At 62.1% G+C, this 56,722-nt stretch carries 58 protein-coding genes, 4 tRNA genes and 1 riboswitch (2 of these 63 cut by a window edge); of the genes, 6 read left to right on the top strand and 56 right to left on the bottom strand.

What is annotated here, in order from left to right:
• A protein-coding gene (gene ilvD, locus H7A19_02845; GenBank protein ID MCP5473758.1) for a dihydroxy-acid dehydratase crosses the window boundary here: on the bottom strand, positions 1-1,570 show its 5' portion. 89 nt of this gene lie to the left of the window's left edge; the window shows 1,570 of its 1,659 coding nt (coding positions 1-1,570); its start codon is at positions 1,568-1,570; the stop codon falls past the left edge of the window.
• Positions 1,571-1,961: 391 nt separating this feature from the next.
• On the opposite strand from ilvD, the gene H7A19_02840 reads away from it, so the two are divergent.
• Positions 1,962-3,020 (top strand): restriction endonuclease, encoded by a 1,059-nt coding sequence (locus H7A19_02840; GenBank protein ID MCP5473757.1) that lies wholly within the window; start codon positions 1,962-1,964, stop codon positions 3,018-3,020.
• Between the two features lie 285 nt (positions 3,021-3,305).
• On the opposite strand, the gene hrpA is transcribed toward H7A19_02840, so the two are convergent.
• Together hrpA and H7A19_02830 are read right to left on the bottom strand one after the other, a co-directional pair.
• Complete coding sequence (gene hrpA / locus H7A19_02835) at positions 3,306-7,532, bottom strand: ATP-dependent RNA helicase HrpA (protein MCP5473756.1); 4,227 nt, start codon at positions 7,530-7,532, stop codon at positions 3,306-3,308.
• Between the two features lie 218 nt (positions 7,533-7,750).
• Positions 7,751-8,881 (bottom strand): hypothetical protein, encoded by a 1,131-nt coding sequence (locus H7A19_02830; GenBank protein MCP5473755.1) that lies wholly within the window; start codon positions 8,879-8,881, stop codon positions 7,751-7,753.
• Positions 8,882-9,399: 518 nt separating this feature from the next.
• On the opposite strand from H7A19_02830, the gene H7A19_02825 reads away from it, so the two are divergent.
• Entirely contained in the window at positions 9,400-10,683 is a 1,284-nt protein-coding gene (locus H7A19_02825) for an acetyl-CoA C-acetyltransferase (GenBank protein ID MCP5473754.1), read from the top strand.
• Between the two features lie 106 nt (positions 10,684-10,789).
• On the opposite strand, the gene H7A19_02820 is transcribed toward H7A19_02825, so the two are convergent.
• Complete coding sequence (locus H7A19_02820) at positions 10,790-11,098, bottom strand: hypothetical protein (protein MCP5473753.1); 309 nt, start codon at positions 11,096-11,098, stop codon at positions 10,790-10,792.
• A gap of 194 nt (positions 11,099-11,292) precedes the next feature.
• Here H7A19_02820 and H7A19_02815 point away from each other — a divergent pair, with 194 nt between their 5' ends.
• Positions 11,293-14,343: an Ig-like domain repeat protein gene (locus H7A19_02815; protein MCP5473752.1), complete on the top strand. Its 3,051-nt coding sequence runs from the start codon at positions 11,293-11,295 to the stop codon at positions 14,341-14,343.
• A gap of 269 nt (positions 14,344-14,612) precedes the next feature.
• On the opposite strand, the gene H7A19_02810 is transcribed toward H7A19_02815, so the two are convergent.
• The 4 genes from H7A19_02810 to H7A19_02795 form a co-directional block, all read right to left on the bottom strand.
• Positions 14,613-15,407, bottom strand: a complete 795-nt coding sequence (locus tag H7A19_02810) for a 3-hydroxybutyrate dehydrogenase (GenBank protein ID MCP5473751.1) — start codon at positions 15,405-15,407, stop codon at positions 14,613-14,615.
• Between the two features lie 71 nt (positions 15,408-15,478).
• The gene (locus H7A19_02805) at positions 15,479-15,874 is read right to left on the bottom strand and encodes a hypothetical protein (GenBank protein MCP5473750.1); all 396 of its coding nucleotides are present in this window, start codon (positions 15,872-15,874) and stop codon (positions 15,479-15,481) included.
• 172 nt (positions 15,875-16,046) lie between these two features.
• Positions 16,047-16,544: a DUF1579 family protein gene (locus H7A19_02800; protein ID MCP5473749.1), complete on the bottom strand. Its 498-nt coding sequence runs from the start codon at positions 16,542-16,544 to the stop codon at positions 16,047-16,049.
• Between the two features lie 162 nt (positions 16,545-16,706).
• The gene (locus tag H7A19_02795) at positions 16,707-17,372 is read right to left on the bottom strand and encodes an ankyrin repeat domain-containing protein (protein MCP5473748.1); all 666 of its coding nucleotides are present in this window, start codon (positions 17,370-17,372) and stop codon (positions 16,707-16,709) included.
• 112 nt (positions 17,373-17,484) lie between these two features.
• Between H7A19_02795 and H7A19_02790 the strand changes: the two genes are divergently transcribed.
• Positions 17,485-18,156 carry an energy transducer TonB gene (locus tag H7A19_02790; GenBank protein MCP5473747.1) on the top strand — a complete coding sequence of 224 codons (672 nt, stop codon included), beginning with the start codon at positions 17,485-17,487 and terminating at the stop codon, positions 18,154-18,156.
• Between the two features lie 120 nt (positions 18,157-18,276).
• Positions 18,277-18,358: riboswitch (S-adenosyl-L-homocysteine riboswitch) on the top strand.
• A gap of 19 nt (positions 18,359-18,377) precedes the next feature.
• Positions 18,378-19,808, top strand: coding sequence for an adenosylhomocysteinase (locus H7A19_02785; GenBank protein ID MCP5473746.1), 1,431 nt, complete (start codon positions 18,378-18,380; stop codon positions 19,806-19,808).
• A 304-nt stretch (positions 19,809-20,112) separates the two neighbouring features.
• Here H7A19_02785 and H7A19_02780 read toward each other — a convergent pair whose 3' ends face one another.
• Entirely contained in the window at positions 20,113-21,324 is a 1,212-nt protein-coding gene (locus H7A19_02780) for a methionine adenosyltransferase (protein MCP5473745.1), read from the bottom strand.
• A gap of 242 nt (positions 21,325-21,566) precedes the next feature.
• Here H7A19_02780 and phbB point away from each other — a divergent pair, with 242 nt between their 5' ends.
• On the top strand, positions 21,567-22,319 hold the full coding sequence (gene phbB, locus H7A19_02775) for an acetoacetyl-CoA reductase (protein ID MCP5473744.1): 753 nt from the start codon (positions 21,567-21,569) through the stop codon (positions 22,317-22,319).
• Positions 22,320-22,430: 111 nt separating this feature from the next.
• On the opposite strand, the gene H7A19_02770 is transcribed toward phbB, so the two are convergent.
• From H7A19_02770 to ispH, 47 genes are all read right to left on the bottom strand, one after another.
• Positions 22,431-23,852: a 3-deoxy-7-phosphoheptulonate synthase class II gene (locus H7A19_02770; protein MCP5473743.1), complete on the bottom strand. Its 1,422-nt coding sequence runs from the start codon at positions 23,850-23,852 to the stop codon at positions 22,431-22,433.
• Between the two features lie 23 nt (positions 23,853-23,875).
• Positions 23,876-24,382: a disulfide bond formation protein B gene (locus H7A19_02765; protein MCP5473742.1), complete on the bottom strand. Its 507-nt coding sequence runs from the start codon at positions 24,380-24,382 to the stop codon at positions 23,876-23,878.
• Between the two features lie 186 nt (positions 24,383-24,568).
• Positions 24,569-24,961, bottom strand: a complete 393-nt coding sequence (gene rplQ / locus H7A19_02760) for a 50S ribosomal protein L17 (protein ID MCP5473741.1) — start codon at positions 24,959-24,961, stop codon at positions 24,569-24,571.
• Between the two features lie 15 nt (positions 24,962-24,976).
• The gene (gene rpoA, locus H7A19_02755; GenBank protein MCP5473740.1) at positions 24,977-25,972 is read right to left on the bottom strand and encodes a DNA-directed RNA polymerase subunit alpha; all 996 of its coding nucleotides are present in this window, start codon (positions 25,970-25,972) and stop codon (positions 24,977-24,979) included.
• A gap of 17 nt (positions 25,973-25,989) precedes the next feature.
• Positions 25,990-26,616 carry a 30S ribosomal protein S4 gene (gene rpsD, locus H7A19_02750; protein ID MCP5473739.1) on the bottom strand — a complete coding sequence of 209 codons (627 nt, stop codon included), beginning with the start codon at positions 26,614-26,616 and terminating at the stop codon, positions 25,990-25,992.
• An 18-nt stretch (positions 26,617-26,634) separates the two neighbouring features.
• A complete protein-coding gene (rpsK, locus tag H7A19_02745; protein MCP5473738.1) occupies positions 26,635-27,033 on the bottom strand; it encodes a 30S ribosomal protein S11 in 399 nt (132 codons plus the stop codon).
• A 23-nt stretch (positions 27,034-27,056) separates the two neighbouring features.
• Complete coding sequence (rpsM, locus tag H7A19_02740; protein ID MCP5473737.1) at positions 27,057-27,413, bottom strand: 30S ribosomal protein S13; 357 nt, start codon at positions 27,411-27,413, stop codon at positions 27,057-27,059.
• A gap of 103 nt (positions 27,414-27,516) precedes the next feature.
• Complete coding sequence (secY, locus tag H7A19_02735; protein MCP5473736.1) at positions 27,517-28,830, bottom strand: preprotein translocase subunit SecY; 1,314 nt, start codon at positions 28,828-28,830, stop codon at positions 27,517-27,519.
• A 38-nt stretch (positions 28,831-28,868) separates the two neighbouring features.
• On the bottom strand, positions 28,869-29,303 hold the full coding sequence (gene rplO / locus H7A19_02730; protein MCP5473735.1) for a 50S ribosomal protein L15: 435 nt from the start codon (positions 29,301-29,303) through the stop codon (positions 28,869-28,871).
• Between the two features lie 27 nt (positions 29,304-29,330).
• Positions 29,331-29,522, bottom strand: a complete 192-nt coding sequence (rpmD, locus tag H7A19_02725; GenBank protein ID MCP5473734.1) for a 50S ribosomal protein L30 — start codon at positions 29,520-29,522, stop codon at positions 29,331-29,333.
• Positions 29,512-30,027 (bottom strand): 30S ribosomal protein S5, encoded by a 516-nt coding sequence (rpsE, locus tag H7A19_02720; protein ID MCP5473733.1) that lies wholly within the window; start codon positions 30,025-30,027, stop codon positions 29,512-29,514. Before rpsE ends, rpmD begins: the two co-directional genes overlap by 11 nt.
• Positions 30,028-30,068: 41 nt before the next feature.
• Complete coding sequence (gene rplR, locus H7A19_02715; protein ID MCP5473732.1) at positions 30,069-30,422, bottom strand: 50S ribosomal protein L18; 354 nt, start codon at positions 30,420-30,422, stop codon at positions 30,069-30,071.
• Between the two features lie 50 nt (positions 30,423-30,472).
• Entirely contained in the window at positions 30,473-31,000 is a 528-nt protein-coding gene (gene rplF / locus H7A19_02710) for a 50S ribosomal protein L6 (GenBank protein MCP5473731.1), read from the bottom strand.
• Positions 31,001-31,015: 15 nt separating this feature from the next.
• Complete coding sequence (gene rpsH, locus H7A19_02705; protein ID MCP5473730.1) at positions 31,016-31,414, bottom strand: 30S ribosomal protein S8; 399 nt, start codon at positions 31,412-31,414, stop codon at positions 31,016-31,018.
• Positions 31,415-31,438: 24 nt separating this feature from the next.
• On the bottom strand, positions 31,439-31,744 hold the full coding sequence (gene rpsN / locus H7A19_02700) for a 30S ribosomal protein S14 (GenBank protein MCP5473729.1): 306 nt from the start codon (positions 31,742-31,744) through the stop codon (positions 31,439-31,441).
• 23 nt (positions 31,745-31,767) lie between these two features.
• A complete protein-coding gene (gene rplE / locus H7A19_02695; protein ID MCP5473728.1) occupies positions 31,768-32,310 on the bottom strand; it encodes a 50S ribosomal protein L5 in 543 nt (180 codons plus the stop codon).
• A gap of 10 nt (positions 32,311-32,320) precedes the next feature.
• Complete coding sequence (rplX, locus tag H7A19_02690) at positions 32,321-32,653, bottom strand: 50S ribosomal protein L24 (GenBank protein ID MCP5473727.1); 333 nt, start codon at positions 32,651-32,653, stop codon at positions 32,321-32,323.
• A 10-nt stretch (positions 32,654-32,663) separates the two neighbouring features.
• Entirely contained in the window at positions 32,664-33,032 is a 369-nt protein-coding gene (gene rplN, locus H7A19_02685) for a 50S ribosomal protein L14 (GenBank protein MCP5473726.1), read from the bottom strand.
• A gap of 14 nt (positions 33,033-33,046) precedes the next feature.
• Positions 33,047-33,319 carry a 30S ribosomal protein S17 gene (gene rpsQ, locus H7A19_02680; protein MCP5473725.1) on the bottom strand — a complete coding sequence of 91 codons (273 nt, stop codon included), beginning with the start codon at positions 33,317-33,319 and terminating at the stop codon, positions 33,047-33,049.
• A gap of 3 nt (positions 33,320-33,322) precedes the next feature.
• A complete protein-coding gene (gene rpmC, locus H7A19_02675) occupies positions 33,323-33,517 on the bottom strand; it encodes a 50S ribosomal protein L29 (GenBank protein MCP5473724.1) in 195 nt (64 codons plus the stop codon).
• Positions 33,517-33,930, bottom strand: a complete 414-nt coding sequence (gene rplP, locus H7A19_02670; GenBank protein ID MCP5473723.1) for a 50S ribosomal protein L16 — start codon at positions 33,928-33,930, stop codon at positions 33,517-33,519. Before rplP ends, rpmC begins: the two co-directional genes overlap by 1 nt.
• Before the next feature lie 15 nt (positions 33,931-33,945).
• Positions 33,946-34,623: a 30S ribosomal protein S3 gene (gene rpsC, locus H7A19_02665; GenBank protein ID MCP5473722.1), complete on the bottom strand. Its 678-nt coding sequence runs from the start codon at positions 34,621-34,623 to the stop codon at positions 33,946-33,948.
• 10 nt (positions 34,624-34,633) lie between these two features.
• On the bottom strand, positions 34,634-34,975 hold the full coding sequence (gene rplV / locus H7A19_02660; GenBank protein ID MCP5473721.1) for a 50S ribosomal protein L22: 342 nt from the start codon (positions 34,973-34,975) through the stop codon (positions 34,634-34,636).
• Between the two features lie 2 nt (positions 34,976-34,977).
• Positions 34,978-35,253 (bottom strand): 30S ribosomal protein S19, encoded by a 276-nt coding sequence (gene rpsS, locus H7A19_02655; protein ID MCP5473720.1) that lies wholly within the window; start codon positions 35,251-35,253, stop codon positions 34,978-34,980.
• A 17-nt stretch (positions 35,254-35,270) separates the two neighbouring features.
• Positions 35,271-36,098 (bottom strand): 50S ribosomal protein L2, encoded by an 828-nt coding sequence (rplB, locus tag H7A19_02650; protein MCP5473719.1) that lies wholly within the window; start codon positions 36,096-36,098, stop codon positions 35,271-35,273.
• Between the two features lie 13 nt (positions 36,099-36,111).
• Positions 36,112-36,408: a 50S ribosomal protein L23 gene (gene rplW, locus H7A19_02645; GenBank protein ID MCP5473718.1), complete on the bottom strand. Its 297-nt coding sequence runs from the start codon at positions 36,406-36,408 to the stop codon at positions 36,112-36,114.
• Positions 36,405-37,004: a 50S ribosomal protein L4 gene (gene rplD / locus H7A19_02640; protein ID MCP5473717.1), complete on the bottom strand. Its 600-nt coding sequence runs from the start codon at positions 37,002-37,004 to the stop codon at positions 36,405-36,407. Before rplD ends, rplW begins: the two co-directional genes overlap by 4 nt.
• A gap of 9 nt (positions 37,005-37,013) precedes the next feature.
• Positions 37,014-37,655: a 50S ribosomal protein L3 gene (gene rplC, locus H7A19_02635; GenBank protein MCP5473716.1), complete on the bottom strand. Its 642-nt coding sequence runs from the start codon at positions 37,653-37,655 to the stop codon at positions 37,014-37,016.
• Between the two features lie 19 nt (positions 37,656-37,674).
• Positions 37,675-37,989, bottom strand: coding sequence for a 30S ribosomal protein S10 (gene rpsJ / locus H7A19_02630; protein MCP5473715.1), 315 nt, complete (start codon positions 37,987-37,989; stop codon positions 37,675-37,677).
• 224 nt (positions 37,990-38,213) lie between these two features.
• Complete coding sequence (gene tuf / locus H7A19_02625; protein ID MCP5473714.1) at positions 38,214-39,404, bottom strand: elongation factor Tu; 1,191 nt, start codon at positions 39,402-39,404, stop codon at positions 38,214-38,216.
• Between the two features lie 52 nt (positions 39,405-39,456).
• Positions 39,457-41,547 carry an elongation factor G gene (gene fusA, locus H7A19_02620; protein MCP5473713.1) on the bottom strand — a complete coding sequence of 697 codons (2,091 nt, stop codon included), beginning with the start codon at positions 41,545-41,547 and terminating at the stop codon, positions 39,457-39,459.
• Positions 41,548-41,574: 27 nt separating this feature from the next.
• Positions 41,575-42,042 carry a 30S ribosomal protein S7 gene (gene rpsG, locus H7A19_02615; protein MCP5473712.1) on the bottom strand — a complete coding sequence of 156 codons (468 nt, stop codon included), beginning with the start codon at positions 42,040-42,042 and terminating at the stop codon, positions 41,575-41,577.
• A gap of 18 nt (positions 42,043-42,060) precedes the next feature.
• Complete coding sequence (gene rpsL, locus H7A19_02610; GenBank protein ID MCP5473711.1) at positions 42,061-42,432, bottom strand: 30S ribosomal protein S12; 372 nt, start codon at positions 42,430-42,432, stop codon at positions 42,061-42,063.
• A 158-nt stretch (positions 42,433-42,590) separates the two neighbouring features.
• Positions 42,591-46,793 (bottom strand): DNA-directed RNA polymerase subunit beta', encoded by a 4,203-nt coding sequence (gene rpoC, locus H7A19_02605; GenBank protein MCP5473710.1) that lies wholly within the window; start codon positions 46,791-46,793, stop codon positions 42,591-42,593.
• A 27-nt stretch (positions 46,794-46,820) separates the two neighbouring features.
• Positions 46,821-50,903: a DNA-directed RNA polymerase subunit beta gene (rpoB, locus tag H7A19_02600; GenBank protein ID MCP5473709.1), complete on the bottom strand. Its 4,083-nt coding sequence runs from the start codon at positions 50,901-50,903 to the stop codon at positions 46,821-46,823.
• Positions 50,904-51,130: 227 nt separating this feature from the next.
• On the bottom strand, positions 51,131-51,505 hold the full coding sequence (gene rplL / locus H7A19_02595) for a 50S ribosomal protein L7/L12 (protein ID MCP5473708.1): 375 nt from the start codon (positions 51,503-51,505) through the stop codon (positions 51,131-51,133).
• A 49-nt stretch (positions 51,506-51,554) separates the two neighbouring features.
• Positions 51,555-52,082 carry a 50S ribosomal protein L10 gene (rplJ, locus tag H7A19_02590; GenBank protein MCP5473707.1) on the bottom strand — a complete coding sequence of 176 codons (528 nt, stop codon included), beginning with the start codon at positions 52,080-52,082 and terminating at the stop codon, positions 51,555-51,557.
• Positions 52,083-52,359: 277 nt separating this feature from the next.
• On the bottom strand, positions 52,360-53,061 hold the full coding sequence (gene rplA / locus H7A19_02585) for a 50S ribosomal protein L1 (GenBank protein ID MCP5473706.1): 702 nt from the start codon (positions 53,059-53,061) through the stop codon (positions 52,360-52,362).
• A 4-nt stretch (positions 53,062-53,065) separates the two neighbouring features.
• Complete coding sequence (gene rplK, locus H7A19_02580) at positions 53,066-53,494, bottom strand: 50S ribosomal protein L11 (protein MCP5473705.1); 429 nt, start codon at positions 53,492-53,494, stop codon at positions 53,066-53,068.
• 143 nt (positions 53,495-53,637) lie between these two features.
• Complete coding sequence (gene nusG, locus H7A19_02575) at positions 53,638-54,198, bottom strand: transcription termination/antitermination protein NusG (protein MCP5473704.1); 561 nt, start codon at positions 54,196-54,198, stop codon at positions 53,638-53,640.
• Positions 54,199-54,212: 14 nt separating this feature from the next.
• Positions 54,213-54,560 (bottom strand): preprotein translocase subunit SecE, encoded by a 348-nt coding sequence (gene secE / locus H7A19_02570; GenBank protein MCP5473703.1) that lies wholly within the window; start codon positions 54,558-54,560, stop codon positions 54,213-54,215.
• A gap of 80 nt (positions 54,561-54,640) precedes the next feature.
• Positions 54,641-54,716, bottom strand: a tRNA-Trp gene (locus H7A19_02565).
• A 33-nt stretch (positions 54,717-54,749) separates the two neighbouring features.
• Entirely contained in the window at positions 54,750-55,940 is a 1,191-nt protein-coding gene (gene tuf, locus H7A19_02560; protein MCP5473702.1) for an elongation factor Tu, read from the bottom strand.
• Positions 55,941-55,981: 41 nt separating this feature from the next.
• A tRNA-Thr gene (locus H7A19_02555) sits at positions 55,982-56,057 on the bottom strand.
• A gap of 40 nt (positions 56,058-56,097) precedes the next feature.
• Positions 56,098-56,171, bottom strand: a tRNA-Gly gene (locus H7A19_02550).
• A 25-nt stretch (positions 56,172-56,196) separates the two neighbouring features.
• Positions 56,197-56,281 (bottom strand) — tRNA-Tyr (locus H7A19_02545).
• A gap of 105 nt (positions 56,282-56,386) precedes the next feature.
• Positions 56,387-56,722 carry the end of a 4-hydroxy-3-methylbut-2-enyl diphosphate reductase gene (gene ispH, locus H7A19_02540; GenBank protein ID MCP5473701.1) on the bottom strand. 615 nt of this gene lie beyond the right edge of the window, so 336 of the gene's 951 nt are visible here — the last part of the coding sequence; its start codon lies beyond the right edge, outside the window; its stop codon occupies positions 56,387-56,389.

Here is a 56,722-nt window from a genome sequence, read left to right as displayed (position 1 = left end):
TCGGCGCCTTGGGCACGTAGCTGACGGCGCGATCGGCCAGCGGCGCGGCCACGTCGAGGATGCGCTGGTCCACATCCAGCGTGATCACATCGCCGTCTTCGATCAATGCAATAGGCCCGCCTCTGGCCGCTTCCGGCGCCACGTGACCCACCATGAAGCCGTGGGTGGCGCCGCTGAAGCGTCCATCGGTGACCAGTGCCACCGAATCGCCCAGACCGACGCCCATCAACGCGGCGGTGACGGCCAGCATTTCCGGCATGCCGGGGGCGCCGGCCGGGCCCACATGGCGGATGACGATGATGTCGCCGGCCTGGATGCAGCCCTCCTGCACGGCCGCAAAGGCATCAGGCTCATTGTCGAATACCCGCGCCGGACCGATGTGCTGGCGGCGATCGTGCCCGACCAGCTTGACCACGCAGCCCTCAGGCGCGAGCGTGCCGCGCAGAATGGCGATGCCACCCTCGGGCTTGATCGGCTGGCTCCACGGCCGCAGCACTTTCTGACCGTCACGTTCGACAGCCGCATCAGCTTCGGCGTGCATCTGCTGACCGCTGACGGTCAGGCCATTGTGCAATCGCCCCTGCTGCTTGAGGCGCTGCGCCACCAGGCGCAGCCCGCCGGCCAGGGTCATGTCCGGTGCAGCGTATTTGCCACCGGGCTTGAGATCGGCCAGTACCGGGGTACTGCGGCTGAGGCGATCGAAATCCTGCAGCGTCAGGGGCACGCCAACCTCGCGGGCAATGGCCAGCAGATGCAACACGGCATTGGTGGAACCGCCGGTGACCATCACCGCGGAAATGGCGTTCTCGAAGGCTTCTGCGGTCATGATCTGGCGCGGGGTCAACCCGGAGCGCACCATGTCCATGACCGCCCGACCGGCAGCCTGCGCAGCCGCGGGCTTGTCCGGATGCAGCGCCGGCAGATCGGTGCCATCCATGCTGGCTATACCCAGAAAGGCCAGCGCCGTGGCCATGGTGTTGGCCGTGAACTGGCCGCCACAGGCACCTGCACCCGGACAGGCCTTGCCCTCCAGATCACGTAGCTCCTCATGGCTCATCCTGCCGGCAGCGCAGGCACCGACCGCTTCGAACACATCCTGGATGGTGACATCGCGACCCTGGAAGCGGCCCGGCATGATCGAACCGCCATAGAGCGCCAGGCCGGGAATGTTGATACGTCCCAAGGCCATGGCGGCGGCCGGGATGGTCTTGTCGCAGCCGGTGAGCACCACGACGCCGTCGAAGGAATGGCCGCGCACGAACAATTCGATGGTATCCGCGATCCAGTCGCGCGATACCAGGCTGGCACGCATGCCTGATGTGCCCATGCTGATGCCGTCGGAGACGACGATGGTGTTGCCTTCGATCGGCGTACCGCCGGCCGCACGCACGCCGTCCTTGACCGCGGCCGCGAGTTCACGCAAATGCATATTGCACGGGGTGACATCGCTGAAGGTGCTGACCACCGCGATCAGAGGCTTTTCCAGATCGGCCGTACTCAGTCCCGTGGCGCGCAGCATGGCCCGGGCCGGGGCTCGATCGGGAAAAGCCTTGATGTTGTCGCTTTGCATGAAACCTCCGGTGTAGGAGGCTCTGCGTCGGTCCGGGGCGATTGCTCGTGGCCCCGGTTTCTCGTCCGAGTGCAGGGCCCTGGGTCTGTCCGTACGGCTAGGCGGCCTGCACTTGGCGCTCAGTAATGACGACTACTACAACTAGCGAGCCGACCGTGAGCAGGCCGGGGTTCAGCTGGGTCGAGGTGAAGTCGTTGTGCATGGCAGCAAAGGTACAGGTCGGGGTGTGGGGGTTGTCAAGCCTTTTAGTAGAGCAGACCAACCAAAGTTCGATGCGCTAGCGCATTAGGACAAAGGAACCGTTCTGCCGTTCAGCCCGGAGTTGCCAGCGATGGCGTAGACAAGTGTCGGTCTGGACACGGAAATCCGCCGTACAGGAGCAGCAAGCACAATGCTGGATCTACCCGCACTGCCAGCCTACCTTGCCCTGGTTTTGTCATCCTCGCTGGCGATCGGCGCGCTGATGCTGGCAGCACGACTGTGGGTGGAGAGGGATCTGCCCGAAGCGCGCGCCGGCCTGGGCGTGCTCGGACCGCTGGATACACAGGGCTTCACCGACCTGCTGGCCAGGGCCTGGACCCACAAGGGTCACCGGGTGCAGAACCGGGCAGACAGCGCCGATGGCCCGCGACTGCGGGTCCACAGCGAGGGTCTGGAGTGGCTGGTCGATTGCCGCCATCGCCGCGACGAGCAGATCGAGTCGGAACATGTCCGTTCGCTGATGCACGCGGTCGACAGCGCCGCCGTGGCCGGCGGCATCCTGGTCAGCGCTGGCTATTGCAGCGACAGTCTCAAGCGCTCGACCCGAGGCGAGCGCCTGCGCGTGGTCGATGGCGCCGGGCTCTGGGCCCTGGTGGAACCGGCGCTTGCTCCCGAACTGCGTCGGCGTGCCGGCATCCGTATCAGCCTGTTGCGCGTCCTCCGCATCGGCCTGCCGCTGCTGAGCGGACTGGCACTTGGCGTTCTCGCGCTGCTGTTGGCCTGGCAACTGTTGGCCGACTCTCCGCAGCCATGGGCACGAGCGCGCGCGGCGCCGGCCGCAAATGTGTCACCACCAACGCCCGAATCGGCACAGCCTCCCGAATTACTGGCGCCACCTTCGCCACCTGATGCCATCACCGCGGAGCGTGCCGCGCCTGCCAGCGCACACGGCGCATCCACCGAAAGCGACTCCGGCGCTGCCTATGGCCAAGGCGCCGACGGCGACCCGGCGCGCGATCAGTTGATCGCCGATCTGGAATCGCTGAGCGACGTGCGCGAGGCCTGGTGGAGCAGCGATGGCCAGGTGCAGATGTCGGTGCAATCGGCGATCGGGCCAGGATCGTCGTCGGGCGAACAGATCTGCAGCGCGCTCGAAGCTGCCGGCCTGGGCGCGGGCGTCGAAGTCCGCTATCAGGTGATCGGCAATCATGGCTTCGAGGCCAGCAAGGGGGTGGTTGGCTGCCGATAGGGCGAGGGAAACGGGGCACGGGGCACGGGGCACGGGGCACGGGGCACGGGGCACGGGGCACGGGGCACGGGGCACGGGGAAAGGCTACAAGGCTGGAGGCTCTTGATAGGTTCGGACTTGTCCGAACGCCTTCGCCCTGACGAGGCAGGACAAGCGTCCAGACGAGTCTGGACCTGCAAGATCCGGTGTCATTGCCAGCCTACAGGCGCCCCCTGTGGGAGCGGATTCATCCGCGAATGACACGCTGACAGTCGCGGATGAATCCGCTCCTACGGAAGCGCGCGCTCAGCCCCCGACCTGCTCCATCCGCTTGGCGATGCGCTTGGCCGACACCGGTTCGGCGGTTCCCAGTTCCTGGGCAAACAGCGACACCCGGAATTCCTCGATCAGCCAACGCAGCGCTTCGACCTCCGGATCGCCCGGTCTGGCCTGCATCAGACGTTGGCAGGTCCGCCAGAAGGGCTGCACTTCCAGCAGCCGCGCCTGATCCTTGCCGGGATCACGTTTCAGGCGTTCGACCCGCAGTCGCAGCGCTTCCAGATAACGCGGGTAGTGCTCAAGGCGCTCGAATCCGACCTCGGCAACGAAGCCCGGATGCACCAGCGCCTCCAGATGTTCACGGGCATCGGCGAGGTTGGCGGTGGCGAAGCCCATCAAGGGCGGCGTCAGCTCGGCGCGCAACTGCTTGATCGCCTTGAGCACGGCATCGACGCGCGTGCCGAGTTGCTGCACCTCGGGCCCGAGGTCGCGGCGCATCCGTGCCAGCAAGGCCTGGAATTCGGCCCGAGTGCGGATCCCGGGCTGCTCTCGTCGGAGCGACCTCGCGTCGCGACCGCTGTGCGCTGCGTCTCCCACCAGTTCAGCGTGCGCAGCTGCCGGTCGCGACACAAGGTCGCTCCTACCGGCAGCGGGGTTGTCGGCGGGTCTGCGAACGGCACTCGCCAGCGCCTTGAAGTCGCGCACGTCCTGCGCGCGTACCTTTGCAGCTTCCGGCTTCGGTTTTGGTTTCGGTTGTTGCGGGGAGTCTGCCAACACCCGATCTACCGCAGCCTCGATCACATCACGCCGCAGCCGCTCGATGCTGTCGACCACGCCATAGGCCATCTGCGCGTCGGCCGACAGTTTCAGGTGTCGCTGCCAGTAGCGCAGCTGGTCATCGATCTGGATCAGCACCAGCCGGCGCACACCGCGTGGATGGGCCGCCATGGCTTCGGCCACATCGGCATAGGCCCGCAGGCCGACCTGTTGACCGTCGTCATACAGGGCCGGAAAGGCGCGTGCGCCACCCTCGGCGCTGATTTCCAGCGGCAACTCGTCCAGTGGCCAATCGCTGAGGTGGTCACGCTGGAACTCGGCGTCGACACGCTCGGCAAAGGCGGCCCGTGCGGCCTCGGCAAAGCGCTCCTTCACAGCGGCGAGATCGCGCTCCTCGGTCAGCACCTTGCCGTGCTCGTCGACAATGCGCAGATTGAAACTCAGATAGGCCGGCAAGGTACTGATGTCGAAATCAGACTCGCGGATATCGATGCCTGCGACCTGGCTGAGGTAGGCCGCCAGCGCGACCGCAAAAGGCGCGCTCCGTGGCCTCACCGCTTCGAGGAAGGCGCGGGCGAAGTCCGGAGCCGGCACCACGTGCCGACGCAGGGCTTTCGGCAGGCTCTTGATCAGCGCCGCCGCCTTGTCCTCACGCAGCCCCGGCACCAACCAGTCGATCTCGGCCTCGCTCAATCCCAGCAGCACGGCCAGCCGCACGGTCGCGGTCACGCCATCGCGATCGCCATTGGGATCGAAGTGATACTCCAGCCGCAGCCGCGCGCCTTGCACCTCCAGCGCGTCGGGAAAATCGAAACCCTCATCACCCTGCGCGCTGGGAATGACCAGATCGTCCAGGCTCAGCTTCAGGGCGGCCTGCTCGGCCGGCGTTGCCTGCTTGAGCCAGCGCAGCAGGCCGTGGGAGTCGATGATCTCGGCCGGACAACGCGACTCGAACCACTCGGCCAGCTGTTCCTCGTCCTTCAGCAGCCCGCGTCGACGCAGCTTCTCTTCCTTGGCCCTGGCCTGCTCGCGCATGGCGGCGTTGTGCGCCAACACCGGATGCCGCGCCGGACCTTCGCCACGCACCAGCTGATGGCGCAGGAACAGCTGCCGCGCGGCCGCAGGATCGACCGGACCAAAGGCAATGCGTCGGCGCTGGATGATCGGCAGTCCATACAGGCTGATGTCCTCGAAACCGACCGCGCGCCCGCCCTTCTCATCCCAGCTGGGCTCGTAGCAATGACGCTTGCTCAGATGCGCGGCCGCCGCCTCGATCCAGCCAGCCTCGATACGGGCCACCATCAGCGCGTACAGCTTTTCAGTCTCCAGCAGCGTCGCCGACACAATCCAGTTCGGCCCCGACTTGGCCTGCCCGGAACCCGGAAAGATCTGCAGCGCCCGCCCCCGCGGCCCGCGATAGCGCACCTTGTCATCCTTGCGCGCCACCTGAGTCACGAACGCCGTCAACAGCGCCCGATGCAAGGCCTCATAGGCGCGGGGGTCGGTGAGGGCGGTCTCCGCAGGCGAGCCGCCGCCAAGAGTATTTTTGTCCGCAAAGGGCGCAAAGGGCGCAAAGGAAGAGCGTTTACCTGATGAATCTGCTCTTGCTCCCCTTTGCGTTTTTTGCGTCCTTTGCGGACCATGCTCTTTGGACAAAACATCCGCGGCAGAGCCCCACCCTCGCTCGCGCACGATCAACAGCAACTGCCGATGCAGCTCACGCCATTCGCGCATGCGCAAATAGGACAGGAAATGGCTCTTGCACCAGTCGCGCAGACGGCTCTGGGTGAGTTCCTCGTGTTCGTGGTTGTAGGCCTGCCACAGCTGCAGCAGGGTCAGAAAGTCGCTCTTGTCGTGGACGAAGGCCTGATGCGCGGCATCCGCCAGGCCGCGTACCTCGGCCGGGCGCTCGCGCGGGTCCTGGATCGACAGCCCGGCGGCGATCACCAGGGCCTCGTCGAGCACGCGGGCGTCACGGGCGGCGATCAGGAAGCGTGCCAGGCGCACATCGATGGGCAGCTTGGCCATGTCGTGGCCGATCGGCGTCAGTCGCTTGCGCTCGTCGATGGCTGCAATTTCCCGCAACAGCAGGAAGCCATCCTGCAGGGCGCGCTCACTCGGCGGGTCGAGAAAGGGAAAGTCGGCCGGGTCGCCGAGGTCCAGATCGAGCATGCGCAGGATCACGCCGGCCAGGGAGGAACGCAGCAGCTCGGGGTCGGTGTATTCCGGGCGTTTCTGGTAATCGGCTTCGTCGTAGAGGCGCACGGCAATGCCAGCAGAGAGACGTCCGCAGCGACCGGCACGCTGGTTGGCCGAGGCTTGCGAAATCGGCTCGATCTGCAGTCGCTGCACCTTGTTGCGCTGGCTGTAGCGGTTGACCCGGGCGATGCCGCTATCGATGACGAAGCGGATGCGCGGCACCGTGATCGAGGTCTCGGCCACATTGGTGGCGAGCACGATGCGCCGCTGCGGACCGGGTTGAAACACCCGATCCTGGGCCGCACCGGACAGTCGTGCGTACAGCGGCAATACCTCGGTGTGGGCGTAGCGACGGTTCTCCAGCGCCTTGTGGGCGTCGCGGATCTCGCGTTCGCCGGGCAGGAACACCAGGATGTCGCCGCGCGGATCGGTAGCCGCCAGCTCTTCGCTGGCACTGGCGATGGCCTGGTACAGGCCGGAGTCGCCGCGCTCTTCGCGATCCCCCTCGATCGGACGCCAGCGCACCTCGACCGGATAGCCGCGGCCCTCGACCGAAATCACTGGCGCATTGCCGAAGTGCTGCGAGAAGCGCTCGGTATCGATAGTCGCCGAGGTAATGATGACCTTCAGATCGGGGCGCCGGGGCAACAGGCGCTTGACGTAGCCCAGCAAGAAATCAATGTTGAGACTGCGCTCGTGCGCTTCGTCGATGATCAGCGTGTCATAGCGGCGCAGGAAGCGATCGGACTGGGTCTCCGCCAGCAGAATGCCGTCGGTCATGAACTTGATCAGGGTGTCCTCGTTGACCTGATCCTGAAAGCGCACGGCGAAGCCGACCAGCTGCCCTAGTGGCGACTTCAGCTCTTCCGCGACACGTCTGGAGATGCTCTTGGCGGCGATCCGCCGTGGCTGGGTGCAACCGATCAGCCCGGCCAGCCCGCGCCCGGCGGCCAGACACAGCTTGGGCAGCTGCGTGGTCTTGCCCGAGCCGGTCTCGCCCGCAACAACGACCACCTGATGGGCACGGATCGCTTCGACAATCTCGTCGGCCCGGGTGGCAATGGGCAGATCTTCAGGTACTGAAATCTCCGGCACTCGCGCGCGGCGCAACTCGCTGCGCAGCGCCGAGGCCTCGATCTGCTCGGCCAGCCGTGCCAGGCGTTGATCGGCGTCCGGCGCATCGGCCCGCCATCGATCCAGATCCCGGCGCAGGCGCGGGAAGTCCGCGGCCATGCCCTGGCTGAGTCTTTGGCGCAACTGGCGGATTTGCTGGGTCATCGGGCGTAGAGCATGGGTCCGCAAAGGACGCGAAGCAGAGCCTTGGAAAGTCGGGCTTCCGGGCACACCTTGCCTCCAGCGGACCTGCAGCCAGATTCACGGACTCCAACGTCGTGGTCAACGCACATTGGCCTTGTTCGCCCAAACTCAACCATGTCCAATCTCTTCCGCTTCCCTTCCGCTCTTCTTGGCGTCCTTGGCGGACAAGAGGGCTCTGGTTAGTGGCGAACACCCTCCGAGGGTGCAGCCAAATCCTCGCCGTCCGTGCTGAGGACGACGCGTCCCAGGCGCTCGATCGGCCATTGCTGCGCCCGGGCCTCGTCGCGAAAGCGCCCGATTGCCGCCGCCGATAGCGGATAGCGATGCTCGACCGCGGCACCGGCGGCATCGACCAGCGTCAGCGCGATCGCACCGAGTCCGGCAGCCTCGTGCAGGCAGGCGCGCACGGGCGCGTTGGCACTCAGACTCTCGATGACGAAATCATCGTTCTGGCGCGAGCAGGCATGCCCGGTGTCCGCCTGCGGCAGACGCACCCGTACAATCATGCCGTGCGCTGCCAGCAGCCCCTGCAGCTGACGAAACTCATGCAGCTGCGCCACATATTCGTTCAAGCGTTGATCACCGAGGCCGGCATTCTGCCGCGCATACAGCGAATACGGCAGAAAGGACAGCCAGACCGCGCCGTCATCCAGCTTCAGTGACTGCCCCAGCGCCGTGCTCACTTCCAGGCACTGCGACGGATTGCCATACAGCCGCTCCTCGATCAGTTGCCAGGCAAAACCGAACCCGATGTGTTCGAGTTGAGCCGCCATCATCGCCGAGAGGTCCAGCAAGGACATCAGTCGCACATGCTCGAAGGACAGTCCCAGATCGCGCGCCAGTTCGTACACGATCGCGGCATCGGCCAGGCCCTGCCCGTATAGATCGATTTCCAGTCGCTCGGTAGCCGCGGCAATGGCGTCATCGCTGCCGGTGATCGCCACCGGAATCGTGAACAGCGTGCCGCCGCCGATCGCCACGTCCGGCTCCAGCAGGGCCGTGGGCATTCGCCCGTCGCGCTCGCACAGCGTCAAACTGTGGCCCGCGGCCACGCCGGCACGCTGTCCGGCCAGAAACAGATTTCCCAGCTCCTGATGCACCGGAAACCCCGGGCGCAGCAGTTGCGCCGGGTCGTACAGGGCCGCCGACCAGACAAAGCCGTAGTCGTGTTCGGGTGGCAGGAAGCGCGCCAGTTGCGCGCCCATCGCCGCCATCAGCCCCTCGGCCGTCGCCCGCGTCAGCAGGTGCCGCTGCGGCAAGGCCCCCGCCACCGGCTCCAGCGCCAGCACCCCCATCCAGACCGTCGCCATCCCAGCTCCAACACCCACTTCAAGGGCGCGGACGATAGCGCAGGTGGCGCGAACAGGGTGTCGGTGGGTGGGGCGGTCGATTGTCGGTTGTCGGTTGTCGGTTGTCGGTTGGTGGTTGTCGGTTGGTGGTTGTCGGTTGTCGGTTGTCGGTTGGTGGTTGGGGCACGGGGCACGGGGCACGGGGCACGGGGCACGGGGCACGGGGAAAGGCTACGGGCTTCGGCGCTATTGTGGGTCCACACAGACAAGTCGGGACCCACAAGCAGACAAGTCTGGACCCACAAGCGCTGACCTCATTGTTTCGCTGCGCGCAATGACGCCGGCAGGGCAGCGCAGTCGCCGCTGAGCAGGGGCTCACCGACTGTCCACTGAACCAGCCCCATTGCAGTTTCTCCCCGCGGCCTCCGCGCCTCCGCGTGATCCAGCTCCAACCGACAACCGACAACCAACAACCCGCGCTGCGCGCGCAAGCCGGCACTGGTCTACACTGGTACTCTTGACCGCAGGGAGTGTCTGCCATGTCCGAGCGCCGTCCTCTGGCCGCCATTCTCGGTGGCTTGCGCATCCCCTTCTGCCGTCAGAACACCGCCTATGTCGACCTCTGCAACCTGGCGCTGGGCACGGAAGTGGTCAATCGCATGGTTGATCGTTTCGACCTCAAGGGCCTGGAACTGGGCGAACTCGCCTTCGGCGCAGTCCTGAAGCACTCGCGGGACTGGAATCTGGCCCGAGAGATCGCGCTCGGCTCCGGACTGGCGCACACCACCCCTGGCCTGACCCTGCAACGCGCCTGCGGCACCGGATTCGAATCGGCGATCGTGGTCGCCAACAAGATCGCGCTGGGTCAGATCCGAACCGGCATCGGCGGTGGCAGCGACAGCGCCAGCGAGGTGCCGCTGGTGCTGAGCCGTGAACTGAATGCGCGGATGCTGGCCGTGAATCGCGCCAGGACTTTCGGCGAGCGCTTGCGCGCCTTCAAGGGTTTCGGCTTCGGCGAGCTCAAGCCGGTCGCCCCGGCGGTCAGCGAACCGCGCACCGGCAAGAGCATGGGTGAACATTGCGAGATGATGGCCAAGACCTGGGGCATCAGCCGCAGGGATCAGGATCAACTGGCCTTCGACAGCCATCAGAAGGCGCATACGGCATTTGAGCGCGGCTTTTACGATGATCTGATCGCGCCCTTCCGCAGCCAGAAGCGCGACAACATCCTCAGGCCCGACACCAGCCTCGACAAACTGGCCTCGCTGAAGCCCGCCTTTGATCGCAAATCCGGCCAGGGCACACTGACCGCGGGCAACTCCACGCCGCTGACTGATGGCGCCAGTGCCGTGCTGCTGGCAGCACCTGACTGGGCCGCTGCCGAGGGCCGCGAGGTGCTGGCGCATCTGGTCGATGCCGAAGTCTCAGCCGTGGATTTCGTCGGTGGCGAGGGCCTGCTGATGGCGCCAACGGTAGCAGTCGCGCGACTGCTGCAACGCAACGGCCTCAGCTTTGCCGATTTCGATTTGTTCGAGATCCACGAGGCCTTCGCGGCGCAGGTGCTGTGCACGCTGGCGGCTTTCGAGTCAGCGACTTACTGCCGCGAACGTCTCGGCCTCGGTGCACCGCTGGGCGCGATTGATCGCGACAAGCTCAACATTGCCGGCGGCAGCCTCGCCATCGGTCATCCCTTTGCCGCCACCGGTGCACGCATGATCGCGGGCGCCGCCAGGTTGCTGAAGGATACCGGGGGTGGACGCGTGCTGGTCACGGCCTGCGCCGCCGGCGGCATGGGCGTCGCCGCGATCATCGAACGGCGCTAGCCCGCGTAGCTCACGTTGGCCCCATCGCGGCCTGCGTGACGATAGGGCGGTGCCATCCAGGCCCTGCGCCCCAAGTCGTCCAAGGTGCGCGGCGGGTCAGCGCCAATCAACCGGCGGCATCACCCTTGGGCTTCTCGCCGCAATAGGTCTCGAGGATTTTCTCGGTCTCGGCGATCTGGCCATCGCGCTCGGCCTGGGTCAACTCGCGCTGCTTGCCGTTCTCTTCGATCATGAAGCGGCCATCGCCCTTGAGCATCTTCAGATTCTCGGCGTGGGCCTTGCAACCGGCGCGACGCTGGGCATTGATCTCTGCGCGCTCTTCCTCCGACATCTGTTTCGGGTTCACGCCCTGCTGGGCCTGAGCTGCGCTGGCGCAAAGCACGAGCAACAACATTGCTGAAAAACGAAAGCTCACGGGTGTTCCTCCTCGAGTACTTGAAACCGGCGACGCATCGATGTCGCGTGCGCTGGATGTTAGCGAGTTCCAGAGTCCTGCGCGCGCCGTCCGGTATCTAATCGTCAACGCCGCCACGTCCATTCAGTGGAATTGAACCCGGCAGCGCCGACGCCCTGGATTAAACTGCGAGCAGACAAATCCCGAGGTCGGCCATGCTCCGCAGCCGCAAAGTTCCAGCCCTGATTTACGTCCTGCTGTGTTGTGCGGCCTGCAGCCAGATGGTTCGGGAGACGCCGGTCAGCGATGCCCGCAATCCTGCATTCGTCTTCGGCGCGCAACAACAAGGCCAGGCAGCCTTCGGCGAGATCACGGCGCAGACAGTCGACAGCCTCGTGGTTCCGGTGGAAGCCAGCTTCGATCCGGTCCCTGAGGCTGAGGCCGCTCGCTATCAGATGAGCGAGGAAGTTCAGCCCAAGCGCGAGGATCTGCCCGCGTCGGGCCAGCGGGGACGCGGCCACCCGGACGTCGCTGATCCGACCGAAAGCGATGCCGAAGCCGGCAGCAAGGCCGTTCCCGGCCCGCAACCCAACTTCTCGGGCAATGATTTCGACAACAACAGCAGCACTACGGGGGGTTTTCTGTTCATCCCGCCTGACAACCATGTGGCCGCGGGCACCGGCCATGTCGTCACCGTCACCAACGTCACCGTGCAATGGCACACCAATGCGGCCACACCGGTGCGTCAGTTCAATCAATCACTGCGCACCTTCTTCGCCTCGCTCAATCCGCCCAGCGGCAATTTCACCTTCGATCCCAAGGTCATCTACGACCCCTATTCCGATCGCTTCGTCATCCTGACGCTGGAACGGCGCGACACCGCCGACGGCGATCCGGTGAACAGCTCGCGCCTGCTCGTGGCCGTGTCCGACGACGGCGATCCCAACGGCACCTGGCGCTTCACCGCGATCAACAGCAAGATCTCGATCAGCGGCGCCGATCGCTGGGCCGATTTCCCGGGCTTTGCCGCCGATGAGGAAGCGGTCTACATCACCGCCAACATGTTCGGCTTTGGCCTGAGCGGCACCTATGCCGGCGTACGTCTGTGGATCATCCCGAAGAGCACTTTCTATGCCGGGCAGGCGCCGACGGTGTCGGTGATCAATCCCTATGCCGGCCTGTCCAACCCGCCCAATACCACGCAGCTGGCACGCATGGCCGGCGTCGCGCCCAACGGTGTGGGCCTGTGGATGGTGGCAACCGGCTGGAACAGCGGCACGACCGACCAGGTTCGAGTACTGCGCATCAACAATCCGCTGTCGGCACCCTCAATCAACGAACAGTTCCTGTCGCTGGGCAATATCGACAATGAGAGCGTGGCCATCCCCAGCGCGCCGCAATCGGGAACGACGACCCGCATCGATGCCGGCGACCGCCGTTCGTCGGATGCCATGTGGCGCAACAACGAGCTGTGGCTGGCACACACCGTGGTGCCGCCTTCTGGCGTCGATGCCGGCCAGGCCACTGCCCGCTGGATCCGGATCAACACCAGCAATCTCAACAGTCTGGTGGTGGCCGACCAGGGCGCCATCGGCGGCGAAACCATCGCCAGTGGCACCTATACCTTCTATCCCAACGTCGCCGTCAACGAGTACGGTCACGCGGCCATCGGTTTCTCCGCGGCAGCTTCCAGCATCTTCCCGAGCTCCTATTTCGTGACGCGTCGATCCAATGACAGCAGCGGCAGCAGCTCGAATCCGATCCTGCTGCGTTCGGGATCGGCCTACTACGTGCGCACCTTTGGCGGCGACAACCGCTGGGGCGATTACAGCGGCGTCGCGGTGGACCCGGTCAATCAGTGTTTCTGGGTGTACAACCAGCACGCCAACACCCGCGGCACACTGATCAGCGGCGAAGACGGCCGCTGGGCCACTGCGGCAACGCGCACCTGCGTGTGCCGTGGCACCGAATCCACTGGGGATGCCGATTTCGACGGCGTCTGCCTGAATCTGGACAACTGCCCGAGCACCTTCAATCCCAGCCAGACCGACACCGACAACGACGGCATCGGCGACGCCTGCGATCCCTGCCCGACGGTCTCCGGAACCAACTGCAACATCGCCACCACCACGACCATCACCAGTGACAATCCCGATCCGTCGGCAGTGGGCCAGTCGTATACGGTGGCGGTGACGGTCAGCAGCGGTGGCGGCACACCGACCGGGACGGTAGCCGTCAGCGATGGTGCCGGCGCCAATTGCAACGCCACGCTGAGTGGCGGCTCGGGCAGCTGCAACCTGAGCTCGGCCAGCGGCGGCAACCGCACGCTGACCGCCAGCTATCCCGCCACCGGCATCTTTGCCGCCTCGTCGGATACCGAATCCCATCTGGTGGCCAACGCCACTACCACCACGATCACCAGCGACAGCCCGGATCCTTCAGCGCCAGGCCAGGCCTACACCGTCAACGTGCAGGTCGGCAGCGCCTCGGGAACGCCCACCGGCACCGTGGCCGTCAGCGATGGCGCCGGGGCCAATTGCAATGCGCCGCTCACCGGTGGTCTGGGCAGCTGCAATCTGATCTCGGCCAGCACCGGCAACCGCACGCTGACCGCGAGCTATCCGGGTGTTGGCAGCTACGCACCCTCCAGTGACACCGAGCCCCATCTGGTCGCCAACCCGACCACCACCACCATCACCAGCGACCAGCCCGATCCTTCCGGCGTGGGCGCCGGCTACACCGTCAACGTGCAGGTCAGCAGCGCCAACGGCACGCCCACCGGCATCGTCGCCGTCAGCGATGGTACCGGCGCGACCTGCAATGCGCCGCTGACCGGCGGCATCGGCAGTTGCAATCTGATCTCGGCCACGCCCGGCATGAAGACACTGACGGCCAGCTATCCCCAAACCGGCGCCTTCGCCCCCTCGAGCGACACCGAGTCGCATGTAGTCGCCAACGCCACCACCACCACCATCACCAGTGACCAACCCGATCCGTCCGCGCCCGGCGCCAGCTACACGGTCAATGTCCAGGTCAGTAGTCCCAACGGCACGCCCAGCGGCACGGTGGCGATCAACGACGGCGTTGGCGCCAACTGCAACGCCACCCTGACCGGCGGCATCGGCAGCTGCAATCTGACGTCGACCACCCCCGGCAACCGCACACTGACCGCCACCTACCCACTGACCGGCGCTTTCGCCGGTTCCAGCGATACCGAGCCGCATGTGGTCGGCGGCGATGTGCTGTTTGTGGATGGGTTCGAATAGCGGCCCGGGCTTTGGCAACGCTTCTTGTCGTTGATAGCGAAAACCGAGTCGGCCTGATGCCAGAAGCGGTTCGCAGAGAACGTCGAGGAAAAGCAGAGCGAACCCCGAGAAATGCAAAATCGAATCTGGATTTGCTTTCTCTGCGTTCTCAGCGGCTCTCTGCGTTCTCTGCGTTCCGCTCCTGATCTCGTATTGCGTCCAGTGCAACGACTTTCGCCACTGGCCGCGATGTGCAGGTCGCGACGCAAGGTCGCACCTGCGACGAGGCGCTACTGCGCGGTCCAGCCGCCGTCCATGGCCATGTTGCTGCCGGTGATCTGGGCTGCGGCGTCCGAGCACAGGAACACCGCCAGCGCGGCCACCTGCTCCACAGTCACGAATTCCTTGGTCGGCTGCGCCGCCAGCATGACATCGCGCTTGACCTGTTCCTCAGTCAGGCCGCGGGCCTTCATGGTGTCCGGAATCTGGCGTTCGACCAGTGGTGTCCACACATAGCCCGGGCAGATCGAGTTGACGGTGATGCCGAAAGTGGCCAGTTCCAGCGCCACGCTCTTGGTAAAGCCGGCAATGCCGTGCTTGGCCGCCACATAGGCGCTCTTGAACGGCGATGCCACCAGCGCGTGGGCACTGGCGGTGTTGATGATCCTCCCCCAGCGCCGGCCTTTCATCTGCGGTACCACCGCACGGGTGGCGTGAAAGGCGGCCGACAGATTGATGGCAATGATCTGATCCCACTTGTCCAGCGGGAATTCCTCGATCGGCGACACGAACTGGATGCCGGCATTGTTGACCAACACATCGACACTGCCAAAAGCCGCAGTGGCTTCCTGCACCATGGTCTCGATGGCGCCGCCGTCACGCATGTCGGCAGCGCTGTAGCGAGCCTTCACCCCAAACTCGGCCTCGATCGCCAGCCGCAGCGATTCGATCTCGGTCGCATCGCCAAAACCATTCAGGGTGATGTTCAAGCCCTGCGCTGCCAGCGCCCGGGCAATGGCCAGGCCAATGCCGCTGGTAGATCCTGTCACCAGGGCATTGCGCGCGACCTTGTTCAAACTCGACATGGACGAACTCCGGTCAAAGAAGCAAGGATGCCTGCCCGGAGCACTTGGCGCATCCGACCAAAAGTACCAGGCTACTGCGAGGCGTCGCAGTCGTCGGTCACGGCATCCATGGTCCGGGTGATCTGGTCGATGGAATCCGCCAGATACTGGATGTTGCCGGAGTCAACCTTTCCAGCCATGTGCGAGAGCACGGCTTCGAGTTCCTCGCCCAAGGCCACCTGATCGGCGTTGCCGGCGCCCTGAAGCGCACCCGCCAGCGTGGCCGAACCCTCGGTCAGCGCGCCCAGCGCCTCGCCGATCTGTTCGTAATCACTCTCGCTGAAGCCGTCTGCCTCATCGGAGTCCAGCAGATTGGCAATGTCGTTCCAGGAATTGGCGACATCGTTGACCATCTCGCAGATTTCGGCTGCGGGCGCTGAAATCGGCGCAGCCAGAAGCAAGGCACAAGCAATGACCGAGATTCGCATGTTACGGGCTCCGAGGGGATCGTGGGGGTAGCCGCCAGGATGTCCCCAGCTGACCCGGCGGCGGGGTGATGGACGCCCCGCCATTTGATCACTACGCGGGGCGCCGCGCACGCGAAATCGGCGGCAACTGAAGGCCTAATCCAGGGCCGTTCAGCAGCCACTGAGAATCGCGTTAGTCGGCAGGCTGGCGGTCTTGCTCTGAACTCACGCGGCGGTAGTTGCCGTCGAAGCTCACGGTCCATTCCTCGCCATCGGCGCTGGCCTCCCACAGCTGACGCACCGAGCCGTCCGGCTCGCGCGACCAGGTGATCCGCTGCTGGTCCATTTGGCCAGTCTTGGCGTTCGGCAACTGGCCCAGCATGACCATGCGCCCCTGCGCGTCCACATCGCCTCGAAGTCGCAGCACATAGCCTGCTGCACTCACCCAGAACTGATGCCAATGCTGGTCGGCCGGGTCATAGGCGTTGTAGCTGACGCCGGTGGTTCCGCTGGCGCTGCGCCAGGACTCGGACAGCCCACAACCCTGTTCGATGGCCCGGATGCTGTTATGACCGATCAGCTTGTCGCCACTGTAGACATCCCAGTCACCCAACCAGAAGTCGAAAGCGTGGAAAGCCGGATCGGCGCAGGCCGACGGCGGAGTCGCGACGGCTGATGTCTGCTCTGCCATGGCGCCTTCAAGTGGCAGTGCCAAAAACCATGCGCAGACCCAGATTCGGGATCTGCGAGACAGGAATCCAGCGATCGTCTGATGCATGAGATCACGCTCCGCAGTAGGCCAGTAGTGGGCCGCAAGTCCAGTGGCTGCCAGAAGTCTTGGCTTGCGGCCTGTTCATTGCAGCGCCCCGAGTGCTTCTGCATTCGATTCCCTGCGCGCCAGATCGATGGCCGTGTCACCGGCATCGTTGCTGATCAGCGGGTCGGCGCCAGCCGCTCGCAGCAGCGTGATCAGTCTCGGCTGGTTGCGGTGTGCGGCTGAGTGCAGCGGCGTGTAGCCCGCCTGCTGTCGAGCATTGGGATCGGCGCCAAAAGCCAGCAACAAGTGCACAAGGCGACAGCCCAGGACCTCATCCCGGTGGGTGCAGGCGGCATGGACCGGGGCGACGCGCATGGGATTGGCGGCAGCCTGGGCAGCATCGGCACCCGCCGCCAGCAACAGCGCCGCGCAAGCTGCCTGCCCAAAGAACACCGCCAGCCCCAGTGCCGGGAAGCCATCGACAGCCAGCGCCGAGACGGCCGCCGGGTCATCCCTCAGCAGGCTCGAAACCGTATCGGTCAATCCCAGTGCCGCCGCTTCGAACAGATCCAATGCGGACTTGTGTCCGGCGATGACCAAGGCCGCCTCACGCTGGCCCTGGTAGAGGGCCCAGAGGATCATCGACACGCCCTGCTCGCTGGTCGCTGCAGCCAGACTCGGGTCTGCGGCCAGCAGTTGCTCAAGCTCAACGACGTTGCCAGCGCTGATCGCCGCCTGCAACTTTGGCAGATTCAGATTCATGAATGCTCCCCCAACGCAGTCTGGACCCGTTCATCAGCACCTTACGAGCGCACGTTTACGGTGATGACAGCGCCCGCGACCGTGGGCAAGTGCCGGAAGGCAGGGGTAAGCCATGCAAACTGCGATTCGATTGACTTCACGCCAGAGCATTGATCCAAAGCGAGTGGCTGCCTGGTCCGGCGTGCTGCTGCTGCACGTCTGGGTGCTCGGCATGATGCTGCTTCCACGCGAGGCCACGCAGCCCATCCAGAAACCGACATTGTCCGTTGAGCCGGTCATCATCTTTGATCCGATCGACCCGCCGCCGCTGCCACCACCCCCCGTTGAGGTTCCACCGCCGCCCATCACCCTCCATCGAATCGCGCCGCCGCCAACCGTCGCTCCCACGCCCGCCGCTGCTCCGGCAACGACCACGGTCGAGATCGTGGTCAGTACCCCCTCTGACGAGCCGCGCATGGCACCGGGTCCGGTCGATGTCGGCCCCACCGGCATTTCGGGCACCGGCGAAGGCGAACTGGTCAACTTGCGCGTGCTGGTCAAACGCCAACCCGCCTACCCAAGACGTGAACTGGCCCGCGGCATCGAAGGGGACGTCGTGCTGCGTGTGCTCGTGAACGAGAAGGGCGATCCGCAAACCATCGAGGTCATCGGCGGCACCCGCAATCGCAACTTCGAAGCCTCGGCCATCAAGGCCATCAAGCGCTGGAAATTCCAGCCCTACATGGTCGATGGCAAGCCGCGCGCCGCCTGGGCTCGCGTGCCGGTGAGCTATACCCTGGATTAAGAGAAAGCCGGACTGAACCGCGGGCTGGATCTGCAACACTCTCCAGCCCGCATTCATCGCTTCATCGCGACGAAGCGATATAATGTGCGTTCTCGTGCCAGCCTGTCGCTGGCCAGTCCACTCATCGAGGGGCGCTGCAATCCCGCTATCGGGGTCACGCTCGGTGAGCTATGGCCTTCGCAAGGAAGGGCGCCCGTCCGTGATAGACAACGAGGACGCTGATGAACGCAGTAGTGAAGGAAATCCAGCCGCACGATTACAAGGTGCGCGACATCTCCCTGGCCGAATGGGGCCGCAAGGAAATCCAGATGTCCGAGCACGAGATGCCCGGCCTGATGGCAATCCGTGCCAAGCACGCAGCCGCCAAGCCGCTGGCTGGCGTGCGTCTGACCGGCTCGCTGCACATGACGGTGGAAACCGCAGTGCTGATCGAGACCCTGGTGGCGCTGGGCGCCAACGTGCGCTGGGCGTCGTGCAACATCTTCTCCACCCAGGACTATGCGGCGGCCGCCATCGCCAAGACCGGTACGCCGGTGTTTGCGTGGAAGGGTGAGACCCTGGAAGAGTACTGGGACTGCACCCTGGACGCGCTGACCTTCCCGGGTGGCAAGGGGCCGGAACTGGTGGTCGACGATGGTGGCGATGTCACGCTGCTGATCCACAAGGGCTACCAGATGGAACAGGGCGACCGTTGGGTCGACAGCCCGAGCGACAGCGAAGAAGAGGCGGTCATCAAGCGCCTGCTCAAGCGCACCGCCAAGGAACGCCCCGGCTTCTGGCACGCAGTGGTCAAGGAATGGCGCGGTGTCTCCGAAGAAACCACCACCGGCGTCAACCGCCTGTATCAGATGAAGGCGCTGGGCAAGCTGCTGATCCCGGCCATCAACGTCAACGACTCGGTCACCAAGAGCAAGTTCGACAACCTCTACGGCTGCCGCGAGTCACTGGCCGATGGCATCAAGCGCGCGACCGATCGCATGATCGCCGGCAAGCTGGCCGTGATCTGCGGTTTCGGCGATGTGGGCAAGGGTTCGGCACGCTCGCTGCGTGGCTTCGGCGCCCGTGTGGTCGTGACCGAGATCGATCCGATCTGCGCACTGCAGGCGGCGATGGAGGGCTTTGAAGTGACCACGGTGGAAGACACTCTGGGCCGGGCCGACATCTACGTCACGGCGACCGGCAACAAGGACATCATCACCGTCGAGCACATGTCGAAGATGAAGGACCAGGCCATCGTCTGCAACATCGGCCATTTCGACAACGAGATCCAGGTCGATCTGCTCAACGCGACCAAGGGCGTGACCAAGACCAACATCAAGCCGCAGGTGGACAAGTACACCTTCCCGGGCGGCAACGAGATCTACATGCTGGCCGAAGGCCGTCTGGTCAACCTCGGCTGCGCCACCGGCCACCCGAGCTTCGTGATGTCCAACTCCTTCGCCAATCAGGTGCTGGCACAGATCGACCTGTGGGCGAACAAGGACAAGTACGAGCCGGCTGTGTATCAGCTGCCGAAGAAGCTCGACGAGGAAGTCGCGCGTCTGCATCTGGAGAAGATCGGCGTCAAGCTGACGAAGCTGACCGAGAGCCAGTCCAGCTACATGGGCATTCCGCAGGAAGGCCCGTACAAGCCGGAGCATTATCGGTACTGAGCTAAGACCGGGACTCGGGACTCGGGACTCGGGACTCGGGACTCGGGACTCGGGACTCGGGACTCGGGACTCGGGACTCGGGACTCGGGACTCGGGACTCGGGACTCGGGGAAAGGCTAAACGGAAAGGGCGTCGCAGTTGCGACGCCCTTTTTGCTTTTGTGGGTCCAGACTCATCTGGACGCTTCAGCTTGTAGATGCGAATTTCTCGCACCCTGTCGGTCCAGATTCATCTGGACGCTTTTCCTCTTCGCGAAGCGAGGAGCCCGAGTCCCGGCATTCTGGAGTGCCGAGCCGCGCGCTCCTCAGCGCTTCTTCTTGCCCAGACCCGCCGCCTCGCGCAGCGCTTCAGCCTTGTCGGTCTTTTCCCAGGAGAAGGCGGTGTGCGACTTGCCGTCGGCACCCTTGATCTCATAGGGCTTGCGACCAAAGTGGCCGTAGGCGGCGGTATGCTGATACACCGGATGGATCAGATCCAGCATCTGGACGATGCCGTAGGGGCGCAGGTCGAAGTGCGCTCGGATCAACTTCTCGATCTGCTCGTCGCTGATCTTGCCGGTACCGAAGGTGGTCACCGAAATGCTGGTCGGCTCGGCCACACCGATGGCATAGGAGACCTGGATCTCGCACTTGCTGGCAAGGCCGGCAGCGACGATGTTCTTGGCCACATAGCGGCTGGCGTAGGCGGCCGAACGGTCGACCTTGGACGGATCCTTGCCCGAAAAGGCGCCACCGCCGTGGCGAGCCATGCCACCGTAGGTGTCGACGATGATCTTGCGGCCGGTCAGGCCGCAGTCGCCCACCGGACCACCAATGACGAACTTGCCGGTGGGATTGATGTGGAACTTGGTGTGCTTGCCAATCCACTTGGCCGGCAGCACCGGCTTGACGATGTGCTCCATCACCGCCTCGATCAGATCCTTCTGCTTGATGCCCGGATCATGCTGCGTGGACAGCACTACCGCATCGATGCCGGCGACCGCGCCATCTTCGTAGCGCAGCGTCACCTGACTCTTCGCATCAGGGCGCAGCCACGCCATCGGCGAGTTCTTCTTCTTGCGCACCTTGCTCTGCTGCTCCACCAGGCGGTGGCTGTAGTAGATCGGGGCCGGCATCAGCTCCGGCGTTTCATCGCAGGCATAACCGAACATCAGGCCCTGATCGCCGGCGCCCTGCTCTTCCGGGTGCTTGCGATCAACGCCCTGAGCGATGTCCTGGGACTGCTTGCCGATCAGATTCAGAATGCCGCAGGTGGCGCCATCGAAACCGACGTTCGAACTGTTGTAACCCACATCGACAATGACCTTGCGCACCAGCGCTTCCAGATCGACCCAGGCGCTGGTCGTGATCTCGCCGGCGACGATGGCCACGCCGGTCTTGACCATGGTCTCGCAGGCCACGCGGGCATTCTTGTCCTGCGCCAGGATCGCGTCCAGCACGGCATCGGAAATCTGATCGGCGAGCTTGTCCGGGTGACCTTCGGACACGGATTCGGAAGTAAACAGGTATGCGCTCATGGACAAGTCCTAATCGGGTCAAGGCAAAGGCCGGGGATCATACCCGGGTGCAACCGAATGCGCACACAATGGACGGCTATACGGCCGCAAAAAGACCTCGGCCCGACAGGCGCCGCGGCAGCCGCAAAGCTCCCAACTGATGTATGCACCCGTACGACGCCCGCCCAGGCTGATTGACGGCCGCAAGTTGCGAAACTAAGATCACGCGCTTCTGCTGCAGCGCAGCATTCGAGACTAGAACCATGGCCCAGAGCCCAGAGAGATTGGCGGTCGTCACCGGCGGCATCGGTGGTCTAGGCACCGAAATCTGCGCGCATCTCGCCCGCGCGGGTCGGCGAGTCGTGGCCGCGGATCTCGATCACAGCCCGGAGCGCATCGCCCAGTTCCGCCAGGACGTGTCCGAGTTCAATGGCCAGATCCAGTTTGAAGCCCTCAACGTGGCTGACTTTGACGATTGTGCCGAGTTCGCAGCACGCGTGCATGCGCACCATGGACCCGTTGACATTCTGGTGAATGCTGCCGGCATCACCCGTGACACCACGCTGCGCAAGATGGAAGCCCAGCACTGGAATGACGTCATGCGCGTCAATCTTGATGGCGTGTTCAACCTTTCCCGGCAGTTCGTCGACGGCATGTGCGAACGCCAGTTCGGCCGCATCGTCAACATCAGCTCGGTCAACGGTCAGACCGGCCAGTTCGGACAGACCAACTATTCGGCGGCCAAGGCCGGCATGCATGGGTTCACGATGGCGCTGGCCCGGGAAGTGGCGCGCAAGGGCGTTACCGTGAACTCGGTATCACCCGGCTACTGCAAGACCCAGATGGTCATGAAGATCCCGGAAGCCATCCGCAACGACATCATTGCCAAGATTCCGGTCGGAAGACTGGGTGAGCCGGCGGATATCGCCCGAGTCGTGAATTTCCTCAGCGCCGATGAATCCGGATTCATCACCGGCGCCAATCTGCCGGTCAACGGCGGCTATTTCATGGATTGAGCGGGCATAGCGTCAAGGCTGCAGACAGCGCGCAATCCCAGGCGCCACATACCTCAGTGACTATTGCAGCGCGGAACGCGCTGCTGATCCTGATCGTACCTGCCGAGAGCCCTATTGTCCCGAACTCGAGCTCTCGCTGACCCGGGCACCTTGCTTGCGCACAATGACCATGGCCAGTTCGATGGCCTGCTCGTAATTGAGCCGCGGATCGACGGTGGAATGGTAGGCGCGCTGCAGATCATGCTCGGTCAGGTCGCGGGCACCCCCCATGCATTCGGTGACGTTCTCACCGGTCAACTCCAGGTGGGCACCACCCAGACGTGAGCCACTGGCGGCGTGAATATCGAAAGCCTGTTCCAGCTCCGAACGGATGTTCTCGAAACGCCGGGTCTTCAAGCCTGAAGCGGTACCTTCGGTATTGCCATGCATGGGGTCACAACACCACAGCACTCGCTTGCCGTTGTTGCGAACCACATCAATCAGACGCGGCAAATGCTCGGCGATCTTGTTGGCGCCGAGGCGATGAATCAGGGTCAGACGTCCCGGCTCGTTGTCCGGATTCAATCGCTCGATCAGACGAATCAACTGCTCTGCCGTCACCGACGGCCCGATCTTGACGCCGACCGGATTGCGGATCCCGCGGAAATACTCGGTGTGCGCGCCATCCAGGGCCGCCGTGCGCATGCCGATCCAGGGGAAATGAGTGGAAAGGTTGAACCAGCCCCACTGCCGCGGAACCTGGCGTGTCAGCGCCTCTTCGTAATGCAGCAACAGCGCCTCGTGCGAAGTGTAGAAATCGACCCGACGCAGACTACCGATGGGCGCACCGCCTACACTTTCCATGAAGCGCACGGCATCGCCGATAGACCGAACCATGTCACGGTACTCGCGCTCAAAGGGCGAGTGCTTGACCCAGTCCAGATCCCAATATTCCGGGTGGTGCAGATCGGCAAAACCGCCATCGATCAGTGCCCGCACAAAATTCATGGTCATGGCCGAGCGCGAGTGACCTTCGATCAGTCGCGCCGGATCCGGCCGCCTGGATTCCGGCGTGAACTCCGGCCCGTTGACCAGGTCGCCCCTGTAGCTGGGCAAGGTCACTCCGTCGCGTGTCTCCATATCGGCCGAGCGCGGCTTGGCGTACTGCCCCGCAAAGCGCCCCACCCTCACGATGGGCTGCTTCAACCCGTGCACCAGCACCAGACTCATCTGCAGCAGGACCTTCAGCCGATTGGCGATATGCGGGCTGTTGCAGTCGCTGAAATTCTCGGCGCAATCACCACCCTGAAGCAGAAAACGCTTGCCATCGGCAGCGTCCGCCAGTTCCTGCCGCAACTGCATGATTTCCCACGAGGTGACCAGGGGCGGCAACGACTTGAGCTCGAGCAGACGGGCATTGAGCGCCGCCAGATCATCGTATTGCGGTTGCTGCAGCGCAGTGCGCTCACTCCATGACGACGGCGACCAGTTGGGGACTTCCTTGATGGCAGTAAGCACGGGATCTTTCCTCAAAACAGGGGTTCTAGGCGCCATGAATCAATCGCACTCCAATCTACTCAGCGGCGCGGGGGGAAAACCAGAAGCATGAGCATCGCCAGCGCCATGACTGCGAAAGCCACAAAGGTCCATACCGGCATGCTCAAACCGAGAAACTCCCAATCGACGTTCGCACATTCGCCCGAGGTCATCAGCACTGTCTTGAGCATGTTGCCGAATGGAAAGTTGTCCCACATGTAATCCAGCGGCGGGGCACAGGAAGGCACCTGATCCTTGGGCAGGGACTGCAACCAGACATGTCGTCCAGCAATCGCCGCCCCGAGTACTCCAGCCAGCAGGGCGAACCCGGCGTAAATGCGAGCACCCAATGGTCCCGGCCCATGCAACGCGCCGAGCAGACAGATGGCCCCGAAGAGCATCACCGCAACCCTCTGGAACATGCACAAAGGGCAGGGAACCAGACCCAGACCGTACTCTGCATAGAAGGCATATGCCAGCAACAGCGCGCAGACCAACGCGAAGGCGCCAAACACCTGCCGGGAACTCAGATTTCTCAATGCCAACATCTGCCTTTCTCTGTCATCACCGTTGAGCCCGACTAGGACAACGGCAGGTGCCGAAGGTTTCATCAGCAGGAAAACTCAAGGCTTTCGAACTGCAGCGCTTGAGTGTAACCGAAGAAGGGTGGGTTGCTGCAGTGCAAAAAAAAGGCCGCCTTACGGCGGCCTTTCTGCGATCGGAGCGAATCGCGATCAGGCGTCGGCATCGACCGCTGCCGCCGCGTTCTGCGGGCGGTCGACCAGTTCGACATAGGCCATCGGCGCGTTGTCGCCAGCGCGGAAACCGCACTTCAGAATGCGCAGATAGCCACCGGGACGAGCGCGGTAGCGCGGACCCAGTTCAACGAACAGCTTGCCGATGACAGCCTTGTCACGCAGGCGACTGAACGCCAGACGACGATTGCTGACACCATCTTCCTTCGCCAGAGTCAACAAGGGCTCGGCGAAGCGACGCAGTTCCTTGGCCTTGGGCAGGGTGGTCTTGATCAGCTCATGCTGAAACAAGGAGTTGGTCATGTTGCGAAACATGGCCTGGCGGTGGGCGCTGGTGCGCGCAAAGGCGCGGCCGGCATTACGATGACGCATGACTAATTCTCCTTATCAACCGCCAAAACCGCTGGTGGCAAGTCCTGGCGGCGGCCAGTTCTCCAGCTTCATGCCGAGCGACAAACCACGCGCTGCCAGCACATCCTTGATTTCAGTGAGCGACTTCTTGCCCAGATTCGGCGTCTTCAGCAGCTCAACCTCAGTGCGCTGAATCAGATCACCGATGTAGTAAATGCTCTCGGCTTTCAAACAATTCGCCGAACGCACCGTCAGTTCCAGGTCATCGATCGGACGCAGCAGGATCGGATCAACCTCAGCCCGGCCCGCAGCAGGACGCTCAACTTCCCGACGACTGACGTCGGCGAAAGCGCCCAACTGGTCGACCAGAATGCCGGCAGCCTGCTTGACCGCATCCACCGCATCGACCGTACCGTCGGTTTCAACGTCCAGCACCAACTTGTCCAGATCGGTACGCTGCTCGACGCGCGCGCTCTCGACCGTGTAGGCCACGCGACGAATCGGGGCATACGTGGCATCGATCTGCAGACGGCCGATCGGACGAGCCTCGTCCTCCGGCATACGGCGGCTGCTCGCGGCCTCGTAACCCACACCCCGGGCGATCTTCAGACGCATCGACAAGGACACGTCCTTGGTCAGGGTGCAGATCAACAGATCCGGGTTCACCACTTCCACATTGTGATCAGTGGTGATGTCGCCAGCCGTCACCGGACCCCGACCCTTGCGGCTCAGATGAACAGTGGTCTGATCGACATTGTGCAAACGCACAGCCACGTCCTTCAGGTTCAGCAGGATCTCGACCACATCCTCCTGAACGCCTTCCATGGTGCTGTATTCGTGCAGGACCCCGTCAATCTCGACTTCAGTCACCGCTGCCCCAGGAATGGAGGACAGCAACACGCGACGAAGCGCGTTACCCAAAGTATGGCCAAATCCCCGCTCCAGCGGCTCGAGTACTACTCGTGCACGCCGATCACCGGCATTCTCGACCACCAGATTGTGGGGACGCAGCAAACTGGTTGCAGACGTCATGAATAAACCTCGCAGGATTACTTGGAATAGAGCTCGACGATCAAATTCTCATTGATGTCGGCGGACAAATCACTGCGGTCAGGAACCTGCTTGAACACACCCTCGGCCTTGGCTGCATCGATTTCCAGCCAGCTGGGGGTCAGATCCATTTCCTGACTCAGGGTCAGAGCTTCCTTGACGCGGAGCTGCTCCTTGGCACGATCCGCCAGGGCGACGATGTCGCCGACCTTGACCTGATAGGAGGCCAGGTTGACGATCTTGCCGTTGACCTTGACGCCGCGATGGGAAACCATTTGCCGTGCCTGAGCGCGGGTCACCGCGAAACCGAGGCGATAGACGACATTGTCCAGTCGCGATTCCAGCAACTGCAGCAGGTTCTCACCGGTCGCACCGCGACGGCGATTTGCCTCAAAGTAGTAACGACGAAACTGGCGCTCCAGCACACCATAGATACGCTTGACCTTCTGCTTTTCGCGCAACTGCAGCGAGTAGTCAGAATTCTTGGCCTTCTTGGCGGTGCCGTGCTGACCAGGCTTCTGCTCGATCTTGCACTTCTTGTCGATCGGGCGAGCCGGGCTCTTCAGGAAAAGGTCGGTGCCTTCCCGGCGAGCCAGTTTGCAGGTGGGTCCAGTATAACGAGCCATGACGTCAATCCTCCTTGATTACACGCGACGGCGCTTCGGCGGACGGCAGCCGTTGTGCGGAATCGGCGTCACATCCAAAATGTTCGTCACCTTCAGACCAAGCGCATTCAGCGCACGAACGGCAGACTCACGACCCGGACCCGGGCCCTTGATCCGCACTTCCAGTGCCTTTACGCCGTATTCCAGCGCCACCTTGCCAGCCTTCTCTGCAGCAACCTGGGCCGCGAACGGGGTACTCTTGCGAGACCCGCGGAAACCGGCGCCACCTGAAGTCGCCCAGCTCAGGGCATTGCCCTGACGGTCGGTGATCGTGATCACCGTGTTGTTGAATGAAGCCTGGACGTGCGCGATGCCATCCGACACCGAGCGCTTGATTTTCTTCTTGGCTTTACCAGCCGAGGCAGACGCCTTGCTCATATTCTAATTCCGTTTGAAGTTTCTTACTTCTTGATCTGCTTACGCGGGCCCTTGCGGGTGCGCGCGTTGGTGCGGGTACGCTGGCCGCGGATCGGCAGGCCCTTGCGATGACGCAGGCCGCGGTAGCAGCCCAGATCAATCAACCGCTTGACGCTCATCGCCACTTCACGACGCAGATCACCTTCGACGGTGAACTTGCCGATCTCGGCACGCAAACGCTCGACCTCGGCCTCGCTGAGGCTCTTGACCTTGGTGGCCGGGTCGACACCAGCGCCCGCGCAGATCTTGCGTGCACTGCTACGCCCGATCCCGTAGATACTGGTCAAGCCGATCCACGCATGCTTGTTGACCGGGATATTGACTCCCGCGATACGTGCCATGAGTACTCTCCACTTCAAGAGCGCGACTGGTGGAACCGCCTATTGTAGCAGCTTCCTACCAGCGATGCGCAAGTTTCTTCTGATTCCGGGCTGACGGACAGCTTTACTTCAGCAAGCCGCCACGCCCGACGTTCTTGAGGTTCGCTTTCTTCAACAGACTGTCGTACTGGTGCGACATCAGATGCGCCTGAATCTGCGCCATGAAGTCCATCACTACAACCACCACGATCAACAATGACGTTCCACCGAAGTAGAACGGCACATCGAAATAGATCCGCATGATCTCCGGGAGCAGGCAGACCGCGACCAAGTAAAGGGCACCGACTGCCGTCAGACGCGTCAGCACGCCGTCAATGTATTCGGCCGTTGCCTTACCGGGGCGAATGCCCGGGATCAAGGCGCCGGACTTCTTCAGATTGTCAGCCGTCTCCTGCGCATTGAAGACCAACGCTGTGTAGAAGAAGGCGAAGAAGAAGATCAGTGCCGAGTAGATCAGCATGTGCAGCGGCTGCTCCGGACCCAGCATGGCCGCAACACGTTGCAGCCAGCGCGAGCCCTCTCCAGTTCCGAACCAGGTTGCAGCAGTCGCCGGAAACAGGATCAGGCTTGACGCAAAGATCGGCGGAATCACGCCCGACATATTCAGCTTCAGAGGCAGATGCGAGGACTGGTTCTGATAAGCCTGCCGCCCCGACATTCGACGCGCGTAATTCACGGTGATACGTCGCTGCGCTCGCTCCATGAACACCACGAACGCCGTCACCACGACCACAATGCCCAAGACCAGAATGATCGACAGGAACTGGAGCTGGCCGGTGCTGGCCAATTCCAGCGTCGTCGCAATCGCACCCGGGAAACCGGCCACGATGCCGGCGAAGATGAGGATCGAGATACCGTTCCCGATACCGCGCTCGGTCACTTGCTCACCAAGCCACATCAGATACATCGTGCCAGCCGTCAGACTGATCACCGCCGTCACCAGGAAGCCGACGCCAGGCGAGATCACCACGCTGCCGCCCTGCTGCTGCAAGGCGAAGGCCACGCCGAAGCCCTGGAAAATGGACAGACCCAGGGTGCCCCATCGGGTGTATTTCGTCAGCGTGCGTCGACCGGCCTCACCTTCCTTCTTCAGTGCCTGCAACGACGGCAGGGCCGTCGCCAGAATCTGAACCACGATCGACGCGGAGATATAAGGCATGACGCCGAGGGCGAAAACCGAGAAGCGCGCTAGCGCGCCGCCCGAAAACATGTTGAACACGTCGATGATGGTCCCGCGCTGCGACTGCATCAACTGCAGCAGGGCCTCGGGATTCACGCCCGGCACGGGAATGAAGCTGCCCGCCCGGAAGACGATCAGCGCACCGAGAACGAAAAGCAGACGCGAGCGCAGCTCGGTCATCTTTCCGAGCCCGCCCATCGCTGAGGCTGAACTGTTCGACGCCTTGGCCAAGAGTCTTACTCCACCGATCCGCCGGCTGCGAGGATTGCCGCCTTGGCACCCTCGGTACAGGCAATTCCGCGCACGTTGACCGCGCGAGTGATTTCGCCCTGCTTGACAATCTTCACGCGCTTGGCATTGGAACCGACCATGCCGGCCGCTTTCAGCGTGGCAAGGTCAACCAGATCGCCTTCGACCTTGTCCACACGGTAGAGCATGACTTCGGCCGCATCGGCAGACATCTTCGAGCGGAATCCGATTTTCGGCAGGCGACGCTGCAAGGGCATCTGACCACCCTCGAAGCCAGCCTTCACCTTGCCCTTGCCGGCGCGTGCGAACTGGCCCTTGTGACCGCGACCGCAGGTCTTGCCCAGGGTCGAGCCGATGCCGCGCCCGACGCGGCGGGCTTCCTTCTTGCTGCCCTCGGCGGGCTTGATCGTATTAAGTCTCACGGATACATCTCCACTCGTTCGACAGCGTCAGCTTTCGACACGAACCAGGTAATTGACCTTTTCTATCAGGCCGCGAACGCAGGGGCTGTCCTTCAGTTCGACGACGTGATTCATGCGCTTCAGTCCCAGAGCCTTGACGCACAGGCGATGACGCGCCGGCGTGCTGTTCGGGCTCTTCACCAGGCGGACGCGAACCGTTGCATTGTTTTCACTGCTCATGCGACTTCCCCGTCAACTCTTCCAGACTCTTGCCGCGCTTGGCAGCGTAGTCAGCCGGAGCTGCCATCCGCGCCAGACCCTTGATGGTGGCGCGCACCAGATTGATCGGATTACGCGAACCGAAGGACTTCGCCAACACGTTCTGTACGCCGACCACCTCGAAGACTGCGCGCATGGCGCCGCCGGCAATAACGCCGGTACCTTCGGAAGCAGGCTGCATGTACACCTTGGCCGCACCATGGACACCCTGAGCCGGATACCACAAGGTGCCTGCATTCAGGCTCACCTTGACCATGTTGCGACGAGCGCGGTCCATGGCCTTGGAGATTGCGGCGGGCACTTCTCGCGCCTTGCCGTAGCCGATTCCGACGCGACCGTTACCGTCGCCAACCACGGTCAGTGCCGTAAAGCCGAACTGCCGACCGCCCTTGACCACCTTGGCCACGCGGTTGACCGCAACCAGCTTTTCCAGCAGGCCATCACTACTTTCGTTATCGTTAGACATGCTACTCACCTATAGAGATCGAGGGGGCGGCAAAGCCGTCCTCAGAACTGGAGGCCGCCCTCGCGAGCCGCGTCGGCCAGCGCCTGGATACGTCCGTGGTACTTAAACCCCGAACGATCAAACGCAACTCGGTCTACTCCCGCCGCCAAAGCCAGCTTGGCAATCGCCTTGCCGACCGCAGCCGCTGCAGCCTTGTTCTTGGTTCCGGTCAGGCCCTCACGGACCTCCTTTTCCAAGGTTGACGCTGCCGCCAACACACCGGAGCCGCCAGCCGCGAAAACCTGGGCGTAAATATGCTGCCCACTGCGGTGTACGGTCAGCCGTGGAACCATCAGTTCCCGAATCCGATGCCGTGTCGATTGCGCTCTGCGCAGTCGCGCTTCTTTCTTGTCCACTTTGGCCATGACTATTAATGTCCTTGCATGAAACCGGGCCCAGACCGAAATCAGGCCTTCTTCGCTTCCTTGAGCGTGATCTTCTCGCCGCTGTAACGCACACCCTTGCCCTTGTAGGGCTCAGGCGGACGGAACGCGCGGATCTTCGCAGCAACCTGACCCACAGCCTGCTTGTCGGCGCCCTTGATCAGAATTTCTGTCTGAGTCGGCGTCTCGACGCTGACGCCCTCGGGCACCTTGAACAGCACCGGGTGCGAGAAGCCCAGGGTCAGATTGACATCGCGACCCTGCATGGCGGCGCGATAGCCAACACCGACCAGTTCAAGCTTGCGCTCATAACCGGCAGACACACCGGTCACCAGATTCGCCAGCAGCGCACGGACGGTGCCAGCCATGGCGTCGTTCGCCAGATCCGCAGGACTGACGTTGACCTGGCCGCCATCCACATTGACACTGACACCGGCCGGCTGCGCGATCGACAAGGTGCCCTTCGGTCCCTTGACGCTGATGGAACCCGCGGCCATCGACATCTCGACGCCCTTGGGCAGGGAAATTGGCTTTTTAGCTACACGTGACATGATGAACTCCTAGGATCACGCGACCAGGCACAAGACTTCGCCGCCCAGCCCTTCGGAACGGGCCTTGGCGTCGGTCATCAGACCCTTGGAGGTCGACACAATGGCGATGCCCAGTCCGCCCAGGATCGTCGGCAGACCATCCTTGCCACGATACTTGCGCAGGCCAGGTCGGCTGATTCGCTCGATCTTCTCGATCACCGGCCGGCCAAGGTAGTACTTGAGCTTCAAGCCCAGCACCCGCTTGCCCACGCCCGCTTCCGAGACCACCACGTCTTCGACGTAGCCCTCGTCTTTCAACAATTCGGCGATCGCGAGTTTCACCCGCGAAGCCGGCATCTGCACACTTGCCTTGCCCATGGCTTGCGCATTGCGGATGCGCGTCAACATGTCGGCAATTGGATCGGTCATGCTCATGACGATTACCTGATTCCTGAATTCTTACCAGCTGGCCTTGCGCAGACCCGGGACGTCGCCACGCATGGTGGCTTCGCGGAGTTTGTTTCGACCCAAGCCGAACTTGCGGTAGAAACCACGCGGACGACCCGACAGAGCGCAACGACTGCGCTGACGGCACGGACTGGAGTCACGCGGCAGCTTCTGCAGCTTGGCCTGTGCTTCCATCTTCTCTTCATACGACGCGGTCAGGCTCGAAATGACGGCCTTGAGTTCGATGCGCTTAGCACCGTACCGCTTGGCCAACTTCTCGCGCTTGATCTCGCGATTCACCATCGACGTTTTCGCCACGGGATATCTCCTGAACAGCGCGATCAGTTACGGAACGGGAAGCCAAATGCCTCCAGAAGCGCTTTCGCCTCCTGGTCGGTCTTGGCCGTGGTGGTGACACAGATGTCCATACCGCGAATCGCATCGACCTGGTCGAAATCGATTTCGGGGAAGATGATCTGCTCTTTCACACCAAAATTGTAATTGCCGCGCCCGTCGAAGGCCCGGCCCGAGAGGCCGCGAAAATCGCGTACACGCGGGAGTGAAACATTGACCAGGCGATCGAGAAACTCGAGCATCTGACGACGACGCAGGGTCACCTTGCAGCCAATCGGCCAGCCGTCGCGAATCTTGAAGGCCGCGATGGATTTCTTGGCCAAGGTGGTCACTGGCTTCTGGCCAGAGATCTTGGTCATGTCCTCGACAGCATTCTCAAGAATCTTCTTGTTGCCGACAGCTTCGCCCACGCCCATGTTGAGCGTGATCTTGACCAGACGCGGCACCTGCATCGGGTTGCTGTAGCCGAACTTCTCAACCAGTTTCGGTACTACAGTCTCACGGTAAAACGATTCGAGTCTCGCGCTCACGGTCAGCCTCTCAAACTATATCGATGACTTCGCCCGTGGAGCGGTACACGCGGACCTTGTGCTCCACACCGGCGTCGTTCTTGACGGTCTTGAAACCGACCTTGTCGCCCTTTTGGGTCTTGGGATTCAGCAGCATCACGTTGGACGCGTCGACTGCAGCCTCACGTTCGATGATTCCGCCCGGCTGGTTGGCCTGGGGATTCGCCTTGGTGTGACGCTTGACGATGTTCACGTTCTCAACATAGACGCGACCTTCCGCCGTGACGCGCGTGACTGCGCCCTTGCGGCCTTTGTCCTTGCCAGCGATCACCACAACCTGATCGCCTTTACGAATACGGTTCATAACCAACCCCTCAAAGCACTTCAGGAGCAAGCGACACGATCTTCATGAACCGTTCCGACCGCAATTCACGGGTCACGGGTCCAAAGATGCGAGTGCCGATCGGCTCAAGCTTGTTGTTCAACAAAACGGCGGCGTTGCCGTCGAAGCGCACGAGCGAGCCGTCGGCACGACGCACACCCTTGCGGGTACGTACCACCACTGCATCGTAGACCTCGCCCTTCTTCACCTTGCCACGCGGAATGGCCGCGCGCACGGAGACCTTGATCACGTCACCGATGTTGGCGTAGCGGCGCTTGGAACCACCCAGCACCTTGATACACATCAGTTCCTTCGCGCCACTGTTGTCGGCCGCGGCCAGCGTGCTCTGCATCTGGATCATGAGATGGTCTCCTCTTACTCGCCAGCGCGCCGGACGATTTCGGTGACCGCGTAGCTCTTGGTCTTGGAAATCGGGCGACAGGAAGTGATCGTGACCGTGTCACCTTCACAGGCGCCGAGTTCGTCGTGCGCATGGAACTTGGTCGAACGACGGATGTACTTGCCGTACATGCCGTGCTTGACCTGGCGCTCGACCAGGACCGTCACGGTCTTCTGCATCTTGTTGCTCACCACGACGCCAACCAGCGGTCGGGCCTTCTTGGTGGTTTCTGTCTGCTGCTCGCTCATGGCTTAACCTTTGCGCTCGATCTCGGCGATGACGGTCTTAACGCGTGCGACATCGCGACGTACACGCTTGATCTGATGGACCTGAGTCTGCTGACCCTGGCCGCGTTGCATGCGCAGATTGAACTGCTCCTGGCGCAGGCCGACGAGTTGCTCTTTCAACTCGACGATCGACTTGGTTCGTAGTTCACTGGCATTCATCACATCACCGAACGGGTAACGAAAATGGTCTTGACGGACAACTTGGCAGCGGCCAGAGCCAGCGCTTCACGCGCCTGTACTTCTGAAACCCCTTCCATCTCATAGATCATCCGGCCGGGCTGGATCTGCGCGACGTAGTACTCGACGTTGCCCTTTCCGTTACCCATGCGAACTTCGATCGGCTTCTTCGAAATCGGCTTGTCCGGAAACACTCGGATCCACAACTTGCCACCACGCTTGACGTAGCGGGAAATGGTCCGGCGGGCGGCTTCGATCTGCCGCGCAGTCAGCTGCCCGTGCTCAACGGCCTTGAGACCGTATTCGCCGAAACTGACCTTGTTCGCAACAAAGGCCAGACCATTGTTACGGCCTTTGTGCGCCTTGCGATACTTGGTTCGTGAAGGTTGCAGCATGGCTTCGATACTCCCTTACTTCGCCTGCGTGCGCTCGGCCTTGGTGTCAGCCTGAGGCGCATAGAGATCAAAGATGTCGCCGCGGTAGATCCATACCTTGACACCGATGATGCCGTAGGTGGTCTTAGCTTCAGCGAACCCATAGTCGATGTCGGCTCGCAGCGTGTGCAGCGGAACGCGACCTTCGCGGTACCACTCCGAGCGCGCGATTTCCGCACCGTTCAAACGACCGGCAACGCTCACCTTGACACCGAGGGCACCGAGGCGCAGCGCGTTCTGCACCGCGCGCTTCATGGCGCGGCGGAACATGATGCGACGCTCGAGCTGCTGGGTGATCGACTCGGCCACCAGCTGCGCATCAAGCTCCGGCTTGCGGATCTCGGCCACATTGACGTGCGTGGGCACGCCCATGATGTCCGACACTTCCTTGCGCAGCTTTTCGATGTCCTCACCCTTCTTGCCAATCACCACACCCGGACGGGCGGTGTGAATGGTGAGGCGGGCGGTCTTCGCAGGACGCTCGATCTGAATCTTGCTGATGCCGGCCTGGCTGAGACGGCTCTTCAGGTACTCGCGCACCTTGAGATCCGCCACCAGATAGTCGGCAAATTCCTTGCGGCCGGCATACCACTTCGAATTCCAGTCTCGGGAGATTCCGAGACGGATGCCAACGGGATTGACTTTATGACCCATGTTTTGATCCTCAGTCCGCGCGGCCGTCGCCGACAATCACGGTGATGTGACTCGTGCGCTTGATGATTCGGTTCGCGCGACCCTTGGCGCGAGCATGCAGACGCTTCAGCTGCGGACCTTCGTCCACGCAGATCGTCTGGACCTTGAGCTCGTCGACATCGGCGCCCAGGTTGTTTTCGGCATTGGATACCGCGGACAGCAGTACCTTGCGAATCATCCCTGCAGCCTTCTTCGGGCTGAACGTCAGCAGTTGCTCTGCCCGTCCGACCGCCATGCCCCGCACCTGGTCAGCAACCAGACGAGCCTTCTGCGGCGAGATCCTCGCCGTACGCAGTATTGCGCGCGCTTCCATGATTACCTACCCGCCTTTTTGTCGCCGGAGTGGCCCTTGAAGGTGCGCGTCGGCGCGAACTCTCCAAGCTTGTGGCCCACCATGTTTTCGTTGATCACCACCGGAACGTGCAACCGACCGTTGTGAACCGCGATCGTCAGACCCACCATTTCCGGCAGGATCATCGAACGACGCGACCAAGTCTTGATCGGCTTCTTGCTGTTCCCCGCCGCCGCCACTTCAACCTTCTTGAGAAGGTGCAGATCGGCGAAGGGGCCTTTCTTCAATGAACGAGACATGATTCCTTAGCCCTCAATCAGCCGTTACGACGGCGCACAATGAACACACTGGTGCGCTTGTTCTTGCGCGTCTTGTAGCCCTTGCTCGGCGTACCCCACGGCGACACCGGATGCGGGTTGCCCTGGCCGGATCGGCCTTCACCACCACCGTGCGGGTGATCGACCGGGTTCATGGCTGCACCGCGAACCGTCGGACGAATGCCTCGCCAACGCGTGGCACCGGCCTTGCCGAGACTCTCGAGGTTGTGCTCGGAGTTAGACACTTCACCCACGCAGGCGCGGCAATCAGCCGGCACCTTACGCATTTCGCCGGAGCGCAGTCGCAGCGTCGCGTAGCCCTGCTCCCGGGCCACCAACTGGGCCGAGGCACCAGCGGCGCGAGCCAGCTGTGCGCCCTTGCCGGGCTTCATTTCAATGCAATGGACCGTGCTGCCGATCGGCATGTTGCGCAGCGGCAGGCAATTGCCGTTTTTGATCGGCGCATCGCGGCCGCTGAGGATCGCATCGCCCACCTTCGCACCCTTGGGCGCAATGATGTAACGACGCTCGCCATCGATGTACAGCAGCAGGGCAATGTGCGCAGTGCGGTTGGGATCGTATTCGAGACGCTCGATCTTGGCTGCAATGCCGTCCTTGTCGCGCTTGAAATCGATCAGACGGTAATGCTGACGCGAACCACCGCCGCGATGACGCGTGGTGATGCGACCGTGGTGATTACGACCACCGGTCTTGTCCTGGGGCTCGACCAGCGGCTTGTATGGACCTCCCTTGTGCAGCTCGGGGGTCACAACACGAACCACGCCGCGGCGACCGGGGGACGTTGGCTTAACTTTAATCAGAGGCATGATCGCTTTCCTCTCAGGCCTGCGTGCCGAATTCGATGGACTGACCGTCGGCCAGCGTGACATAGGCCTTCCGCCAGTCGGCGCGCTTGCCAGTGCGCCCACGGAAACCCTTGCTCTTGCCTTTCACGTTCAGAACCCGGACGCCCTCGACCTTGACCTTGAACAGCGTTTCAACCGCTGCCTTGACGTCAAGCTTGGTGGCAGTGGTCGCCACTTCGAACACATACTGGTTGTGGTCGGCCTGGATACGGGCCGCCTTTTCCGAGATCCGCGGTGCGATCAGCACCGACAGCAATCGCTGATTACTCACGACAGCCACTCCTCAATCTTCTTGACCGCGTCGACCGTCAGCACCAGGTTGTCGGTGCCGACCAGACTCGCCGGGTTCAACCCATGCACATCAACGACGTGCACGTGGGGAATATTGCGTGCCGCGAGGTAAGCATTCTCACTGACTTCACTGGCCACAAAGGTAGCGCGATTGACACCGAGCTCGTTCAACTTCGCGACAAAGGACTTGGTCTTGCTGTCAGCAATCTCAAGGCCGGCGATCACACGCACGCGGTCCTGGCGGATCAACTCCGAGAGAATCGTCTGCATGGCAGCGCGATACATCTTGCGGTTGACCTTCTGCGCAAAGCTGCGCGGACGAGCGGCGAAGGCGCGGCCACCACCGACAAAGATCGGCGCACGGTAATCGCCGTGACGGGCGCCGCCGCCCTTCTGCTTCTTGAACTTCTTCGTCGTTCCGGACATTTCGGAACGGGTCTTCTGCTTCTTGGTACCCGCGCGACCGGCATTGCGGTACGCGGTGACGATCTGATGAACCAGCGCCTCCGAATAGGGGCGATTGAACACCGCCTCGGAAACCTGCATCGGGCTCGCGCCCACGACATTCAATTCCATGGTCATTCCTCAGCGCCCCTTCGATGCGGGCCGCACGACGACGTCACCACCCGGCGCGCCGGGAATGGCACCACGAACCAGCAGCAGATTGCGCTCGACATCGACGCGCACCACGCGGAGGTTCTGAGTGGTCTCGTTGACGTGACCCATGTGGCCGGCCATCTTCTTGCCCTTGAACACGCGGCCCGGCGTCTGGCGCTGACCGATGGAACCCGGGGAACGGTGGCTCAGCGAGTTACCGTGGGTGGCATCGCCCATCGTGAAGTTCCAGCGCTTGATCGTGCCCTGGAAGCCCTTGCCGCGAGTCACACCAGCGACATCGACGATCTGGCCTTCGGTGAACACATCTGCCTTCAGCTCGGCGCCGACATCGAACTTGCCGACATCAGCCGAATCCAGACGGAATTCCCAGAGGCCGCGGCCCGGGCCGGTCTTCGCCTTCGCGAAATGCCCCGCCTGCGGCTTGTTGACGAGCGCCGTGCGCTTGCTGCCCGTCGTGACCTGGATGGCATCGTAACCATCCGTGTCCTTGGTCTTGACCTGGGTCACGCGATTTGCTTCCACCTCGATGACCGACACCGGCACCGACTCGCCGTTCTCGGTAAACACTCGGGACATGCCGCACTTGCGGCCAACCAATCCGATAGTCATGACTGATCTCCTCGAGTTCTCAGTAGAGCTTGATCTGAACGTCGACGCCCGCGGCCAGGTCGAGCTTCATCAGCGCGTCCACGGTCTTGTCGTTCGGGTCGACGATATCCATCACACGCTTGTGCGTGCGGGTCTCGTACTGGTCACGCGCGTCCTTGTCGACGTGCGGCGAAGTGAGCACGGTGTAGCGCTCGATCTTCGTGGGAAGAGGGATAGGACCTCGGACCTGAGCCCCGGTGCGGCGGGCGGTCTCGACGATCTCGCTGGCAGACCTGTCGATCAGACGATGATCGAAAGCCTTCAGCCGAATACGAATTCGCTGTTGCTGAGCCATGTTTCTCTCCGTAGCGGTGTTCACGCCGCGCATTTCGCGCGTTCGCCACATCCTTGAGCCTACGCTCCACCGCCGATGTTTGTTCTCGCTCGCAAAGCGAGCAAGAGGGCCGCGAACTATACTCCGCGGCGTTGTAATTGCCAAGCCCTAAACGAAACTGTTTATGTTCGGTTAAAGCAGATCTCTAAAGTCCCCGCCTCCTGGCAGGGACCCGCAGCCATTCCTTACTTGATGACCTTGGCGACGACACCGGCGCCAACGGTACGGCCGCCTTCGCGAATCGCGAATCGCAGACCTTCTTCCATCGCGATCGGCGCAATCAGCGACACCACCATCTTCACGTTGTCGCCCGGCATCACCATCTCCACGCCTTCCGGCAGCTCACAGTTGCCCGTGACGTCGGTCGTGCGGAAGTAGAACTGCGGACGATAACCCTTGAAGAACGGCGTGTGACGACCACCCTCTTCCTTGCTCAGCACGTACACTTCGGCTTCGAAGTTGGTGTGCGGATTGATCGAACCCGGCTTGCAGATGACCTGACCGCGCTCGACGTCATCACGCTTGGTGCCGCGCAGCAGCAGACCCACGTTGTCGCCCGCCTGGCCCTGATCCAGCAGCTTGCGGAACATCTCGACGCCGGTCACGATCGTCTTGATCGTCGGCTTCAGGCCCACAATCTCGATTTCCTCGCCCACCTTCACAATGCCGCGCTCCACGCGACCGGTCACCACCGTGCCACGACCCGAAATCGAGAACACGTCTTCGACCGGCATCAGGAAGGGCTTGTCGATGTCACGCTGCGGCTCCGGAATGTAGGTGTCCAGCGCATCCACCAGCTTCAGGATCGACGGCACGCCGATCTCGCTCTGATCACCTTCCAGCGCCTTCAGCGCCGAACCATGGATGATCGGCGTATCGTCGCCCGGGAAGTCGTACTTGCTCAGCAGCTCGCGAACTTCCATTTCCACCAGCTCGAGCAGCTCGGCGTCGTCCACCATGTCCGCCTTGTTCAGGTAGACCACGATGTACGGCACGCCCACCTGGCGCGACAGCAGAATGTGCTCACGGGTCTGCGGCATCGGGCCGTCAGCCGCCGAGCACACCAGGATCGCGCCGTCCATCTGCGCCGCACCCGTGATCATGTTCTTCACGTAGTCGGCATGACCCGGGCAATCGACGTGCGCGTAGTGGCGGTTCGGCGATTCGTACTCGACGTGCGCGGTCGAGATCGTGATGCCGCGCGCCTTCTCTTCCGGCGCCTTGTCGATCTGGTCGTACGCCTTGAATTCTCCACCAAAACGCTCTGCACCAATCTTGGTCAACGCCGCGGTCAGCGTCGTCTTCCCGTGATCCACGTGGCCAATCGTGCCCACGTTGACGTGCGGCTTGGTGCGCTCAAATTTGCTCTTGGACATGGCGAACTAACCTTTGATCTCTGGTTGTGCTTGGGACAATGAGCTTGCTAGCTCAGGACTTTTTCGTGACGGCTTCGGCGATGTTGGCCGGAGCTTCTGCGTAATGATCGAATTCCATGGTGAAGGTGGCTCTGCCCTGTGTCATCGAGCGCAGCGAAGTGGCATAGCCAAACATTTCACCCAACGGGACGGTCGAGTTGATCACCTTCCCGGAGGATGTTTCGTCGCTGCCCTGGAGTACACCGCGACGGCGGGAAATATCGCCCATGACGTCGCCCATGTAGTCCTCGGGCGTCACCACCTCGACCTTCATGATGGGCTCCAGCAGCACCGGAGACGCCTTCATGAAACCTTCCTTGAAGCCCATCGATCCAGCGATCTTGAAGGCCATTTCGTTGGAATCGACCTCGTGATAGGAACCGTCCACGATGCGTACCTTGACGTCCACGATCGGAAAACCCGCCATGACGCCAGCCGCAACCGCTTCCTGAATCCCTTTGTCGACCGCAGGAATGTATTCCTTGGGTACGACGCCACCGACAATCGCATTCTCGAACAGATAACCCTCACCGCGCTCACGCGGCTCGATCTCCAGCACGACATGACCGTACTGGCCGCGGCCACCCGACTGGCGCACGAACTTGCCGTCCTGCCTGACCGAGCGACGGATGGTTTCGCGATAGGCGACCTGAGGCTTGCCGACATTGGCTTCTACGCCAAACTCGCGCTTCATGCGGTCGACAATGATCTCGAGGTGCAACTCACCCATGCCCGAGATGATGGTCTGACCCGACTCTTCGTCGGTACGTACGCGAAAGCTCGGGTCTTCCTGCGCCAGGCGCGACAGGGCGATACCCATCTTTTCCTGATCGACCTTGGTCTTCGGCTCGATCGCCATGGCGATTACGGGCTCGGGGAAGACCATACGCTCCAGCGTGATGACGTTGTCCAGGGCGCACAGCGTGTCGCCGGTGGTGACATCCTTGAGACCTACGGCAGCGGCGATATCTCCCGCCCGCACTTCCTTGATCTCTTCGCGCTGGTTGGCGTGCATCTGCAACATCCGACCAACCCGCTCCTTGCGGCTCTTGACCGGGTTGTACACGGTGTCACCGGAGCTCAGCGTGCCCGAGTAGACCCGGAAGAAGGTCAACGTTCCCACGTAGGGATCGGTGGCAATCTTGAACGCCAGTGACGAGAAGGGCTCGGTGTCGAGCGCCGCACGCGTGGCTTCGACCTCACGCTCATCAGTACCCCGTACCGGCGGACGATCCACCGGCGAAGGCAAGAGCGACACCACCGCATCCAGCATTGCCTGCACGCCCTTGTTCTTGAAGGCCGTGCCGCAGAACACCGGAATCAGACTGGTCGCCAGAGTACCGGCGCGCAGGCCGGCGATGATCTCGTCCTCGCTCAGCTCCACGCCATCCAGGTACTTGTTCATCAGCTCTTCGACGGCCTCGGCGGCGGCCTCGACCATGAATTCGCGCGCCTTCTTGCTGCGCTCCACCAGATCAGCCGGGATATCGCGGTATTCGAACTTCATGCCCTGTGAAGCCGGATCCCAATGGATGGCCTTCATCTTGAGCAGATCAACCACGCCCTCGAAATGATCCTCGGCACCGATCGGCACCTGCATCGGCACCGGGTTGGCAGCCAGACGGTTCTTCAGTTGGTCCACAACCTTGTCGAAATCGGCGCCGGCGCGATCCATCTTGTTGACGAACGCCAGTCGCGGCACACCATATTTGTTGGCCTGACGCCACACGGTTTCCGACTGCGGCTGGACGCCGCCGACCGCACACAACACGAACACGGCACCGTCGAGCACGCGCAGGGAGCGTTCGACTTCAATGGTGAAGTCGACGTGCCCTGGCGTATCGATGATGTTGAAACGGTGCTGTGGGAAAGACTGATCCATGCCAGTCCAGAAACACGTGGTGGCAGCGGAGGTGATCGTGATTCCACGCTCCTGCTCCTGCTCCATCCAGTCCATCGTCGCCGCACCTTCATGCACTTCACCGATCTTGTGATTGACGCCGGTGTAGTAAAGGATGCGTTCGGTCGTCGTCGTCTTTCCGGCATCGATGTGAGCCATGATGCCGAAATTACGATAGCGCTCGATGGGGGTGTCTCGGGCCACGGCTAAGAATCCAGATCAGTCGAGGTCTTACCAGCGGTAGTGCGAGAACGCCTTGTTGGCCTCAGCCATGCGATGGGTTTCTTCGCGCTTCTTCACGGCCGAACCGCGATTCTCGGAAGCGTCCATCAACTCGCCGGCCAGTCGACGCGGCATCGAGGTCTCACCGCGCTTGCGCGCAGCGTCGATCACCCAGCGCATGGCCAGCGCCGAGCGACGTGCCGGACGCACTTCAATCGGTACCTGGTAGGTGGCACCACCAACACGGCGGGACTTGACCTCGACCACCGGAGCAACATTGCTCAGGGCCTTTTCGATCAGACCGACGGCATCGCTGTTCTTGCCGCTGATTTCGTCGATAGCACCGTACAGGATGCTTTCGGCGACGGCTTTCTTGCCGCTACGCATGATCATGTTGACAAAACGCGCGATCACCACGTTCCCGAATTTCGGGTCGGGCAGGATAGCGCGTTGCGGATGTGAACCTTTGCGGGACATGGCAGATCTCGACTGTGATTACTTGGGACGCTTGGCGCCGTACTTGGAACGGCTCTGCTTGCGCTTGGCAACGCCGGAGGCATCAAGCGAACCGCGCACGGTGTGATAACGCACACCAGGCAGATCCTTGACACGACCACCGCGGATCAGCACCACGGAGTGCTCCTGCAGGTTATGACCTTCGCCACCGATGTAACTGATGACTTCAAAGCCATTGGTCAAACGCACCTTGGCCACCTTGCGAAGTGCCGAATTCGGCTTCTTCGGGGTGGTGGTGTAGACACGAGTACAAACGCCACGCTTTTGCGGGCAGTTCTCAAGCGCCGGAGACGCGGTCTTGAAAGACTTCGGTGACCGCGGCTTACGCACCAACTGGTTTACTGTCGCCATTGCTGGATCCCTAAGAAAGCAAACGACAGGCCTTGAAGCGACCTGTCGAGAAGCGGGAGTTTAACTGGCATCAAATTTTGATGTCAACTCACCGTATGAATGAAAGCTGGCTGCAACTGCGTCCGACCCGGATTCCCGGGTCGGACGTGAGGCTGCAATCAGAGACTGTCCGCAAAATCCTCGCTGCGGTTACCACGGCTGATGCCGCCCAGAACTTCGAGCTCTTCGCTCGACAGCTCATCGTGCTTGCGACGGCGCTTGTCGTGATGCGCCAGACCAGTACCTGCCGGAATCAATCGACCGACGATCACGTTCTCCTTGAGCCCGCGCAGGGTGTCGCGGGTACCGCGCACCGCGGCCTCGGTCAGCACTCGCGTGGTTTCCTGGAAGGAAGCCGCCGAGATGAAGGACTCAGTCGCCAGCGAGGCCTTGGTGATGCCCAGCAGCACGCGATCGTAGGCCGCCGGCTGCTCGTTGCGGCTGGCTGCGCGCTGATTCTCTTCCAGAACGCGGATGCGATCGATCTGCTCGCCGCGCAGGTAGCGGGTGTCGCCGGAATCGGTGACTTCCACCTTGCGCAGCATCTGACGGACGATGGTCTCGATGTGCTTGTCGTTGATCTTCACGCCCTGCAGGCGGTAGACGTCCTGAATTTCCTTGGTCAGGTAAACGGCCAGCGGCTCGACACCGAGCAGGCGCAGGATGTCCTGCGGGTTCGGCTCACCGTCGACCACGGTCTCACCCTTCTCGACATGCTCGCCTTCGAAGACGATGACCTGACGCCACTTCGGAATCAGTTCCTCGTGAACATTGCTGTCCTTGTCGGTGATCAACAGCCGCTGCTTGCCCTTGGTGTCCTTGCCGAAGCTGACCACGCCGGTGCACTCGGCCAGAATCGCCGGTTCCTTGGGCTTGCGCGCTTCGAACAGATCGGCCACGCGCGGCAGACCACCGGTGATGTCACGGGTCTTCGAGGTTTCCTGCGGGATACGCGCAACCACGTCACCCACACCCACTTCGGCACCGTCCTGCAAGGACACGATGGCGCCGGCGGGCAGGAAGTACTGGGCAGTGATTTCGGTGCCGGGCAGCACCAGATTCTCGCCGTTCATGCCTTCCAGACGAATCATCGGGCGCAGATCCTTGGCACCGCCACCGCGGCGCTTGGGATCAGTCACCACGTTGCTCTGCAAGCCGGTCAGGTCGTCGATCTGCTCGTTCACGGTCACGCCGTCGACAAAGTCGATGAAGCGCATGCGACCGGCCACTTCCGAGACGATCGGATGGGTATGCGGGTCCCAGTTGGCCACCGTCTGGCCGCCCTTGACGGCATCGCCATCACGCACCGCCAGCACCGAGCCGTAAGGCACCTTGTAACGCTCACGCTCGCGACCGTGGCCGTCGAGCACGACGATTTCACCGGAGCGCGAGACCGCCACCAGATGTCCGGCATTGTGCTCCACCGTCTTCAGATTGTTCAGACGGATGGTGCCGGTGGTCTTGATCTGCACGTGATCCTGTGCCGCGGTACGTGATGCCGCGCCACCGATGTGGAAGGTGCGCATGGTCAGCTGAGTACCAGGCTCACCGATCGACTGGGCAGCAATGACGCCCACCGCCTCACCGATGTTGACCAGATGACCGCGCGCCAGATCACGCCCGTAGCACATGGCGCAAACGCCGAAGCGAGTGCTGCAGGTGATGGTCGAGCGAACCTTGACTTCCTGCACGCCGAGTTCTTCGAGCTTGGCGACCCAGGCTTCGTCGAGCAAGGTGTTGCGGGTGACCACCGGATCCTCATCGTTGCCCGGGGCAAACACGTCTTCCGCCACCACGCGACCGAGCACGCGATCCTTCAAGGGCTCAATGACATCACCGCCCTCGACGATCGGAGCCATGGTGATGTGCTCCAGCGTGCCGCAATCGACTTCGGTGATGACCACATCTTGCGCCACGTCGACCAGGCGCCGGGTCAGATAACCCGAATTGGCGGTCTTCAGTGCAGTGTCGGCCAGACCCTTGCGGGCACCGTGAGTCGAGATGAAGTACTGCAGAACGTCCAGACCTTCCCGGAAGTTGGCCTTGATGGGCGTCTCGATGATTGAGCCGTCGGGCTTGGCCATCAGGCCGCGCATGCCGGCCAGCTGTCGGATCTGCGCCGCGGAACCGCGGGCGCCGGAGTCGGCCATGATGTAGATGGAGTTCATCGACTTCTGGTCGACCTCCTTGCCCTCTGCATCGATCGCCTTGTCAGTACCAATGCCCTTCATCATGGCCTGCGCGACCTGCTCATTGGTACGCGACCAGATGTCGACCACCTTGTTGTAGCGCTCGCCGGCGGTCACCAGACCACTGGTGAACTGGTCCTGGATCTCACGGACCTCGCGCTCGGCGCGCTCCAGGATCTCGCCCTTTTCCAGCGGGATCTTGAGATCGTCGATGCCGATGGAGACGCCCGCGCGGGTGGCGTAGGCGAAACCGGTGTACATCAGCTGATCGGCAAAGATCACCGTGTCCTTCAGGCCCAGGCGGCGATAGCAGGCGTTGATCAGCCCGGAGATCGCCTTCTTGGTCAGCGACTGGTTGACCAGCGAGAAAGGCATGCCGGCCGGCAGGATCTCGGCCAGCAGTGCGCGACCGATCGTGGTCTCGGTCAGGGTACGCTTCTTGGTGCGGTTGCCGTCCTCGTCGATCTCGGTCTCTTCGATGCGCACGCGGACCTTGGCGTGCAGATCGACCTTGTGGGCCGAGTAGGCGCGATGGACTTCCTTGACGTCGGAGAAGGCCATGCCTTCGCCACGCTTGCCAACCAGTTCGCGGGTCATGTAATACAGACCGAGCACCACGTCCTGGGTCGGCACGATGATCGGCTCACCGTTGGCGGGCGACAGGATGTTGTTGGTGCTCATCATCAACGCGCGCGCTTCCAGCTGCGCTTCGAGCGACAGCGGCACATGCACAGCCATTTGATCGCCGTCGAAGTCGGCGTTGAAAGCAGTACACACCAGCGGATGCAGCTGGATGGCCTTGCCTTCGATCAACACCGGCTCAAAAGCCTGGATGCCGAGGCGATGCAGGGTCGGCGCGCGGTTCAGCAGCACCGGATGCTCGCGGATCACCTCTTCGAGGATGTCCCAGACCTCAGCGCTCTCACGCTCGACCAGCTTCTTGGCGGCCTTGATCGTGGTCGCCAGACCACGGCGCTGCAGCTTGCTGAAGATGAAGGGCTTGAACAACTCCAGTGCCATCTTCTTGGGCAGGCCGCACTCGTGCAGTTTGAGCGTCGGGCCAACCACGATGACCGAACGGCCGGAGTAGTCGACGCGCTTGCCGAGCAGGTTCTGACGGAACCGACCCTGCTTGCCCTTGATCATGTCGGCCAGCGACTTCAACGGGCGCTTGTTGGTGCCGGTGATGGCGCGGCCACGACGACCGTTGTCCATCAGCGCGTCAACGGCTTCCTGCAACATGCGCTTTTCGTTGCGGACGATGATGTCCGGCGCATTCAGTTCCAGCAGGCGCTTCAAGCGATTGTTGCGGTTGATGACGCGGCGGTACAGATCATTCAGATCGGAAGTCGCAAAGCGACCGCCGTCCAGCGGCACCAGCGGACGCAGGTCCGGCGGCAGCACCGGCAACACGGTCATTACCATCCACTCGGGGCGGTTGCCGGACTCGACAAAGGCTTCCATCAGCTTGATGCGCTTGGACAGGCGCTTGAGCTTGGTCTCGGAATTGGTGCTGGCGATTTCTTCCTTGAGGCGCACGATCTCGGCATTGAGATCGATGGTGCGCAGCAGTTCGTAAACGGCCTCGGCACCCATGCGGGCGTCGAACTCGTCGCCGTGCTCTTCGACCGCGATCAGGAAGGCTTCTTCGGTCAGCAGCTGGCCGCGAGTCAGCGCGGTCAGGCCCGGATCGACCACCACATAGGCTTCGAAGTACAGGATGCGCTCGATGTCGCGCAGGGTCATGTCCAGCATCAGGCCGATGCGCGAGGGCAGCGACTTCAGGAACCAGATGTGCGCGGTCGGGCTGGCCAGCTCGATATGGCCCATGCGCTCGCGACGCACCTTGGCCAGGGTGACTTCGGTGCCGCACTTTTCGCAGACCACGCCACGGTGCTTCATGCGCTTGTACTTGCCGCACAGGCACTCGTAGTCCTTGATCGGACCGAAGATTGCGGCGCAGAACAGGCCGTCGCGTTCGGGCTTGAAGGTGCGGTAGTTGATGGTTTCCGGCTTCTTGACTTCGCCATAGGACCACGAGCGGATCAAATCGGGCGATGACAACCCGATACGGATCGAGTCGAAGTCCTGGGCCGGACGCTGCTGGTTGAATAGGTTCAACAGGTCTTTCATGGTGCTTTGCTCCAATGACTTCGACTGTTACTGCGCTTCGTTCTCGAGCTCGATGTGAATCGCCAGCGAGCGGATCTCCTTGACCAGCACGTTGAACGATTCGGGCATGCCCGCGACCATCTGGTGATCGCCATCGACGATGTTCTTGTACATCTGGTTGCGGCCCTGCACGTCGTCCGACTTGACCGTCAGCATTTCCTGCAGGGTGTAGGCCGCACCGTAGGCTTCCAGTGCCCACACTTCCATTTCACCGAAGCGCTGACCACCGAACTGGGCCTTGCCACCCAGCGGCTGCTGGGTCACCAGCGAGTACGGGCCGGTGGAACGGGCGTGCATCTTGTCGTCGACCAGATGGTTCAGCTTGAGCATGTACATGTAGCCCACGGTCACCGGACGCTCGAAAGCGTCGCCGGTGCGGCCGTCATAGAGGATGGTCTGACCGGAATCGGGCAGATTGGCCAGCTTCAACATGCGCTTGATCTCGGCTTCGGTGGCGCCATCAAACACCGGCGTCGCCATCGGTACGCCCTTGGTCAGGTTCTTCGACAGCGCCATCAATTCATCGTCGCTGAAGGTACTGAGATCGACCTGCTCGCGGATCATGTTCTGGTTGTAGATCTCATCCAGGAACTTGCGCAGATCAGCGATCTTGGCCTTGGCCTCGAGCATCTCGCCGATACGCTTGCCCAGACCCTTGGCGGCCCAGCCCAGATGGGTTTCCAGCACCTGTCCGATGTTCATGCGCGAGGGCACGCCCAGCGGATTCAGCACGATGTCTACCGAAGTGCCATCGTCCATGAAGGGCATGTCTTCCACCGGCACGATGTTCGAGATCACACCCTTGTTGCCGTGGCGACCGGCCATCTTGTCACCGGGTTGAATGCGACGCTTCACGGCCAGATAGACCTTGACCATCTTCAACACGCCCGGCGCCAGGTCGTCGCCGGCGGTGATCTTCGAACGCTTGTGCTCGAAGCGCTTGTCGAACTCGGCCTTCTGCCGTTCGATCTGCTCCTGCGCGCGCTCGATCGACTCTGCGGCAGCGTCGTCCTTCATGCGGATCGCAAACCACTCGCTGCGAGCCAGCTTGTCCAGATACTCGCGGGTGATGGCTTCACCCTTCTTGATGCCCTGCGGGCCGCCGTTGACGACCTTGCCTACCAGCGCATCAGCCAGACGATCGTAGATTGCAGCCTCCAGAATTCGGAACTGGTCGTCGAAATCCTTGCGCACGCGCTTGATTTCGGCCTGCTCGATCTGCTGCGCACGCTTGTCCTTCTCCAGCCCGTCACGGGTGAAGACCTGGACGTCGATGACGGTACCGTCCATACCCGGCGGAACGCGCAGGGAGCTGTCCTTCACGTCCGAGGCCTTCTCGCCGAAGATGGCGCGCAGCAGCTTTTCTTCCGGCGTCAGCTGGGTCTCACCCTTGGGCGTGACCTTGCCGACCAGAATGTCGCCAGCGTTGACTTCGGCGCCGATGTAGACAATGCCGCTCTCGTCCAGACGCGACAGCGCCTGCTCACCCACATTCGGGATATCGGCGGTGATTTCTTCCGGGCCGAGCTTGGTGTCTCGGGCAACCGCGGTCAGCTCTTCGATATGGATCGTGGTGTAACGATCTTCCTTGACCACGCGCTCGGAGACCAGGATCGAATCTTCGAAGTTGTAGCCGTTCCAGGGCATGAAGGCGACCAGCATGTTCTGGCCGAGCGCCAGCTCGCCCAGATCCGTGGACGGACCGTCTGCGAGAACATCGCCCGGGGCCACGCGATCGCCGACCTGAACCAGCGGGCGCTGGTTGATGCAGGTGTTCTGATTGGAGCGGGTGTACTTGATCAGGCTGTAGATATCGACGCCAGCGTCGTTCTCTTCGACTTCCGCTTCGTTGGCCTTGACCACCACACGGCCAGCATCGATCTGATCGACCACACCGCCGCGGCGGGCAATCACGGTCACACCGGAGTCACTGGCTACCTTGCGTTCGATGCCGGTGCCCACCACCGGGCATTCGGCACGCAGCGTCGGCACGGCCTGGCGCTGCATGTTCGCGCCCATGAGTGCGCGGTTGGCGTCGTTGTGTTCGAGGAAGGGCACCAGCGCTGCGGCTACCGACACGATCTGCATCGGCGACACGTCCATGTAGTGGACTTCGCTCGGCGACTTCAACAGGATTTCGCCGCGTTCGCGGCTGGTCACCAGATCCTCGTTGAGGTTGCCGTCCTCGTCCATGGTCGCGCTGGCCTGCGCCACCACGAATTCGTTCTCTTCGATGGCCGACAGATAGTCGACCTGATCGGTCACCTTGCCGTCGATGACACGACGGAAGGGCGTCTCGATGAAGCCGTAGTCATTGGTGCGCGCATACACCGACAGCGAGTTGATCAGACCAATGTTCGGGCCTTCAGGGGTCTCGATCGGGCAGACCCGACCGTAATGCGTGGGATGCACGTCTCGGACTTCGAAGCCGGCGCGCTCACGGGTCAGACCACCCGGACCCAGGGCCGACACGCGGCGCTTGTGGGTCACTTCCGACAGCGGGTTGTTCTGATCCATGAACTGGCTCAGCTGCGAGGAGCCGAAGAACTCCTTGATCGCCGCGGCCACCGGCTTGGCGTTGATCAGTTCCTGCGGCGTCAGACCCTCGGACTCGGCCAGCGACAAACGCTCCTTGACCGCGCGCTCGACACGCACCAGACCAATGCGGAACACATTCTCGGCCATTTCGCCGACGCTGCGCACACGGCGGTTGCCGAGGTGATCGATGTCATCGACCGTGCCCTTGCCGTTGCGGATGTCGATCAGCACGCGCAGCACCGCCAGGATGTCGTCGTGCGAAAGCACGCCCGATCCGGTGGTTTCCTTGCGGCCGACGCGACGGTTGAACTTCATGCGGCCAACGGCGGAAAGATCGTAGCGGTCAGCGGCGAAGAACAGATTCTGGAACAGGTTCTGGGCCGCTTCCTTGGTCGGCGGCTCGCCCGGTCGCATCATTCGATAGATCTCGACCAGCGCTTCCAGCTGGCTGCGCGAGGGGTCGATGCGCAGCGTGTTGGAGATGTACGGACCGCGATCCAGATCGTTGACGAAGATCGTGCCGATGGCCGAGATCTTGGCCTGGCGGAAGGCGCTCAGATGGTCGTCGGTCAATTCGTCGTTGGCCAGTGCCAGCACTTCGCCCGACTTCGGATCCACCACGTCCTCGGACAGGATTCGACCGATCAGATACTCATCGGGCACTTCGAGGTGCTTGTCCTTGAGCTTTTCCATCTGACGGACGTGGCGCGAGGTGATGCGCTTGCCGGCCTCGACAATCAACTCCTTGCCAACGCGGATGTCGAAACTGGCGGTTTCACCACGCAGACGCTCCGGCACCAGTTCCATCAGTGCACCCGTGTTCTTGAGCTCGAACTTGTTGATCTCGAAGAACATCTGCAGGATCTGGGTGTTGTTGTATCCCAGTCCGCGCAGCAGGATGGTCACCGGCAGTTTGCGGCGGCGATCGATACGGGTGAACAGCGCATCCTTGGGGTCGAACTCGAAGTCCAACCAGGAACCGCGGTAGGGAATGACGCGCGCGGAGTACAGCAGCTTGCCCGAGCTGTGGGTCTTGCCACGGTCGTGGTCGAAGAACACACCCGGCGAACGGTGCAACTGCGACACGATCACCCGCTCGGTGCCATTGACGATGAAGGTGCCGGTATCAGTCATGAGCGGCAGTTCGCCCATGTAGACCTCTTGCTCCTTGACGTACTTCACTGCCTTGTTCGAGCTCTCGCGGTCATAGACCACCAGACGCACGGTCACCCGCAGTGGCGCACCATAGGACAGGCCGCGCGACTTGCACTCGCGCACGTCGAAGGGCGGCTCGCCCAGACGGTAGCTGACATATTCCAGCGAAGCGCTGCCCGAGTAGCTGCTGATCGGAAACACCGACTTCAACGCGGCGTGCAAACCCACATCGCGATAGTTGGATGGTCCGTTCTCCGTCTGCAGGAAATCGCGGTAGGAGTTGACCTGAATCGCCAACAATGGGGGCACGGCAAGCACTGCGGGAGTCTTGCCAAAATCCTTGCGGATGCGCTTTTTTTCGGTGAACGAGTAGCTCATGGGGATTACTCTCGCCTTGGGCCGCGCACTGGCGGCAGTGAATCAGGAGCAGGAAAAGGGAAAACGGAAAAAGGAAAAGGGTGAAGTCCGCCGCAACCCTCTGGTTTGGCGAACCGCGTTACCTTTTTCCTTTTTCCATGTACCTTTTTCCACGCTGCAACTAACGAATAGAGGCCGGGGACCTTTCGGCCCCCAGCCCTGCGTACAACAGTCGGACCTGGGGTCGATTACTTGAGATCAACCTTGGCGCCGGCTTCTTCCAGCATCTTCTTGAACTTCTGCGCGTCATCCTTGCTGCAGCCGTCCTTGACGGTCGACGGGGCACCTTCGACCAGATCCTTGGCTTCCTTGAGGCCGAGGTTGGTGATGGCGCGAACGGCCTTGATGACCTCGACCTTCTTGTCACCGATGGCAGCCAGGTGCACGGTGAATTCGGTCTGCTCTTCGACCGGAGCAGCAGCAGCGGCCGGGCCGGCAGCAACAGCAACCGGGGCGGCGGCGGACACGCCGAACTTCTCTTCCATTGCCTTCACGAGATCCATGATCTCCATGAGGCTCTTCGAAGCAATCGCTTCGAGAATCTGATCGTTGCTAAGGGACATGATTCAAAACTCCTGATTGATAAACGGATACAGCAGTTGCGGAACTCGCTCAGGCGGCCTCTGCACGCTCACCAACGGCACGAACTGCACGTGCCAGGCTTGCGGCCGGTTCGGCCAGGGTGCGAACCAGCTTGGTAGCCGGTTGCGTGAGCATTCCGAGCAGCATGGACAGAGCCTGTTCGCGCGTCGGCAGACTTGCCAGTCGATCCAATTCGGCTGCGCCGTAGAGCTTTCCGCCCACGGACACGACCTTGGCGACGAGTTTGTCGTTGGTCTTTGCGAAATCCTTGATCAGACGCCCAGCGGCACCGGGATCATCCTTCGAGAAGGCATACAGCAAGGGACCGGTGAGCGCGTCGGTGACGCATTCATAGTCGGTACCCTTCACTGCACGGCGCACCAGCGTGTTCTTTGCCACACGCAGGTAAACGCCGCTAGTACGCGCCTTCACGCGCAGATCGGTGAGTTGGGCGACGGTCAGGCCGTCATACTTCGCGGCCACCAGCGACATTGCACTGGTAGCCACGTCGGTGAGTTCGGCAACGACCTCTTTCTTCTGATTCAGATTGAGCGCCATTGCTTCTCTCCAGCAGCAGATGATGGTGAACAATCACCGACCATCCGTATCGACTCCGTCGATCGACAACCTCGACGTCGGACCCCGGAACTGGGATCCTGAACTGCGGTACTGCCGTTTCCGTTCATAACTGGATCGGGCGGCACCATCTGCGCGGGCCGTATCGCCATTAAGTGTTCCACCTGCGTTGCCGGGACTCCCGGCGCGACCTGAGGAACACGCCCGCGGTCTTTGACGGCGGTCCGGACCAGCCGGACGCCCCCAAAATTACTGACACTTACTTGGTGTTGACGGTCGACGGGTCCACGATCACGCCCAGGCCCATCGTCGTCGACAAACTGATCTTCAGCAAATACTGACCCTTGGAACTGGCCGGCTTCAGGCGCAGCAGGTCGGCCAGCAGCGCGTTGAGGTTTTCGCGCAGGGCGTCCACTTCAAAGCTGACCTTGCCGATCGTGCAATGGATGATGCCGCCCTTGTCGTTGCGGTACTTGACCTGACCGGCCTTCGCATTCTTGACCGCCGTCACCACATCGGGGGTGACCGAACCATCCTTCGGGTTGGGCATCAAACCGCGCGGCCCCAGCAGCTGGCCGAGCTTGCCGACGACGCGCATCGCGTCCGGCGTGGCAATGACGCGACCGAAATTGAGCTCGCCGCCCTGCATCAGTTCAGCCAGATCGTCCATACCCACCGCGTCGGCACCCGCAGCCTTGGCTGCATCGGCCTTCTCACCCGGGGGGCAGAAGACGGCAACGCGCACCGTCTTGCCGGTGCCGTTCGGCAGCAGCGTCGAACCACGCACGCCCTGATCGGACTTCTTGGCGTCGATACCCAGACGCACTGCGACGTCCACGGACTCGACGAACTTCACCTTGGAATGGTCCTTGAGGATGCGCAGCGCATCGTCAACCGGATAGGTCTTGCCCGGAGTCACTACGCCCTGCAGGGCCTTGAATCGCTTGGTCATCGTGGTCATGGCGTCAGATCTCCACATTCAGGCCCATGCTGCGGGCGCTACCAGCAATGGTGCGCACCGCGGCGTCCAGATCAGCCGCCGTCAGGTCGGGCATCTTGGTGTTGGCCACGTCCTCGAGCTGCTTGCGGGTGATCTTGCCGACCTTTTCGGTGTTCGGGCGGCTGCTACCCTTGGCCAGACCCAGTGCCTTCTTGATCAGGATGGTGGCCGGGGGCGTCTTGGTGATGAAGGTGAAGGAACGATCGCTGTACACGGTGATGATCACCGGCAGGGGCGTACCCTTCTCCTGCTTCTGCGTGGCAGCATTGAACTGCTTGCAGAATTCCATGATGTTCACGCCGCGCTGACCCAGCGCCGGGCCTACCGGCGGCGATGGATTGGCCTCGCCGGCCTTGACCTGCAGCTTGATGTAGCCTGTGACTTTCTTTGCCATTTCATCGCTCCTTCGGGTTCAAACGCCTTGGACTGGACGTCCGCGGCTCCCCGTCTGATTTAAGTGAAACGTAAAACGTCAAACGTCAATTCAAAGCCGCTTCGTTCAATTGACGTTTTACCTTTTACGTTTCACCGCTCTCCTTACGCCTTCTCCACCTGGCCGAACTCCAGTTCGACCGGGGTTGAACGACCGAAGATCAGTACCGCGACCTTCAATCGGCTCTTGTCGTAGTTGACTTCCTCAACCACGGCATTGAAATCATTGAACGGACCTTCGGTGACTCGGACCATCTCGCCGGGTTCGAACAGCACCTTGGGCTTGGGCTTGTCGACGCCATCCTGAACCCGCTGCAGGATCGCATCCGCTTCCTTGTCACTGATGGGCAGTGGCCGGTCGGCGGTACCGCCGATGAAGCCCATGACCTTCGGTGTTTCCTTGACCAGATGCCAGCACTCGTCGTCGATGCGCATGGACCGGCCGTCCACCAGGGTTTCTATCTGCACCAGCACATAGCCCGGGAAGAACTTGCGCTCGGACTTGCGCTTCTGCCCGTGCCGCATCTCGATGACTTCTTCGGTAGGTACCAGGACCTGACCGAAGCGATCCTCCAGACCCGACCGCTGCACGCGTTCCTCGAGTGAGCGACGGACCTGATTCTCGAATCCGGAATAGGCGTGGACCACGTACCAGCGTTTTGACATCCGGGAGCGTCCTCTCAACCCATCAACATGCGGACCATCCATGACAGGACCATGTCAATGATCCAAATCAGGATGCCGATGATCAGTACCGCCACAGCGACGATCAACGTGGTCTGCCAGGTTTCCTGCCGGGTTGGCCAGACCACCTTGCGCACTTCGATCTGCGCGTCCAACAGAAACTTCTTGAAGGCCTGACCAGGGGCGCTGGACAGACCCAGCACCACTGCGATGCCCAGACCGGCCAACAACGCCAAGACCCGTGCCCACATCGGCCACTGGTCGGCGAACCAATAGAAAGTCACTGCTCCGCCGATCGCGAAGACCGCCGTAAACACTAACTTGATGACATCTTTTGCGTTCATGGATTCCTGGACGCCTGCACCGCGCCCCTCGCGGGGCGCGGCGTTTGATTATTCGGCTGATCGATGCATCGGACTTGAAGTGGCACGCCAGGAGGGAATCGAACCCCCAACCTGCGGTTTTGGAGACCGCTGCTCTGCCAGTTGAGCTACTGGCGTACTGTCCTCAAGCGTGCAACTGCAGTTGGCCGATTACTTGATGACCTTGGCGACGACACCGGCGCCAACGGTACGGCCGCCTTCGCGAATCGCGAAGCGCAGACCTTCTTCCATCGCGATCGGGGCAATCAGCGACACAACCATCTTCACGTTGTCGCCCGGCATCACCATCTCCACACCTTCCGGCAGCTCACAGTTGCCCGTGACGTCGGTCGTGCGGAAATAGAACTGCGGACGATAGCCCTTGAAGAACGGCGTGTGACGACCACCCTCTTCCTTGCTCAGCACGTACACCTCAGCTTCGAAGTTGGTGTGCGGATTGATCGAACCCGGCTTGCAGATGACCTGACCGCGCTCGACGTCATCACGCTTGGTGCCGCGCAGCAGCAGACCCACGTTGTCGCCCGCCTGGCCCTGATCCAGCAGCTTGCGGAACATCTCGACGCCGGTCACGATCGTCTTGATCGTCGGCTTCAGGCCCACAATCTCGATTTCCTCGCCCACCTTCACAATGCCGCGCTCCACGCGACCGGTCACCACCGTGCCACGACCCGAAATCGAGAACACGTCTTCGACCGGCATCAGGAAGGGCTTGTCGATGTCACGCTGCGGCTCCGGAATGTAGGTGTCCAGCGCATCCACCAGCTTCAGGATCGACGGCACGCCGATCTCGCTCTGATCACCTTCCAGCGCCTTCAGCGCCGAACCATGGATGATCGGCGTATCGTCGCCCGGGAAGTCGTACTTGCTCAGCAGCTCGCGAACTTCCATTTCCACCAGCTCGAGCAGCTCGGCGTCGTCCACCATGTCCGCCTTGTTCAGGTAGACCACGATGTACGGCACGCCCACCTGGCGCGACAGCAGAATGTGCTCACGGGTCTGCGGCATCGGGCCGTCAGCCGCCGAGCACACCAGGATCGCGCCGTCCATCTGCGCCGCACCCGTGATCATGTTCTTCACGTAGTCGGCATGACCCGGGCAATCGACGTGCGCGTAGTGGCGGTTCGGCGATTCGTACTCGACGTGCGCGGTCGAGATCGTGATGCCGCGCGCCTTCTCTTCCGGCGCCTTGTCGATCTGGTCGTACGCCTTGAATTCTCCACCAAAACGCTCTGCACCAATCTTGGTCAACGCCGCGGTCAGCGTCGTCTTCCCGTGATCCACGTGGCCAATCGTGCCCACGTTGACGTGCGGCTTGGTGCGCTCAAATTTGCTCTTGGACATGATCGGCCTCTGATGCGTGCGTCATTGACGACTTTCTGAAATGGTGCCCACGACTGGAATCGAACCAGCGACCTCCTCCTTACCAAGGAGGTGCTCTACCGACTGAGCTACATGGGCGTAAACGGTAATTTTTTCAGTTCCGGCTCTGGTATGCGGCTGGAGCGGGAAGCGGGAATCGAACCCGCGTGTTCAGCTTGGAAGGCTGACGTTCTACCATTGAACTACTCCCGCCTTACTCAACCGCAAACCCTGAACCTGGTGGAGGGAGGTGGATTCGAACCACCGAAGGCAGTGCCAGCTGATTTACAGTCAGCCCCCTTTGGCCGCTTGGGTATCCCTCCGCGACGGAGCCCACTATTGTGATTTCGGACCCGTATCTTTGTCAACTGGGATTTTGATGAATTTGCGCGTCCGAGAGTCAGATCCTTTCGACGTGCAGCTGGCGTTCAGGACTCGACCACCACGCGCAACTCCTTGGGCAGGGCGAATACCATACTCTCTTTGACGCCTTCCAGCTCGACCACCCGGCCCTGGCCCAGCTGGATCAGGCGCGAGACCACGCCCTGGACCAAGCCCTCGGGCGCGGAGGCACCCGCGGTCACACCCACCCGCGCCACGCCCACCAGCCACTCAGGGAGGATGTCGTCAGCGCCATCGATCAGATGTGCCGGCACACCGAAACGTTCGGCCAGTTCTCGCAAGCGGTTGCTGTTGCTGCTGTTGGGGGAGCCGACCACCAGCACACAATCGCACTGCTGGGCGAGCTCGCGGACGGCGTCCTG

This window comes from Rhodanobacteraceae bacterium (assembly GCA_024234055.1).
Lineage (GTDB): Bacteria > Pseudomonadota > Gammaproteobacteria > Xanthomonadales > SZUA-5 > JADKFD01.
Note: the sequence above shows the minus strand (reverse complement) of the source record. Positions and strands in the feature narration are given on the sequence as shown.

Coding starts and splice junctions, on each gene's coding strand:
- H7A19_02840 (MCP5473757.1), top strand. CDS start 1,962: ATGCTGGATCTACCCGCACTGCCAGCCTACCTTGCCCTGGTTTTGTCA.
- hrpA (MCP5473756.1), bottom strand. CDS start 7,532: ATGACCCAGCAAATCCGCCAGTTGCGCCAAAGACTCAGCCAGGGCATG.
- H7A19_02830 (MCP5473755.1), bottom strand. CDS start 8,881: ATGGCGACGGTCTGGATGGGGGTGCTGGCGCTGGAGCCGGTGGCGGGG.
- H7A19_02825 (MCP5473754.1), top strand. CDS start 9,400: ATGTCCGAGCGCCGTCCTCTGGCCGCCATTCTCGGTGGCTTGCGCATC.
- H7A19_02815 (MCP5473752.1), top strand. CDS start 11,293: ATGCTCCGCAGCCGCAAAGTTCCAGCCCTGATTTACGTCCTGCTGTGT.
- H7A19_02810 (MCP5473751.1), bottom strand. CDS start 15,407: ATGTCGAGTTTGAACAAGGTCGCGCGCAATGCCCTGGTGACAGGATCT.
- H7A19_02805 (MCP5473750.1), bottom strand. CDS start 15,874: ATGCGAATCTCGGTCATTGCTTGTGCCTTGCTTCTGGCTGCGCCGATT.
- H7A19_02800 (MCP5473749.1), bottom strand. CDS start 16,544: ATGGCAGAGCAGACATCAGCCGTCGCGACTCCGCCGTCGGCCTGCGCC.
- H7A19_02795 (MCP5473748.1), bottom strand. CDS start 17,372: ATGAATCTGAATCTGCCAAAGTTGCAGGCGGCGATCAGCGCTGGCAAC.
- H7A19_02790 (MCP5473747.1), top strand. CDS start 17,485: ATGCAAACTGCGATTCGATTGACTTCACGCCAGAGCATTGATCCAAAG.
- H7A19_02785 (MCP5473746.1), top strand. CDS start 18,378: ATGAACGCAGTAGTGAAGGAAATCCAGCCGCACGATTACAAGGTGCGC.
- H7A19_02780 (MCP5473745.1), bottom strand. CDS start 21,324: ATGAGCGCATACCTGTTTACTTCCGAATCCGTGTCCGAAGGTCACCCG.
- phbB (MCP5473744.1), top strand. CDS start 21,567: ATGGCCCAGAGCCCAGAGAGATTGGCGGTCGTCACCGGCGGCATCGGT.
- H7A19_02770 (MCP5473743.1), bottom strand. CDS start 23,852: ATGGCGCCTAGAACCCCTGTTTTGAGGAAAGATCCCGTGCTTACTGCC.
- H7A19_02765 (MCP5473742.1), bottom strand. CDS start 24,382: ATGTTGGCATTGAGAAATCTGAGTTCCCGGCAGGTGTTTGGCGCCTTC.
- rplQ (MCP5473741.1), bottom strand. CDS start 24,961: ATGCGTCATCGTAATGCCGGCCGCGCCTTTGCGCGCACCAGCGCCCAC.
- rpoA (MCP5473740.1), bottom strand. CDS start 25,972: ATGACGTCTGCAACCAGTTTGCTGCGTCCCCACAATCTGGTGGTCGAG.
- rpsD (MCP5473739.1), bottom strand. CDS start 26,616: ATGGCTCGTTATACTGGACCCACCTGCAAACTGGCTCGCCGGGAAGGC.
- rpsK (MCP5473738.1), bottom strand. CDS start 27,033: ATGAGCAAGGCGTCTGCCTCGGCTGGTAAAGCCAAGAAGAAAATCAAG.
- rpsM (MCP5473737.1), bottom strand. CDS start 27,413: ATGGCACGTATCGCGGGAGTCAATATCCCGGTCAACAAGCATGCGTGG.
- secY (MCP5473736.1), bottom strand. CDS start 28,830: ATGGGCGGGCTCGGAAAGATGACCGAGCTGCGCTCGCGTCTGCTTTTC.
- rpmD (MCP5473734.1), bottom strand. CDS start 29,522: ATGAGCAGTGAAAACAATGCAACGGTTCGCGTCCGCCTGGTGAAGAGC.
- rpsE (MCP5473733.1), bottom strand. CDS start 30,027: ATGTCTAACGATAACGAAAGTAGTGATGGCCTGCTGGAAAAGCTGGTT.
- rplF (MCP5473731.1), bottom strand. CDS start 31,000: ATGTCACGTGTAGCTAAAAAGCCAATTTCCCTGCCCAAGGGCGTCGAG.
- rpsH (MCP5473730.1), bottom strand. CDS start 31,414: ATGAGCATGACCGATCCAATTGCCGACATGTTGACGCGCATCCGCAAT.
- rplX (MCP5473727.1), bottom strand. CDS start 32,653: ATGAACCGTATTCGTAAAGGCGATCAGGTTGTGGTGATCGCTGGCAAG.
- rplN (MCP5473726.1), bottom strand. CDS start 33,032: ATGATCCAGATGCAGAGCACGCTGGCCGCGGCCGACAACAGTGGCGCG.
- rpsQ (MCP5473725.1), bottom strand. CDS start 33,319: ATGAGCGAGCAGCAGACAGAAACCACCAAGAAGGCCCGACCGCTGGTT.
- rpmC (MCP5473724.1), bottom strand. CDS start 33,517: ATGAATGCCAGTGAACTACGAACCAAGTCGATCGTCGAGTTGAAAGAG.
- rplP (MCP5473723.1), bottom strand. CDS start 33,930: ATGCTGCAACCTTCACGAACCAAGTATCGCAAGGCGCACAAAGGCCGT.
- rpsC (MCP5473722.1), bottom strand. CDS start 34,623: ATGGGTCATAAAGTCAATCCCGTTGGCATCCGTCTCGGAATCTCCCGA.
- rplV (MCP5473721.1), bottom strand. CDS start 34,975: ATGGAAGCGCGCGCAATACTGCGTACGGCGAGGATCTCGCCGCAGAAG.
- rpsS (MCP5473720.1), bottom strand. CDS start 35,253: ATGTCTCGTTCATTGAAGAAAGGCCCCTTCGCCGATCTGCACCTTCTC.
- rplB (MCP5473719.1), bottom strand. CDS start 36,098: ATGCCTCTGATTAAAGTTAAGCCAACGTCCCCCGGTCGCCGCGGCGTG.
- rplD (MCP5473717.1), bottom strand. CDS start 37,004: ATGGAATTGAATGTCGTGGGCGCGAGCCCGATGCAGGTTTCCGAGGCG.
- rplC (MCP5473716.1), bottom strand. CDS start 37,655: ATGACTATCGGATTGGTTGGCCGCAAGTGCGGCATGTCCCGAGTGTTT.
- rpsJ (MCP5473715.1), bottom strand. CDS start 37,989: ATGGCTCAGCAACAGCGAATTCGTATTCGGCTGAAGGCTTTCGATCAT.
- tuf (MCP5473714.1), bottom strand. CDS start 39,404: ATGTCCAAGAGCAAATTTGAGCGCACCAAGCCGCACGTCAACGTGGGC.
- rpsG (MCP5473712.1), bottom strand. CDS start 42,042: ATGTCCCGCAAAGGTTCACATCCGCAACGCGCTATCCTGCCCGACCCG.
- rpsL (MCP5473711.1), bottom strand. CDS start 42,432: ATGGCGACAGTAAACCAGTTGGTGCGTAAGCCGCGGTCACCGAAGTCT.
- rpoC (MCP5473710.1), bottom strand. CDS start 46,793: ATGAAAGACCTGTTGAACCTATTCAACCAGCAGCGTCCGGCCCAGGAC.
- rpoB (MCP5473709.1), bottom strand. CDS start 50,903: ATGAGCTACTCGTTCACCGAAAAAAAGCGCATCCGCAAGGATTTTGGC.
- rplL (MCP5473708.1), bottom strand. CDS start 51,505: ATGTCCCTTAGCAACGATCAGATTCTCGAAGCGATTGCTTCGAAGAGC.
- rplJ (MCP5473707.1), bottom strand. CDS start 52,082: ATGGCGCTCAATCTGAATCAGAAGAAAGAGGTCGTTGCCGAACTCACC.
- rplA (MCP5473706.1), bottom strand. CDS start 53,061: ATGACCACGATGACCAAGCGATTCAAGGCCCTGCAGGGCGTAGTGACT.
- rplK (MCP5473705.1), bottom strand. CDS start 53,494: ATGGCAAAGAAAGTCACAGGCTACATCAAGCTGCAGGTCAAGGCCGGC.
- nusG (MCP5473704.1), bottom strand. CDS start 54,198: ATGTCAAAACGCTGGTACGTGGTCCACGCCTATTCCGGATTCGAGAAT.
- secE (MCP5473703.1), bottom strand. CDS start 54,560: ATGAACGCAAAAGATGTCATCAAGTTAGTGTTTACGGCGGTCTTCGCG.
- tuf (MCP5473702.1), bottom strand. CDS start 55,940: ATGTCCAAGAGCAAATTTGAGCGCACCAAGCCGCACGTCAACGTGGGC.